This is a genomic window from Variovorax sp. MPBD4-3, assembly GCF_058809745.1.
The window spans coordinates 1-56,228 of the sequence record NZ_JBXASW010000027.1; the positions used below are offsets into that span (position 1 = coordinate 1).

Consider the following 56,228-nt stretch of genomic DNA (forward strand, 5'->3'; position numbering starts at 1 on the left):
CCACCGCCGCCATAACCACCACCGCCGCCGCCGTAGCCGCCGCCACCGCTACGGGGGGGGCGTGCTTCCATGGGACGTGCTTCGTTGACGACGACGCTGCGGCCGCCCAGGGGCTGGCCGTTCATGCCGTTGATGGCGGCCTGTGCTTCCGCGTCACTGCCCATCTCGACGAAGCCGAAGCCCTTCGAGCGGCCGGTGTCGCGCTCCATCATGACCTTGGCGCTGGTCACTGCGCCGAACTGGCCGAAGGCCTGTTCGAGATCACCGTCGCGCACCGAGTAAGGCAGGTTGCCGACGTACAGTTTGTTGCCCATCAAGGGACTCCTATAAACACATCAAGAAAAGCGATGGAGTCCCGAAAGCATCACTCAAACGAGAGCGTCGAGTCGCGCGAAACTGACCGATCACCGAACTGCCTCCCCACCAAAATGAAGTGGGAGGCTCGTGCATTATGGGTGAAATATCCGAAAAGCAAGCAGGAATTTGCTTCTTGAGGTAGCGCCTGTGAAAACAATCAAAAGCTAGCGCCCGCTTACAAGATCGGGTCAGGCCCTTGGCGCTACAGGTAGAATCTCGCCCGTCATTGGGGAGTAGCCGCCTTCCGATCTGCGAGAGGGGCCCGCGTCAACAGACTTGTCCTGCCCCACAGGACATGGCGCGTGCAGTGAGAAAACACCTGGCGAGACCTTTGACCGTGCAACTTCGGGAATATGGCCGAAGGTGTTGCACGGTCAATTGCGTCCTTCGGCCAAGAAACCCCACGTTCAAAAAATGGAAGCTTTTCTCGTTGCAACCGGCGTCGTCGCGCTCGCCGAAATGGGCGACAAGACCCAACTATTGGCCCTGCTGCTCGCAGCCCGTTTCAGGAAACCCTGGCCGATCGTCCTAGGCATCTTCGCCGCCACCATCATCAATCACGCCCTGGCGGGTGCCGTGGGGAACTACATCACGCGCTGGCTCGGACCCGAGGTGCTGCGCTGGATTCTCGGCGGCTCGTTCATCGCGATGGCCGTCTGGATGCTGATTCCCGACAAGCTCGACGACGACGATGCCCCGGGCGTGTCCAAGTTCGGCGTCTTCGGCACCACCGTGATCGCGTTCTTCCTCGCCGAGATGGGCGACAAGACCCAGATCGCCACCGTCATGCTGGCCGCCCGCTTCACGCAGGACTACTTCTGGGTGGTCGCCGGTACCACGCTGGGCATGATGCTGGCCAACGCGCCGGTGGTGTGGCTGGGCGACAAGATCGTTCGCCGCGTGCCGATCAAGCTCGTGCACGGCATCTCGGCCGCGATCTTCCTGGTGCTGGGCGTGATCATGATCATCGGCTGGTAAGAAAGCAGAGCCCCTTCCAGAAACACCGCGGAACCGGCTTCGCCGGGCCGCAGGTGTTGCCCCCGAAGGGGGTTGGCGAAGCGACACGCAGTGCGCGCAGCCTGGGGGATATACTCGCGCTGCGCCGATTTGCTTCAGCTTGCGGGCGCTTTATAAATCCAGCTAAAGACAGGCGCGGCAGACCCGGCTCGTTTTTGGCGAGGCCGGGTTTTTCATTCATGTCGTCGTCACCTCCCTTGGTCGTCACTTCGCAGTCGATGCAGTTCGCGGGCCCGCTGGCCCTGCGCAGCGGCGCATCGATCAGCGACTACACGCTCGCCTACGAAACCTACGGCACCCTGAACGCCGATCGCAGCAACGCGGTGCTGGTGTGCCATGCGCTCAATGCCTCGCACCATGTGGCGGGCGTCTACCAGGGCCAGGCCCGCTCCGAGGGCTGGTGGGACAACATGGTGGGACCGGGCAAGCCGGTGGACACCGACCGCTTCTTCGTGATCGGCGTCAACAACCTCGGCTCCTGCTTCGGCTCGACCGGCCCGATGCACGTCAACCCCGCCACCGGCCGCGTCTACGGCGCCGACTTCCCGGTGGTCACGGTCGAGGACTGGGTCGACGCGCAGGCCGCCCTGCTCGACGCGCTCGGCATCGAGACGCTCGCCGCCGTCATGGGCGGCAGCCTCGGCGGCATGCAGGCGCTGTCGTGGACCTTGCAGTACCCCGGTCGCGTGCGCCACGCCGTGGTGGTGGCCAGCGCGCCCAACCTCACGGCGGAAAACATCGCCTTCAACGAGGTTGCGCGCCGCGCCATCGTCACCGACCCCGACTTCCACGGCGGCCACTTCTACGAGCACGGCGTGGTGCCCAAGCGCGGCCTGCGCATCGCTCGGATGATCGGCCACATCACCTACCTCAGCGACGACGTGATGAACGCGAAGTTCGGCCGCATCCTGCGCAGCGCCGTCGAAGGCGAGGCCGCGGGGCTCGACTACCGCTACTCCACGCAGGACGTCGAGTTCCAGATCGAAAGCTACCTGCGCTACCAGGGCGACAAGTTCAGCGAGTACTTCGACGCCAACACCTACCTGCTCATCACCCGCGCGCTCGACTACTTCGACCCCGCGCGCAGCCACGGCGGCAAGCTCAGCACCGCGTTCGCCAACGCCACGGCCAAGTTCCTGCTCGTGAGCTTCAAGACCGACTGGCGCTTCTCGCCCGCGCGCAGCCGCGAACTCGTGAAGGCGCTGCTCGACAACCGCCGCAACGTGAGCTATGCCGAGATCGACGCGCCGCACGGCCACGACGCCTTCCTGCTCGACGACGTGCGCTACATGGGCGTGGTGCGCTCGTACTTCGAGCGCGTCGCCAAGGAGACGAGCGCCGCCGGGCCGCCCCAAGGCGCGGGCCCCCTGAAGGGGGTTGGCGCAGCACGCGAAGCGGCAAGCCTGGGGGGGAGTACCACTGCATGAGCGACCTCGAACATCAACGACTGATCGCGCAATTGGTGCCCCAGGGCTCGCGCGTGCTCGACCTCGGCTGCGGCGACGGCGCCCTGCTCGACCTGCTGCAGCGCGAGCGCGGCTGCACCGGCTACGGCGTGGAGATTGCGGACGGCAACGTGCTGCAGTGCGTACGCCGCGGTGTCGACGTGATCCAGCTCAACCTCGACGAAGGCCTGTCGATGTTCGACGACGCCTCGTTCGACGTGGTGCTGCAGATCGACACGCTGCAGCACCTGCGCAATGCCGAGGTGATGCTGCGCGAGACCGCGCGCGTGGGGCGCATCGGCATCGTCGCCTTTCCCAACTTCGCGCACTGGCCCAACCGCCTGAGCGTGGCGCGCGGCCGCATGCCGGTGACGCGCCGCCTGCCCTACCAGTGGTACGACACGCCCAACATCCGCGTCGGCACCTTCAAGGACTTCGAGGTGCTGGCCGGCAAGAACAACCTGCGCGTGCTCGACGCCTTCGGCCTGCAGGACGGCCGCGACGTGCGCTGGCTGCCCAATGCGCGCGCCGGCACCGCGGTCTTCAAGTTCGAACGCGGCGGCGGCTGAGCCCCTGATGCCCGTGATGGACGTGGACCGCAACGCATGAGCTTCACGCTGGCGCAGCCGGTTCACAGCGAACTGCTCATCAAGAAAAGCCGCTTCATCGGCTGCGTGCAGCCGGTGGCCGACCGCGCGGCCGCGCTGGCCGTGGTCGCGTCATTGCGCGCGGAGCATCCCGCTGCAGCGCATGTGTGCTGGGCCTTGATGGCCGGCGGCCAGTCGGCCGCGAACGACGACGGCGAGCCCGGCGGCACCGCGGGACGGCCGATGCTGGAGGTTCTGCGCCACCAGCAGGTCGAAGGCGCGCTGGCAACCGTGGTGCGCTACTTCGGCGGCGTGAAGCTCGGTGCCGGCGGTCTCGTGCGGGCCTACACCGACGCGGTGGCGCAGGCCCTGCTCGGCGCCACGCTCGTGCCGCTGCTGCGCCAGCGCAGCCTGCGATGCATCGTGCCCTATGCGCTCGAAGGGCTGGTGCGGCGCGAACTCGCCTCGGCCGGCGCGGTGCTCGAGAGCGTGCAGCACGGCGACGACGTGCGCTTCGCCTTCGCGCTCCCCGAGCCCGACGCCGATGCGTTCATCGGCCGCCTCGGCGATGCTGCGCAAGGGCGCGTCGCCTGGCCGACGGAGTAATCCGCTTCGCCGGCACCGCAGGCACGGATTCCGGCGCCGTCATCGCAAGAACACCGCGCTGCGCCACGGGCACGGGCACGGCTTCGTCGTTCGGCCCGCGCCGCGCCATCTCGGCCGTCACGATGCCCGTGGGCACCGCCAGCACGCCCCAGCCCAGCAGCATCATCACCGAGGCGATCGCGCGGCCCAGGTCGGTCTTGGGCACGAGGTCGCCGAAGCCCACGGTGGCCATCGTCGAGATGGCCCAGTAGATGGCCACCGGGATGCTCGTGAAGCCGTGCTGGGGCCCTTCGACCACGTACATCAGCGTGCCCATCACCAGCACCACCAGCATCACGAAGCCCACGAACACCGTGATCTTGCGCCGGCTCGACGCCACGGCCGTCACCAGCGCGCGGTACTCCACCGAGTAGCGCGACAGCTTGAAGATGCGGAACACGCGCAGTAGGCGCAGGATGCGCACGTCGATCAGGTAGGCCAGCTCGGGCGCCAGGGCCACCAGGAAGGTCGGCAGCAGCGCCAGCAGGTCGATCACGCCGTAGAAGCTCAGCGCATAGCGCAGCGGCTTGTTCACGCAGCACAGCCGCGCGATGTACTCCAGCGTGAACAGGATGGTGAACACCCATTCGAGCGCGTTGAACAGCGGGCGCCAGTGCTCGCGGATCGACTGCACGCTGTCCAGGATGACCACCAGCACGCTGGTGACGATGACCGCGATCAGCGCAAGGTCGAACCACAGCCCCGCGCGCGTGTCGGCCTCAAAGATCACCGTGAACAGCGTGCGCCGCCAGCCGTGAGAGGGCTTGTCGAACCGCAAGTCGGTGGCGGCGGGTGTGGAGAGGGCTTCGAGAGTCGGGCGGGTCATGAGGCGATTGTCGTGTCGCGGACGACTTATTCAGTTACGCTTCTTGCGCAATGAAGTGCCGCATGCCGTGAGTGCGTTCTTACGATAGTCCCCTTTCTTGAGGAGCTCCCCATTGGCTACACAGTCCCCCTTCTTCGGCAAGCGTGACCGAGACAACGATTCGCTGACTTCCCGCCCCGCTCCGCTCGTCGGCGCAGCCACCAACCTCTCCGGTTCCCCTGTGAATCCCTCGTCGCTGACCGCGCAGCAAGGCGGCCTCAATGCAGCGGCCCCCGTCGCCAAGGAAGGCGGAAGCAAGCTCACCGTCGGCCCCAACATCAAGCTCAAGGGCGTCGAGATCACCGATTGCGACACGCTCGTGGTCGAAGGCCTGGTGGAAGCCACCATGGATTCGCGCCTGATGCAGATCGCCGAACAGGGCGAGTTCAAGGGCTCGGCCGAAATAGACATCGCCGAAATCCGCGGCGTGTTCGACGGCAACCTCACGGTGCGCGAGAAGCTCGTCATCCACTCCACCGGCAAGGTCACCGGCAAGATCCGCTACGGCAAGATCGTGATCGAAGAAGGCGGCCAGCTGTCGGGCGAGATCAGCTTCGGCGCCAAGGGCTGACGCAGTCTCTGGTTCATCCCGCGCCGCCCGGCTTCATTCAGGCCGCCGGCGGCTCCCATCCCAGGCGCTCCAGCAGGGCACCGGCCGCGGCCGGTGCCTTTTCCTTCGCGCCGTTGATGAAGTAGACGAACACGTCGCGCTTCTTCGGTGACACGGCCCAGCCCTGCGCGCGCTCAGCCCAGGTGTCCAGCGCCTTCGGCGCATAGCCGGCCTTGAGCTTGGCGTTGGCCATCATGAGCCGCGCATAGGCGAAGTCGCCCTCGGGCTCCTCGAACGATGGAAACTTCTCGGCGTCGGTGAACACCGTCGACACCTTGTGCTTCTTCGCGAGCGCCTTGTACGCGGGCACCATGAAGCTCTCGTGGCGCACGTCCATCACGTGGCGCAGCACGCGGCTGCCTTCCTTCTTCGGCAGCAGCGAGAGGAAGGCCTCGAAGTCTTCCGCGTCGAACTGCTTGGTCGGCATGAACTGCCAGACGATCGGCCCGAGCTTGTCGCCCAGCTCGGCCACGCCGCTGTCGATGAAGCGCTTGATCGAGTCGCCCGCGCCGGACAGCAGCTTGCGGTTGGTCGCGAAGCGCGAGGCCTTGAGCGAGAACATGAAGTCGGCCGGCGTGTCGTCGTGCCACTTGCGGAAGGTCTCGGGCTTGAAGGTGCTGTAGTAGGTGCCGTTGATCTCGATGGCGCTGACCCTGCGGCTCGCGTAGTTCAACTCCTTCGCGTGCGCGAGACCCTTGGGGTAGAAGTTGTCGCGCCAGGGTTCGTAGGTCCAGCCGCCGATACCCACCTTGATATCTGCCTTGATCCGAGTCGATGCTGACTTGCTCACATGGCCTCCGGTTTTGAGATCGCCCGCACTCTACGCGCGCTCGCCTCAAGGCGCAAAATGCATCTTTTCGTCCACCCGCGGAGAACCCACCGATGAACGCCCCCCTGCACCGCGAAATGCCCGCCGGCACGCTCGACGCCGAACGTGCCCTGTCCGACGTCACCGCCCGATGGGACGGCGACATCGTCCGCCAACTCACCGACTACATCGCCATTCCCGCCAAGTCGCCCGGCTTCGACAAGGACTGGTCGGCCAACGGCTACCTCGAGACCGTGCTGCGCAACGCGGCCGCCTGGGTCGAGGCGCAGAAGGTCGAGGGCCTGAAGCTGGAGATCGTGCGGCTCGAGGGCCGCACCCCGGTGCTGTTCTTCGAAGTCCCGGCCACGGGCACCGACATGGACGAGACCGTGCTCATGTACGGCCACCTCGACAAGCAGCCCGAGTTCACCGGCTGGCGCAACGACCTCGGCCCCTGGACGCCCAAGTACGAGAACGGCCTGCTCTACGGCCGCGGCGGCGCCGACGACGGCTATGCGGTGTACGCCAGCATCGCCGCGCTGCAGGCGCTCAAGGCCCAGGGCGCGGCGCATCCGCGCATCGTCGGCCTGATCGAGACCTGCGAGGAAAGCGGCTCCTACGATCTGCTGCCCTACGTCGACGCGCTGCGTCCGCGCCTGGGCAACGTCGAACTGGTGATCTGCCTCGATTCGGGCGCCGGCAATTACGACCAGCTCTGGCTCACCACCTCGCTGCGCGGCATGGCCAGCGGCACGCTCAAGGTCGAGGTGCTGACCGAAGGCATCCACTCGGGCGATGCCTCGGGCCTCGTGCCCTCGAGCTTCCGCATCATGCGGCAGGTGCTCGACCGCCTCGAGGACAGCGCCACCGGCCGCCTGCTGCCCGCGAGCTTCCACTGCGAAGTGCCGCCCGACCGGCTGGCGCAGGCCAAGGCCACCGCCGCCATCCTGGGCGACGAGGTCTACAAGCGCTTCCCGTGGGCGCACTACGACTGCGGCGGCTCGACCATGTTCGCGCTGCCCACCACCACCGACCCGGTCGAGGCCCTGCTCAACCGCACCTGGAAGCCCACGCTGTCGGTCACCGGCGCCGAAGGCTTTCCGGCGCTGAAGGACGCGGGCAACGTGCTGCGTCCCTACACCGCCTTCAAGCTCTCGCTGCGCCTGCCGCCGCTGGTGGATGCGGCCGAGACGGTGCAGACGCTCAAGGCCCTGCTCGAGGACAACGCGCCCTACCAGGCCCGCGTGACCTTCGAGAGCGGCGGCGGCGCCACCGGCTGGAACGCACCGACCATCACGCCGTGGTTCGAGGATGCGCTCAACAAGGCCTCGCGCGCGCACTTCGGCGCGTCGTGCGGCTACATCGGCCAGGGTGGCACCATTCCGCTGATGAACATGCTCAGCGCCGGCTTCCCGAAGGCGCAGATGATGGTCTGCGGCGTGCTCGGCCCCAAGAGCAACGCGCACGGCCCGAACGAGTTCCTGCATGTGCCGTACGCGAAGAAGCTCACGGCCGCCGTGGCCGAGGTGATCGCGGCGCTGCCGGCTGCGCACCGCGCCGCCGCATCGGAGCCGGTGGCGGCTTGAACGACCCCGCGCTGCCTCTGCCGCAGCGCGTGTCGCTGTCCACGCCGGACGGCGAGACGCTCGCCCTGCGCCGCCTGCCGGCGCCCGGGCCGGCGCGCGCCGTGATCGTCGTGGTCCACGGGCTCGGCGAGCATGCGGGCCGCTACCACGCGCTGGCGGAATGCCTGCACGAATGGGGCTTCGCGGTGTGGGCGCACGACCACCACGGGCACGGCGAATCGACCGGTGCGCGCGGCGGCCTGCCGAGCGAACTGCGGCTGGTCGACGACCTCGCGCTGGTGGTCGACGATGCGCGCCGACTGAACCCCGGGCTGCCGCTGGTGCTGCTGGGGCACAGCCTGGGCGGGCTGGTCGCGGCGAGCCTGGTGGCGCGCGGGGTGCGGCCGGTCGACGGGCTGGTGCTGTCATCGCCGGGGCTCGACCCCGGCCTGAGCGGCTTCCAGAAGGCGCTGCTCGCGGTGCTGCCGCGCATTGCGCCGAACCTGCGCGTGGGCAACGGCCTGGACGACAACTATCTCTCGCACGACACGGCCGTGGTGCAGGCCTACCGCGACGATCCGCTCACGCACGACCGCATCGGCAGCCGGCTCGCGCGCTTCCTGGCGTACGAGGGCGCGACGGTGCAGCAGCGCGCCGCCAACTGGCCCGTGCCCACGTTGCTGCTCTACGCGGGCGACGACCGCCTCGTGAGGCCGTCGGCCAGCCGGGCCTTCGCCGCGGCCGCGGCGGGCGGCAAGGTCGAGGCGGGCGGCAAGGTCGAGGCGCATTGCTTCGACACGCTGTACCACGAGATCTTCAACGAAATCGAAGCCGAGCCGGTCTTCGCGGCCCTGCAGCGCTGGCTCAACCAGCGCTTTCCGCCGCGGGCCTGACGGCACGCTGCAGGTCGCGCTCGACCTCGCTGAAATCGACCGGCGACAAGTCGCCCAGCATGCTGCCGTCGGCGCCGTCGAGCGCCACGGACTGCACGGTCTGCAGTTCGGCGCCGTCGGGGCTGTCCTGCACGAACCAGCCGACGGCCAGCCGCAGTCGGATGCGGCGCCCGCCGGGCACGGGCTTGCCGAAGCTGCCGACCATGCCGCCTTCGCCCACCTCGCGCATCCAGCCGCGCTGTTCCAGGCCCAGCAGCGCACCGTTGGACACCTGGCGCCCGGCCCAGTGCGGGATGTCGCGGCGCGCGCGCAGCGATTCGTCGCGCGCGAAGGTCTGGCGCGCCAGTTGCTCGAAGGGCTGCGCGATGCCGTGGCCGGCCAGCACGCCGGCCCAGGCGGCGGCCAGCGCCGGGTCGAGCTCCGCGATCTCCAGCGGATGCGGGATGCCGATGCGTGCGTTGTCGGCCAGCATGACCGGGGCGCCGTGCAGATCGCTCAGCTCGCCCTCGGCGCCGACGCGGAAGGTGCCGGCCAGCCGGTTCGACGCATCGAACAAGCCCCACACCAGCGACCGGCTGAAGACGCGCAGCACCGGGTGGTTGGCGAAGAAGGGCAGGAATTCGGCGGGCGCCCAGCGGCGCCGCGCGCACATGGCGGCTTCGAGGCGCCGCAGCTGCGCGGCGGCCACCGCCTTGGCGAGCTTGCGCAGGTCTTTGAGTTGATTGGCCGCGGCCTGGGCCTTGCCCGCGTCGTCGTTCGCGCCGGGCTTGGGCAGGGTCTTGAGCATCTTGCCGGCGCGGTTGTGCACCACCGGCTCGAAGTCGTGGTCCATGCGTATCTCGAAGCTGCGCGGGCCGAAGTCGAGCGTGAGCCGCGCGCGGCTGTCCAGGCCCAGGTCGGGCACGGTGCGGTCGGCCAGCTGGTCGAGGCTCAGGCCGCGCTGCTCGGCCACCTCGCCCAGCATGCGGTCGGCGCGGGTGCGCAGGTCGTCATGGCGGGTCTGGCGCGAGAGTTCGGCCAGGTGCATCAGGGCGGCGTCGCTGCCGATCTCGCCGAGCATCGCCATCGCGTCATAGGCGCGCACGCGGTCGAGCGCGGCACGCCATTGGCGCAGCAGGCCGTAGAGCTGGCGCGCGGTCTCGCCGTCGCCCAGGCGGCCCTGCAGCGCGAACATCCAGCGCTCCCTGGCGGGCCGGCCGTTGCCGATCCACCAGGCCAGCAGCGCACGGCCGAAGCGTGCGAGCGAGTCGGGCGTGAGCGCCTCCAGCAGGCTGGCCAGCCCCGGATAGGGCATGTCGGGCTTGCCGAGCATCATCGCCATCAGCACGTCGGGGACGGCGGCCTGCGGCAGTGCCTGGCCGCCCTGCCGGAGGATCAGCCGGGGCAGCGCGGCCAGTGGCAGGGTCTTCGGCAGCACGGGCAGGCTGTCGGGCAGCAGGTCTTCGGGGGCGATGGCCAGCAGCTGCGCCACGGCGTCGGCGGCCTCGGGGCCGTAGGCGGCGGCCTGGTCGCGCACCGCGTCGGCATGGCCGGCGCCGTGCAGCCAGCGCAGCGCGGCCTGCGCGGCTTCATGCGCGGCGCCGGGCTCGCCCAGCGCGATGGGCACGAGGCCGCGCGCAGCCGCATCCGGGTAGCGGGCCAGCCACTCGCCCGCCTCCTGGCGGACCCAGCGGTTGGTGTGGAAGCCCCTGGCGATCCAGCCCGCGAGCGGGTCCCATTCGACGACGGCGGCCAGCTCGAACATCGCGCGAGAGCCCTGCTTGAGCACGCGCTGCAGCCCCGGCAGCGCCGCGGCGCCGAACGCATGCAGGATCGGGCGCACGCGCGAGACGTCGTCCATGTAGTGGGTGGGCGCCGGCCCGTGCGTGAACACCGCGACGGCCAGCGGCTGCGGCAGCAGCCAGAGGTATTCGGCGGCGCCCCAGCGCGCGTCGGGCAGCGGGCCGAAGTCGTCCGGCCCGACCGCCCTGCCGTTCACCAGGACGTCGTCGATCAGCTCCGGGCGCAGGCCCAGCATCCACAGGGCCTTGTGCGCGTGGCCGCCTTCGCGCACATGCGCCGGCGCGTCGGGCTGGTGGCGGGTGAACTCGCCTGCCCATTCGTCGGCGCGCTCGCGCGAGACGCGGACCTCGCGCGCCAGCCAGCCGGACACGTCGCCCGTGGCCTGCAGGTACTGCGGCGGCTGCAGGTTCTGCCAGTGCAGCGACGCGGCCGGCGGCAGGGGCTGCAGCGCCAGGACGGGAATGACGGGCAGCGCCTGCCGGTTCTTCCAGGGCGGGCGCTTGAGCAGCGCGGGCCAGGCGGCCGGCGGCGCTTCGGCCACGCCGCCGGAGCTGTCTTCCTGCAGGCGCGTGAGCGTGTCGCGCTGGCTTTCGTCGCAGGCGGCTTCGAGCGGGGCTTGCCAGTCGGGGTTGGCGGCCAGCAGTTCCAGGATCAGCGCGGCACCGGCCTGGTGGCGCGCGGGGTTCGCCGACAGCAGCTCGCGCAGCACGAACAGCGGCCAGCGCGCCGCCTGCTTGACGAGCGCGTTCTTGCAGTCGATCTGCTTGACCTGCGCCACGAAGAAGCGGACCACGGCCTCGTCCTGGATGGCCAGCAGGTCGGCCACTTCTTCCTTGTGCGGAGACGGCTCGAAGAACAGCTCGGCCGCGCCTGCGCCGTGCATCTCGAGCATGCGCAGCCGGGCCGCGCGCGGCGGATAGAAGCTGGAACGGTGGCGGCGGAAGAAGTCGAGGCTGTCGGCCAGGCTGCGCTCATCGGACAGCAGGCCGCCGCAATGGCCGCAGGGCCGGTCGTTGAACTGCGCAAGCGCCTCGCGCATGCTCTTGGACCACCGGACGGTGCCATCGGGCCGCGCTTGCCAACCCTCTACCTTCGATTTGCCACCGCCCGCCATGCCGTCTTACCTCGAATTGATGCGAGCGGCATTGTCGGCCAAGGGCGCTGGAGCAGAAAAAGGTCGAAAAAAAGCGCCCTTGCGGGCGCCGAGTCTGGAGACGGCAGTCTTTCTTTCAGGACTGCTTGCCTTGCAGCAGGCCGCTGAGCGAGCCCAGCAGGTCTTCATGGTTGCCGAGCCCCTGCTCCGGCACCTTGCCGTGTGGCGTGAGCTGGTCGATCAGGGCCGGCAGCATGGTGGCGAGCATCGGCAGCAGCGTTTGCGCATTGATGCCCAGCCTGGAAGCGATGTTCGCGATGGTGTCGCTGCCCAGCGCGTTCTGCAGCTGGTCGCCCGTCACAGGCTGGTTCTCTCCCTTGCCGATCCAGGAGCCGATGACGTTGCCGAGGCCGGCCTGCTCGAATTTCGAGACCAGCCCGCCAATGCCGCCCTGCGCTCCGTTGTTGGCGAGCAGGCCGCCCAGTGCACCGGCAAGTCCGCCGAGATCGCCCAGCCCTCCGAGGCCGCCGCCTTGCTGCGGCTGCTGCTGCGCAGCGCCCCCCAGCACTTGACCGAGTACCGAATCGAGCAATCCCATGGCCGTTTCCTTGGTGTGTGACAGAACCGGTGAGCATTGTTAAATGCCGCGGACCCCGAGCTGGAAGCTGCACTTTCACTTTCGAACTGGCAGCGTGACAAATTACTTGGTACGCACCGCCCGTTTGGGCAGCAGCGCGGGGCTGACCCCCTGCACGCCCACCAGCCCCAGCACGGTGGCGAGCGAATTCTGCGCCCCTTTCCATGCATCCGTCATGTCAATGGACTCGCTCAGCGAATGGAATCCCGACGCCTTGCCGCCCCCGCCGATGATGATGGCCGGGATGCCCAGCGAGATCGGCACGTTGGCGTCGGTGCTGCCGCCGCGCAGCAGCGTCCTGTGGCCGAAGGCCGCGTTCGAGCGCACCGCGGCCTCGACGATGACCGAGTCGGGCGGCGTGCGGCCGCCGGGGCGATCGCCGATGAGCTTGACGCTCGCGCTCAGCGTGCTCACGTTCCAGCGCTTGTTTTCCTCCGCCACGGCTTCGTCGACGGCCGCGAGGATCTTCTTCTCGGTCTCCAGCAGCGAGGCCATGTCGTCGGAGCGGATGTCGATGGCCATGCGCGCATCGGGCGCGATGGTGTTCACCGAGGTGCCGCCGCCCACCGTGCCGACCGTGAACGTGGTCTTGGGAAAGCTCGGCGTGCGCACGTCGGCGATCTTTGCGATGGCGCGGCCCATGCCGTGGATGGCGCTCGGCACCTGGCCGAACGCGCCGAAGCTGTGGCCGCCCGGGCCCTGGAACGTGACTTCCCAGCGGTGGCTCGCGGTGCCCAGTATCAGCACGCTGCCCGGCGCCGACGGCTCCAGCCCCACCATGCCGTCGATGTCGACGTGGTCGCGGAAGATCGCCTTCATGCCGCGCAGGTTGCCCAGTTCTTCCTCGCCGACGTTGGCGACGAACATCAGGTCGCCCACGGTCTGGATCCTGTTGTCGTTCAGCACCTTGAGCCACGACAGCAGCACGGCCAGGCCGCGCGTGTCGTCCGCGATGCCGGGGGCGTGGAGCCGGCCTTCGTGCTCCTTCACCTTCACGTCGGTGCCGGCGGGGAACACGGTGTCGAGGTGGGCCGAGACCAGCAGCATCGGCCCGTTGCCCGTGCCCTTGCGCAGGCCGACCACATTGCCCTCGGCGTCGATCTTCGCGTGCGGCAGGCCCAGCGCCTTCATGCGGGCGAGGAAGGCTTCGGCGCGCTTGTGCTCCTTGAAGGGCGGGGCCTCGATTTCGGTGAGCGCCTTCAGGTCATCGATCGAGCGCTCGTGGTCGGCCTTCACCGCATCCATCAGCTTCTGGATGCGGGGCGAGGCCATCAGCTGGGCATAGGCTTTGTCGACCTCGGGGCCGACCACCACCTGCGCCTGCACGGCGGGCGGATTCTGGGCCTGGGCGCCCTGCGCCGCACAGAGGGCGGCAAGCGCTAGAAAAACGGGACGCAGCGCGCGGGACAGGCGGGGCATGGAAGCAAAAGTCCTTCTTTTGTCTTAAAGAAGTAACGATTGTTCCCAAAGCGCTCGGCGTTCGCCTCGCGGAAAACACCGCCTCAATCGGCTGGAAGTCCGGCGAGCGACACCAATGCGGCGAGCGCCGCCGTCTCGGCGCGCAGCACGCGCGAACCAAGGGTGATGGGCGCGAAGCCCCGGGCGATGGCTTCGTGTTCCTCGGCGCCGCTCAGGCCGCCTTCGGGGCCGCTGAGCACCAGGACGCCCCGGCCGCCGCCCGCCGGAACCGAGCCGATCCCGCGAGTGCCGTCGGCGAGGCTCAGCACGAGGCGCTCGGCGGCATCGGCGTCCGGCTGCCGTTGCGCGCCGATCCAGGCTGAGAACGCCTGCACCGGATGGATCACGGGCACCCGGTTGCGGCCGCACTGCTCGCAGGCGGCGACGGCGATCGCCTCCCAGTGCGCGCGCTTCTTCTCGGCGCGCTCGCCCGACAGGCGCAGCACGCCGTGGGCGGTGGCCAGCGGCTGGATGCTCGACACGCCCAGTTCGGTGGCCTTCTCGACCAGCCAGTCCATGCGCTCGTTGGCCGGCATGCCGACCGCGAGGTGCACGGCGCGCGATGCTTCCCGCTCCACCGGCTGGTGGGCGCCGACGGTCACCGCGACGTCGCTGCGGCCCATGCGCTCGACGGTGGCCGTGTACTCGCCGCCCGCACCGTCGAAAAGCGTGAGCGCGTCGCCGGGCTGCATCCGCAGCACCTGCACATGGCGCGCGGCGCCCGGCGGCAGCGCCAGGCTGGTGCCGGCGCTCAGCGGCACGGAACAGTAAAAACGCGGCATGCTATGGAATCGATAGCTGCGAACGGCCGTTGCGCGGGCGTCACAGGATGGTGCTTTTTCAGTTTTCCTTCAGACACGGCCGTAGGCGAAGCCGGTGATGGCCGAAGTGCCCTCGATTTCATCGATCACCCGCACCAGCGGCGTCAGTTCCATGTAGCGGCCGGCGGTGGCGCGGATGTAGGCGATGAAGCGCGGCGTGTCCGCCAGGTAGCGGGGCTTGCCGTCGCGCAGCGTGATGCGCGCGAAGATGCCGGCCACCTTCAAATGGCGCTGCAGCCCCATCCATTCGACGGCCCGGTAGAAGGCGCCGAAGTCTTCGTCGACCGGCAGGCCGGCCTTGCGCGCGGCGACCCAGTAGCGGATGGTGATGTCGAGCACGAACTCCTCGTCCCAGCTGAGGAAGGCGTCGCGCATCAGGCTGGCGATGTCGTAGGTGATGGGGCCGTAGACCGCATCCTGGAAGTCGAGCACGCCGAGCCTGGGGCCCGAGCCGCCGCCGGGCCGCCCCAAGGCGGTGAGCGCCCCCTCGGGGGGCAGCGAGGACACGCCAGTGCCGAGCGTGGGGGCCACATTCACCATGAGGTTGCGCGGCATGAAGTCGCGGTGCACATAGACGCTGGGCGACGCGAGGTTGCTGTCGACGATCAGCTTGAAGCTGCGCTCCAGGCGCTCCTTGAGCTTGCCCTCGACGGCGATGCCGCGGTGGCGGCCGATGTACCACTCGGGGAACAGGGCGAGTTCGCGCTCCAGCAGCGCCCGGTCATAGGGCGGCAGCACGCCGGGTTTCGAGGCCAGCTGCCAGCGGATGAGCGCGTCGATCGCCTCGTCGTAGAGCGGGCGGCTCGCGTCGGGGCGGGCGGGGTCGAGCACGTCCAGCATGGTCTGGCGGCCCAGGTCGTCGAGCAGCAGGAAGCCGTGGGGCCGGTCCCATTCGAGCACCGTGGGGGCGAGCACGCCGGCCTCGGCCATCAGCTTTGCCACCTGCACGAAGGGGTCGCTGTTTTCCTTGTCCGGCGGGGCGTCCATCACGATGCGCGTGGGCGCGGCCGGATCGGTGGTGTCGATGCGGAAGTAGCGCCTGAAACTCGCGTCCACCGAGGCCAGCCGGACCGTGTCCGGCAACAGGCGCTGGGCGGAGGCGATGCCGTGCAGCCAGCCCTGGAACACTTCGGCCCGTTTCGGATCCGTCCAGAGAATGGGCTCGGCGGGACTTGGGGCCAATGGGGCCGGGGTCGGGGGTGCTGTCATGGATAATCGATTCTACAAATCCGCCTGGCGCGGCAACCACGCTCGTCCGGCTTCCGGCCGAAGCGGGTTGCCGCCGGCACCTGCAACCCGCCGGCCTGCCGCGCCGTCTCCCCCGACGATCCTTCGTTCCGAACCGATGCCTACGACCCAACGCCCTCACGCTTGGCACCTTGTGCGCTCGCTGCCCTCCGCCGGAGAGTCGCGGGCTTTCCTCGGAACGGCCGGGCGGGAGGCGTGATGCGCCGACGCACCACGCTGCCTCGCCCGCGGCGCGCCAGCCCGCCGCTGCCGCTGGCCGTGCTGTCCCTGGCGCTGTTCCAGGCGCAGGGCGCTTCCGCCCAGCAGGCCCCCAGCCTGGACGGGCCGCTCACGCTCAAGCGCACGCCGCTGCTGACGGAAACCATTCCCCCCAACGAGCGCGGCCAGCTGCCCAGCCTGGTCACCGGCGACCGCATTTCCGGCCGCCCCGACCTGGAAACCGTGGTCGAGGGCAACGCCACGCTGCGCCGCGGCGCGCTCGGCATCACCGCCGACCGCCTCGAGTACTACCAGCCCAACGACCTGGCCAAGGCCACCGGCAACGTGCGGGTCAACCAGGGCGGCAACGTCTACGAAGGGCCCGAGCTGCAGCTCAAGCTCGAGACCTTCGAGGGCTTCTTCAACAACGTGCGCTACCAGTTCCTCGCGAACGAGGCGCACGGCGAGGCGCAGCGCATCGACTTCGTCGACGCCAACGTGTCGGTGGCCCGCCAGGCCACCTACACCACCTGCCGCCGCGAAGACTTCCCCGGCTGGATGCCGGCCTGGCTGCTGACCGCGACCACGCTGACCACCGACACCGAGGAGAACGAGGGCGTCGCCAAGAACGCGCGCCTGAGCTTCATGGGCATCACCACGCCGCCCATTCCCAGCGTGAGCTTTCCGCTGTCCAGCGAGCGCAAGAGCGGCCTGCTGCCGCCAACCGTCGGCATCGACAACACCAACGGCATCGAGATCTCGCAGCCGTACTACTGGAACATCGCGCCCAACCGCGACGCGACGATCACGTCGACGATCATGAGCAAGCGCGGCGTCGATTTCAGCAACGAATTCCGCTACCTCGAGAAGGACTACAAGGGCACCGTCCGCCTCGACTTCATGGGCAGCGACCGGCTGGTGGGCCAGCGCTACAACGAACTGCGCAGCAGCCAGCTGCAGCAGCTCATCAGCGGGCAGATCCAGCCGCAGAACCTGGCGCTCGGCAACGGTCCGGGCAGCACCCGGCGCTGGGGCCTCTGGGCCACCCACCACCAGGACTTCGACGCCAAGGCGCTCGGCCTGGATTCGCTGTCGGCCAACATCAGCATCAACCGCGTGAGCGACAACGACTACTGGCGCGACTTCACGCGCACGCCGTCGCTTGCGCAGCGCCAGTTGCCCAACGACGCCTCGCTCAACTGGGCCAAGGGCGACTGGAGCGGCGGCATCCGCGCGCTGCAGTACCAGAACCTGCAGTACAACCTGTCGCCGATCACGCCGGCCTACGACCGGATGCCGCAGATCACCGCCAACTACAACAAGTACGACTGGCACGGCTTCGACGTATCGCTCAACCTCGACTACACGCACTTCCGGGTCAACACGATCCTGAACGGCCAGCCGGGCTACGACGCCAACCAGCAGTCGCAGCCCGATGGCGACCGTGCCATGGCCGTCGCCTCGATCAGCCGGCCCTTCATCACGCCGAGCTCCTTCGTCATTCCGAAGCTGATGCTGAACGCGGCCACCTACAACTACTACCTGCCGCAGACGGACATTCCCAAGCTCACCGTCAACGGCACGCAGTACGTGGGCGGCATCCCCTACAACCCGAACTCGCTGTATTTCTACCCGACCTCCAGCACCCGGACGGTGCCGACCTTCAGCCTCGACAGCGGCCTGATCTTCGAGCGCGACGCCAGCTACTTCGGCCGCGCCTTCCGCCAGACGCTGGAGCCGCGCGCCTACTACGTCTACACGCCGTACCGCAACCAGAACATGCTGCCGAACTACGATTCGGCAGCCAACGACTTCAGCTTCGCGACCATCTACACCGAGAACGCGTTCTCCGGCGGCGACCGGGTCTCGGACACGAATGCGCTCACGCTCGGCGTGACCTCGCGCCTGATCGATCCGTCCACCGGCGTCGAGGCGGCGCGCTTCGGCATCGCGCAGCGCCTGCGCTTCAGCAACCAGAACGTCGTGCTGCCCGGCGGCACGCCGGTGACCGACCGCGCGAGCGACCTGCTCGTCGGCGGCCAGATCAACTGGACGCCGAAGTGGAGCGTGGACACCCTCGTCCAGTACAACCCCGACACGCGCAAGTCCGAGCGCTCTGCCATCAGCGCCCGGTACAACCCCGAGCCGTATCACAACCTCAGTGCCGCCTTCCGCTACCAGGCGCCGACCACGCCCACCGCAACCGACGGCAGCAAGTCGTTCGACGTGGGCTGGCAGTGGCCGATCAACGACCTGTGGGGCGACAAGGGCAAGAACCTGGGCCCCGGCAAGGGCCAGGGCGGCGGACGCTGGTATGCGGTCGGCCGCCTCAACTACGACCTGGACGGCAAGAAGATCACCGACGGCGTGCTCGGCTTCGAGTACGACGGCTGCTGCTGGATCGGCCGCGTGGTGCTCCAGCGCACCACGACCGGCCTGGTGACGGCGAACACCCGCATCATGTTCCAGCTCGAATTCATCGGCTTCTCCAGCATCGGCTCCAGCCCGATGCAGGCGCTGCGGCAGAACATCCAGCGCTATGAACCCTTGCGCCAACCTGGCGAAGCGCCCAGCCGCTTCACCAACTACGACTGAGACGACTGACTGAGCACGCCATGAAACACTTCCGTTCCATCATCACACTGGGCTGCCTTGCAGCAATGGCCGCAGCGGCGGGCGCGCAAGGCTTCCACTCCGGCATCACGGACATCATGCGCGCCGGCCCGCGCCTGGGCCCGCCGGCGGCCCGCCCCGCGGCGCCCGCCAACACCGCGCCGGTGCAGCGCTCCGCCGAATTCATCGTCGCGCTGGTCAACTCGGAGCCGATCACCAACACCGAGGTGCTGACGCGGGTGGACCGCCTCATCAAGGAAAACCCGGACGCCGAACGCGTGCCGCGCAACGAACTCACGCGGCTCGTGCTCGAGCGCCTGATTTCCGAGCGCGCCCAGCTGCAGCTGGCCAAGGAAAACGGCATCAAGGTCGACGACGTGGCGATCGACCAGGCCGAGCAGACGGTCGCGCGCCAGAACGAAATCAGCCTGACCGAGCTGCGTCGCCGCGTGATCGCCGAAGGCCTCACGCAGGCGGAGTTCCGCCGCGACCTGCGCGACCAGCTGCTGCTCACGCGGCTGCGCGACCGCGAGGTCGAGTCGAAGGTCAAGATCAGCGATGCCGAGGCCGACGAATACCTGATTGACCAGCGCAACCAGGCCGTCAAGAACGCGGCGCTGCAGAACCTGAACCTCGCGCAGGTGCTCGTCGCCGTGCCCGAGAACGCCACCGACGCCCAGGTGGCCGCGGCCCAGAAGAAGGCGCAGGACATCGCCCAGCGCGCCCGCGCCGGCGAAGACTTCGCCAAACTGGTGCGCGAGAACTCCGATGCACCCGACCGCGCCAACGGCGGCGCCATCGGCATGCGCAGCGCCGACCGCTATCCGCCGCTGTTCGTCGACGCCACGCAATCGACGGCGGTGAACGGCATCGCCGGGCCGGTGCGATCGAGCGCCGGCTTCCATGTGCTCAAGGTGCTCGCCAAGGCCCAGATCGGCTCAGGCGACGCGACCGTGACCCAGACGCAGGTGCGCCACATCCTGCTGCTCAACGATCCCAAGCGCACCACGGCGCAGGCGGTCGCACAGCTGGCCGAATTCAAGCGCCGGGTGCAGGCCGGCACGGCCGACTTCGCCGGGCTGGCCCGCGACAACTCGCAGGACGCCAGCGCCAAGGACGGCGGCGAGCTCGGCTGGTCGCGCCCCGGGCAGTTCGTGCCCGAGTTCGAGGAAGCCATGGACCGCCTCGCGCCGGGCGAGATCAGCGATCCGGTGGTGTCGCGCTTCGGCGTGCACCTGATCCAGGTGGAAGGCCGCCGCGACGCCAAGCTCAGCCAGTCCGAGCAGCGCGAAGCCGCGCGCGCCGCGCTGCGCGAAAAGCGTGTCGAGGAAGCCTTCTCCACCTGGGTGCAGGAAGTGCGCGCCCGCGCCTACGTCGAATACCGCGATCCGCCGCAGTCCTGATCTGATGGCACATATCGCCAGGAAGCGGTTCGGACAGCATTTCCTGTCCGATGGGGGAATCATCGATGCGATCGTGCGCGAGATCGCGCCGCAGCCCGGCGATGCCATGGTCGAGATCGGACCGGGGCTTGCCGCGCTGACGCAGCCGCTGGTCGAGCGGCTGGGCCGCCTGACGGTGATCGAGCTCGACCGCGACCTCGCCAAGCGGCTGCGCGAGCACGCCCAGCTCGAGGTGATCGAGTCCGATGTGCTGAAGGTCGACTTCGCGGCGCTGGCCGAACGGTTTCCCGGCAAGCCGCTGCGCGTCGTGGGCAACCTGCCCTACAACATCTCCACGCCCATCCTTTTCCACCTTCTGGGCTATGCCCACCTGGTGGCCGACCAGCATTTCATGCTGCAGAAGGAAGTGATCGACCGCATGGTGGCGAAGCCCGCCACATCGGACTACAGCCGCCTGAGCGTGATGCTGCAGTGGCGCTACAAGATGGAAGACGTGCTGTTCGTGCCGCCCGAGAGCTTCGATCCGCCACCGCGCGTGGACAGCGCCGTGGTGCGGATGGTGCCGCTGGCCACGCCGCCGGCGCTCGATGCCGCGCGGCTGGGCGAGATCGTGCAGGTGGCCTTCAGCCAGCGCCGCAAGCTGCTGCGCCATACGCTGGGCAAGTGGCTGCAGGAACACGGCTTCGAGGGCGAGTTCGATGTCCAGCGGCGGGCCGAGGAAGTGCCCGTCGACGAATACGTCGCCCTGGCCCAGGCCGTCGCCCCATGAAAAAAGCCCGCTGAGCGGGCTTTTTCAATTGGGCTGATGCGCTGTCCGTCGCTTGTGTTCAGGCGGCGGCGAGCCAGTAACCCGCATTGAAGGGGCTGCTCATGCGCAGGGCAAGAGGCGAAACGTCGACCAGTTTGTCGGTCGGCATTTTTTCGCCGGCCGGCTCGGTGCTGGCGGCGGCCGTTGCGGTTGCGGAGGTGTTGTTCACGTCGATGCCATCGAGGGTTTCAGCGTTCGGCTGAGCCTCGTTCGCCCGTTCTGCTTGGCTGGTGGATGCAGAACGGGCTACAGAAAAGAATAGAAGCAGCGGAACGGGACCTTGCGGTCGCCCCAGTAGTCCGAGGCGTCGCGGAAGATGTCGAGCAGCTGCTCGCGCGCTTCCTTGTCGAACTTGGCGTTGGCCGGAATTTGCTCCAGCACGATGACGAAACCTGGCTGCGGGCCCGATTTATGCAACGGGTCGGTCATGCAGTCGTACAGCGCGTCGAAGTTCTTCCCGAAGTGGGCCGGGAACGTGAACTGCTGTGCGATCAGGTCGAGCACGTCCTGCTTGGTCTGGGCGTTGCCCAGGTTCGCATACAAGAAGTGCTGGCCGGCTGCGTTGGCAGCGTCCTGCAGGTCGTTCACGCGGAACGCGCGGATCGATTGCACGATGTTCGGGCGTACGGCACGAAGGGATAAGGTCATCTCCGCTGGTCTTTCCATAGTCATCATCATTTCTTCGGGGCGCTTTGGTGCGCCGCTCAGGTCGTTTTCATCGCTCATGGTGCAATCCGTCTGAAACTCGCATAGTGGTCCGCCGTGTACCAGCAGGCTTCGGGCGCCGTGCGCTGCTCGCCGCCACAGACGATCCGCCGTGCACCACGGTTGCGCGCGCCGGGCGTCTGCACCGTGTACTCGCGGTAGTGGCCGCGGCGTGCCGCTGGCAGGAGGCGTTCGCGGTTGCCAAATACAACGCCGTCCTTCTCATAACGAAACGGGCCGCCGCTGAGGATTGCCTGATAGGTCTGCTGTCCTTGCACCGGCAATTCGGACAGTGCAATCGTTTCCTCGGCGGGCGTTTTTCCTGCGCCGAACCAACCTCGGGCCTCGGCCCCCGTCGTCAACGCCGCCAGCAACAGGCTGGTAAGCGCAAACTTTGTGACAGAGGACGTGATCGAGGCGTAAGCCGCCATGGGGCACCACAAGAAAAGAGCGGGGGGTTCGAATTGGCGATCAACCTCGGGGTTAACCCGCAAATTCAAGCCCGCGAGTGTGCACCACGCTGGCGAAAATAGCAAGCGACTGCCCAAAGTTTGAGCAGTCGCGGGGGCATCGAATGGCGTTTTAAGTTGGCGGCCACTCTCGCCAAACAGCCTATCTTTCGGCGTTTGCGTCAGCCACTGTCAAGGCTGTCATGTTCACGATGCGGCGAACAGTCGCGCTGGCCGTGAGAATGTGCACAGGTTTGGCCGCGCCGAGCAGAACCGGCCCGATCGCGATGTTGCCGCCCGCCGCCGTCTTGAGCAGGTTGTATGAAATATTCGCGGCGTCGATGTTTGGGAAAACCAACAGGTTGGCGTCGCCCGCCAGCGCGCTGTGCGGCATGACGACCGCGCGCTGCTTGCTGTCCAGCGCCACGTCGCCGTGCATTTCGCCGTCCACCTCGAGCCAGGGGGCCTGCACGCGCAGCAGTTCGAGCGTCTTGCGCATCTTGATGGCGCTGGGCTCGTTGCTGGTGCCGAAATTGGAATGCGACAGCAGCGCCGCCTTCGGCTTCAGGCCGAAGCGCATCATTTCCTCGGCCGCCATCGTCGTGATCTCGGCCAGTTCCTCGGGCGAGGGGTCGTAGTTGACGTGCGTGTCGACCAGGAACACCTGGCGGTCGGGCAGCAGCAGGCCGTTCATGCAGGCGTACACCGGCACGTCCTGCGGGGTGCTCTGGCAGCCGCCGGGGCGCTTGCCGATCACCTGGTCGATGTAGTGCAGGTGGATCAGCGTGGTGCCCCAGGTGCCGCAGATCATGCCGTCGACCTCGTCCTTGTGCAGCAGCATCGCGCCGATCAGCGTGAGGCGGCGGCGCATCTCGATCTTGGCGGTCTGCACCGTCTGGCCCTTGCGCTCGGTCATGCGGTGGTAGGTCTGCCAGAAGTCGCGGTAGCGGTGGTCCTGCTCGACGTTGACGATGTCGTAGTCCAGCTCTTCCTTCAGCCGCAGGCCGAATTTCTCGATGCGCTGCGCGATGATGGCCGGGCGGCCGATCAGCGTCGGGCGGGCGATGCCTTCGTCGACCACGATCTGCGCGGCGCGCAGCACGCGCTCTTCCTCGCCTTCGCAGTAGGCCACGCGCTTCTTGGCGGCACGGCGTGCGGTCTCGAAGATCGGCTTCATCGTGGTGCCCGAGGCATAGACGAAGCTCTGCAGCTTGTCGCGGTAGGCGTCCATGTCCTTGATGGGACGCGTGGCCACGCCGCTTTCCTCCGCCGCCTTGGCCACGGCCGGCGCGATCTTCATCATCAGGCGCGGGTCGAAGGGCTTCGGAATCAGGTATTCGGGGCCGAACGACAGCTTTTCACCGACGTAGGCGGCAGCAACGCGCTCGCTCTGCTCGGCCTGCGCCAGGTCCGCAATGGCGTGCACCGCGGCGATTTCCATCTCGTCGGTGATCGTGGTCGCGCCCGAGTCGAGCGCGCCGCGGAAGATGTATGGGAAGCACAGGACGTTGTTGACCTGGTTCGGGTAGTCGGTGCGGCCGGTGGCCATGATCACGTCGTCGCGCACCGCATGGGCGTCTTCGGGCGAGATCTCGGGGTTCGGGTTCGCCAGCGCGAAGATCACCGGCTTGGCGGCCATCCTGGCCACCATTTCGGGCTTCAGCACGCCGCCTGCCGACAGGCCCAGGAACACGTCGGCGCCGGCAATGACCTCCGACAGCTTGCGCGCGTCGGTCTTCTGCATGTATTGGCGCTTGTCGTCGTCCATCAGCTCGGTACGGCCTTCATAGACCACGCCGGCCAGGTCGGTCACGAACACGTTCTCGCGCTTCAGGCCGACCTTGAGCAGCAGGTTCAGGCAGGCCAGCGCCGCGGCGCCCGCGCCCGAAGTCACCAGCTTCACGTCGGCGATGTTCTTGCCCGCCACCTTCAGGCCGTTGACCATGGCCGCCGCCACCGTGATGGCAGTGCCGTGCTGGTCGTCGTGGAAGACCGGGATCTTCATGCGCTTGCGCAGCTCGCGCTCCACGTAGAAGCAGTCCGGTGCCTTGATGTCTTCCAGGTTGATGGCGCCGAAGGTCGGCTCCAGCGACGCGATGATGTCCACCAGCCTGGCCGGGTCCTTCTCGTCGATTTCGATGTCGAACACGTCGACGCCCGCGAATTTCTTGAAGAGAACGCCCTTGCCTTCCATCACCGGCTTGGACGCCAGCGGGCCGATGTCGCCCAGGCCCAGCACGGCGGTGCCGTTGCTGATGACGGCCACGAGGTTGCCGCGGGAGGTGTACTTGAAGGCGTTGGCCGGGTCCTTGACGATTTCCTCGCAGGGGGCGGCCACGCCGGGCGAGTAGGCCAGCGACAGGTCGCGCTGGTTGACCATCTGCTTGGTCGCCGCGATGGCGATCTTGCCGGGGACGGGAAACTCGTGGTACTCGAGGGCGGCACGGCGCAACTCGGCGCGTTTGTCTTCGGGCGTGGGAGTCGATGAGGTCGAAGGGGTCGAATCGGACATGTGCCTGTAGCTCCTGGTGGCGCTTCTTCTGGGGGCGCCGATTGTAGACCTCGCGTCATTGGCGCCCTACGCCGGATGGCCTGTGCGGCCCATGACCAAAGACACGGCTGCGCGGTCAAATCGGTGTGGCAATATGCACAGTTCGGACAAAAACCTGAAAACACCTGAAGAGGAGCGACTATGGCCCTGATGGATTTCATCAAGAAACAGTTCATCGACATCATCCAGTGGACCGAGACCGGCGACGGCACGCTGGCCTGGCGCTTCCCGATGGCGGAGATGGAAATCCAGAACGGGGCATCGCTCACCGTTCGCGAATCCCAGGTGGCGGTTTTCGTCAACGAAGGCAAGGTGGCCGACGTGTTCGGCCCCGGCATGTACAAGCTCACGACGCAGACGCTGCCCGTGCTCACGTACCTGAAGAACTGGGACAAGCTCTTCGAATCCCCCTTCAAGAGCGACGTCTACTTCTTCAGCACCCGCCAGCAGGTCGACCAGAAGTGGGGCACGCCCCAGCCGATCACCATCCGCGACAAGGACTTCGGCGCCGTGCGCCTGCGGGCCTTCGGCAACTACAGCTTCCGCATCGGCGACGCCAAGCTGTTCCACACCGAGATCTCCGGCACGCGCGACATCTACAGCGTGGCCGACCTCGACGGCCAGCTGCGCGGCCTGGTGCTGCAAAACATCAGCAACGCCATCGCTTCCAGCGGCGTGCCCTTCCTCGACCTGGCGGCCAACCAGATCCAGTTCGCGCAGGCGCTGGCCGCGCAGCTGGTGCCCGAATTCGAGAAGATCGGCATCAAGCTCGAGAACATCACGGTCCAGAACGTCTCTCTGCCCGAAGAGCTGCAGAAGATCCTCGACCAGAAGATCGGCATGGGCATGGTCGGCAACGACATGGGCAAGTTCATGCAGTACCAGACGGCGCAGGCCATCCCCAAGTTCGCCGAGGGCGCGGCCAACGGCGGCGGCATTGCCGGCGACGCGATGGGCCTGGGCGCCGGCGTGGCGCTCGGCCAGGTGCTGGCGCAGAACCTCGCGCAGGGCCTGAGCCCCAATGCGGCCGCCCAGGCCGCGGCGACCCAGCAGCAGCCTGCCGTGGCCGTGGTGAGTCCCACCGACGTGATGACCACGCTCGAGAAGCTCGGCGAACTCAAGACCAAGGGCATCCTCACGCAGGAAGAGTTCGACGCCAAGAAGGCCGAGCTGCTCAAGAAGCTGGTCTAACCCGCAGGCTTCGCGCACTTCGTGTCGCTACTCCTTCCCCCTTGCTGGGGGCGATACCTGCGGCCCGGCATAGCCGGTTCCGCGGTATCTCCCGCCTCGTTCGCCGTGTCTTCAGCATCGCTTCATGGCTGAGGAAACCGGCAACCAACGCTACTACCGCGCGCCCTGCCCCGGCTGCGGCGCGCCGGTCGAATTCCGCTCGGCGCAATCGACGCATGCGGTCTGCCCGTACTGCCAGAGCACGGTCGTGCGCCAGGGCGACACGCTCGCGCGCACCGGCAAGATGGCCGAGCTGTTCGACGACTTCAGCCCGCTGCAGCTGTTTGCCGCCGGCCGCATCCAGGACAAGCCGTTCACGCTGATCGGCCGACTGCAATACACCTACCCGGGCGGGCGCTGGACCGAATGGATCGCCGCGCTCGACGGCGACCGCACCGGCGTGCTCAGCGAGGACAACGGCGCCTACGTCTTCGCGCTGCCCTTCGACCTGCAGCGCGCCGCGCCGCCCTGGAACGAGCTGCGCGTGGGCGCGACCACCGCCTTCGCCGGCCAGAGCTACACCGTCACCTCGAACGAGCAGGTGGCGCTGACTTCCGCGCAGGGCGAGCTGCCGCACCTGCCCGAACTCGGCCGCTCCTTCGCGATGGTCGAGCTGCGCAACGACAAGGGGCTGGTGCTCAGCATCGACTACGGCACCGCCACGCCCAGCGCCTACCTCGGCCGCTCGGTGCAGCTCGACGACCTGCAGCTCACCGGCCTGCGCGAGGAATCGGCCAAGGACGAGAAGGGCCGCAGCTTCAACTGTCCCAACTGCGGTTCGCCCGTCACCGTCAACCTGGCGGACAGCAAGAGCATCACCTGCCGTTCGTGCAACAGCATCATCGACCTGACGCAGGGCATCGGCGGCGAGCTCAAGCATGCGACGCAGGACGAGCCCGTGCGCCCGCTCATCGCGCTCGGCAGCATGGGCCAGCTGCAGGGCGCGCAGTGGCAGGTGGTGGGCTTCCAGCACCGCATGGGCACCGAGCCCGGCGACGACGAACAGTTCGGCTGGGACGAGTACCTGCTCTACAACAAGAAGCGCGGCTTCAGCTTCCTGGTCGACGCGGAAGACGGCTGGAGCATGGTCAAGCCGACCACCGGCGCCCCGGTGATGGCCGAGAACGGCAGCACCGCCACCTACCTCAACAAGCGCTACCAGCAGCAGTACGCCTACAACGCCGAGACCACCTATGTGGCGGGCGAGTTCTACTGGCAGGTCGAGCGCGGGCAGAAGACCTTCAACCGCGACTTCGCAAGCGGCCCCGCGCTGCTCTCGATGGAGCGCTCGGCCAACGAGCTCACGTGGTCGTCGGGCATCAAGCTCGACAGCGGCGTGGTGGCCACCGCCTTCAAGCTCGACGCCAAGAAGGACATGTTCAAGCGCGCCGACGCGCTGCCCGTCAGCGCGGCGGCGTCGAAGATGGGCTGCGGCACGATCATCATCATCATCGTCGTGATCATCATCCTGCTGATCATCCTGAGCACCTGCAGCAGCAGTGGCGGCTCTTCGAGCGGCTACCGCAGCTCGGGCGGCTCCTACGGCGGCTACTCGAGTGGCGGCGGGCACAAATGACGAGGAAGATGCGCATGACGCACCCGATGTATCTCATTACTACGACTGGAGGTCCCCATGGGATTTGAATGGCTGAAACCGGGCGTGGTCCTCGGATCGCTCGTGTACGCGCTGATCGGCGTCGTGATCTTCTGGCTCTGCTTCCTGATCATCGACAAGATCACGCCCTATGACCTGTGGGGCGAGATCGTCGAGAAGCAGAACGTGGCGCTGGGCCTCGTCGTGGCGGCAATGAGCCTGGGCATCAGCATCATCGTGGCTGCTGCAATCCATTGAGCGACGCGGCCTCGCCCGCGCGCACCCCGGATGCGCGGGGGCCGCAACCCGTCGAAGTCGCGCTGCTCGCCAGCGTGTTCGTGGTCGCCGCCTGCGGGCTGGTCTACGAGCTGAGCGCGGCCGCGCTGAGCTCCTACCTGCTCGGCGACTCGGTGCTGCAGTTCAGCACCATCATCGGCACCTACCTGTTCGCGATGGGCGTGGGCTCCTGGCTCTCGCGCTATTTCGATCGCCAGCTGCCGGCGCACTTCCTTCGCATCGAGCTGATGGTCGCGCTGATCGGCGGCGCGCTGCCGGCGATCCTGTTCCTGGCCAACGCCTACGTGCCGGGCGCCTTCCGGCTGCTGCTCTATGGCCTGGTGATGGTGGTCGGCACGCTGGTGGGCCTCGAAATTCCGCTGGTGATGCGCATCCTGAAGCGCAACATCGTGCTCAAGAACCTGGTGTCGCAGGTGCTGACCTTCGACTACCTCGGCGCGCTCGCGGTGTCGGTGGCGTTCCCGCTCATCCTGGTGCCGCAGCTCGGCATGATCCGCACCGGCCTGCTGTTCGGCTTCATGAACGCGGCGGTGGCGGTGTGGGCGCTGTGGCTGTTCCGCCATGAGCTGCGCCGCATCGGCGCGCACGCGCTCGCCTGCTTCCTGTCGCTGGCGGCGCTGCTGGCGGCCTTCGTGTGGGCCGACCACATCACCACGCTGGCGGAAGACAAGTTCTACCAGGACCGCATCGTGTTCAGCGCGACCTCGCCGTACCAGCGCATCGTGGTCACGCGCGGGCTGCTCGGGCACCGCCTGTTCCTGAACGGCAACCTGCAGTTCGCCGAGCGCGACGAGTACCGCTACCACGAGGCGCTGGTGCATCCGGTGATGGCCGCGCAGGGCGCGCCGAAGAAGGTCGCGGTGCTCGGCGGCGGCGACGGCATGGCGGTGCGCGAGATCCTCAAGTACCCCTCGGTCGAGTCGGTCACGCTGGTGGAGCTGGACCCGAACATGACCAGGCTCTTCACCGAGCACGAGACGCTGGCCGCGCTCAACGGCCACTCGCTCTCGTCGCCCAAGGTGAAGATCGTCAACACCGACGCCTTCCAGTGGCTGCAGCAGCCGGGCGACATGTACGACGTGATCGTGGTCGACTTTCCAGACCCCACCAACTTCGCCATCGGCAAGCTCTACACCAACAGCTTCTACGCGCTGCTCGAAAAGCGCCTGTCGGCCAGCGGCTATGCGGTGATCCAGACCACCTCGCCGCTGGTGGCGCGCAAGAGCTACTGGACCGTGGCGACCACCATCGAGTCGGTCGGCCTGCGCGCCACGCCGTACCACGCGCACGTGCCCAGCTTCGGCGAGTGGGGCTACATCATCGCGAGCCGCAGGCCTTATCGCATGCCCGATGCCCTGCCTGCCGGCCTGCGCTTCCTGTCGCCTTCCACGCTGCCGCTGATGTTCGACTTTCCGCTCGACATGGCGCGCGTGCCGACCGAAGTGAACCGGCTGTCGAACCAGATCCTCGTCACCACCTATGAGCAGGAGTGGGGCAAGGTCATGGCGCACTGAATGATGAACTCCCTCAGGCTTCGCGCACTTCGTGTCGCTTCGCCTTCCCCCTCGCCGGGGGCAACACCTGCGGCCCGGCAGAGCCGGTTCCGCGGTGTTCCTGGAAGTAAGCGATGCGAATGAAGCGCCGTGGCTTCCTGGGGGCGGCGGGTGCGGCGGGCGCCCTCGCGCTCGCCGGCTGCGAGGCGCCGCCACCGCCCATCGAAGGCGGCTTCACCGGCATCGACATCACGCGCGGCCACGCGATGCGCGACGGCGCGCTCAAGGGCGCTGCGCCCGCCGTCGTGAAGCGCACGCGCATATTGATTGCCGGCGGCGGCGTGGCCGGGCTCGCGGCGGCGCGCGCGCTGCGGCTCGCCGGCGTGGAAGACTTCGCGCTGCTCGAGCTCGAGGACACCGCCGGCGGCAACGCGCGCGGCGGCTTGGTCAACGGCATTGCCTGCCCGCTCGGCGCGCACTACCTGCCGGTGCCGGGAGACGACGCGCGCGAGGTGCAGGACCTGCTCGAGGAACTCGGCCTGCGCCGCCGCGTGGCGGGCCGCTGGGAATACGACGAGCTCAACCTCTGCCACGCCCCGCAGGAGCGGCTGTTCCTGCACGGCGAATGGCAGGACGGCCTGCTGCCCGTGCACGGCGTTGGCGAGAGCACGATGGCGCAGTACCGCAAGTTCGCGCAGCGCATCGACACGCTGCAGCACGCGGCGCATTTCGCCATTCCCACGCTCAAGGTCGCCGTCACGCCCGAGCTGCTGGCGCTCGACGCCATCCCCTTCTCCAATTGGCTCGACAGCGAGGGCTTCAGCGACGCGCAGCTGCGCTGGTACCTCGACTACTGCTGCCGCGACGACTACGGCGCCGGCATCGCGCATGTCTCCGCCTGGGCCGGCATCCACTATTTCGCGAGCCGCCACGGCTTCCACGCGCCCGGCGACCCGAGCGGCAGCGTCAACGATTCGAGCCCCGAGCGCGACGGCATCCTCACCTGGCCCGAAGGCAACGGCTGGCTCACGCGGCAGCTGGCCAGGCCGCTCGGCGAGCGGCTGCACACCGGCCAAGTCGTCACGCGCATCGCCGAGTCGCGCGGCGGCGTCGAGGTCGATGCATGGGACGCGAAGACGAAGTCGCTCGTGCGCTGGCAGGCCGAGCGCTGCATCGTCGCGCTGCCGGTGTTCATTGCAGCGCGCGTGGTCGAGAACCCGCCGCCCGTGCTGGCCAACGCCGCCACGCATGTGCGCTACGCGCCGTGGCTGGTGGCCAACGTGCACCTGCGCGGCCCGCTGGCCGACAGGCCCGGCGCCGCGCCGAGCTGGGACAACGTGATCTACGGCACGCGCGGCCTCGGCTATGTCGATGCGCGCCACCAGGCGCTCGACCCGACGCCGCGCGGCACCGTGCTCAGCTGGTATCGCCCGCTGGGCCCGAGCAGCTACGACACCGCCGACGGCCGCCGCCTGCTGCTCGACCGCCCATGGACCGGCTGGCGCGACGACCTGCTCGCGGAGCTGTCGCTGCCCCATCCAGACCTGCCCGCGCTTGCCACGCGCATCGAGATCACGCGCTACGGGCATGCCATGTCGATCCCCGGGCCAGGCCTGCTGGCGCAGATCGGGTCGCAGCGCAGCGCACCGGACGAGGCGCATCGCGGCAGCGTCGTCGCGGGGCGGTTGTCGTTCGCGCATGCGGACTGGTCGGGCTACTCCATCTTCGAAGAGGCATTCACGCGCGGCCATGTCGCGGGCACCGGCGCGGCGTCCGCATGATGAGGACGCTGGTGCTCGGCGGGTACGGCAACTTCGGCGCGCGCATCTGCCGGGCGCTGGCCGCAGACGCCGGCATCGAGCTGCTGGTGGCCGGGCGCGATGCGCGGCGCGCCACGGCGTTCGCCGAATCGCTGGGCGGTGGCGCGCGCGGGGTTCGCATCGACGTGCAGGCGCCGGACCTCGCGGACACGCTGCGCCAACTCGGCGTGGCGCTGGCGATCCACACCGCCGGGCCGTTCCAGAACCAGGGCTACGGCGTGCCGCAGGCCGTTGCGGCGGCGGGCGCGCACTACATCGACCTGGCCGACGGCCGCCGCTTCGTGTGCGACTTTCCCGGCGCGCTCGACACCGCGTTCCGCAATGCCGGCCGCACGGGCATCAGCGGCGCCAGCACGGTGCCTGCGCTGTCGTCCGCCGTGGTCGACCATCTGGCGGCGGGCTGGCAAGGCATCCACGGCATCGACATCTGCATCGCGCCCGCACAAGGCGCGCCGCGCGGCGAAGCCACGCTGGCCGGCGTGCTCGCCTACTGCGGCGAGCCGATCCGCGTCTGGCATGGCGGGCGCTGGACCGAGCAGCCCGGCTGGGCTAACCCGACGAAAGTCGCGTTCGCGCGCATGAAGCCGCGCCGCGGTGCGCTGTGCGACATCCCCGATCTCGAACTCTTTCCCGCGCGCCATGCCGGTGTGCAGTCGGTCATGTTCCGCGCCGCGCTCGAAGTCGGGCTGGCGCAGCAGGCCTTTGCGTTCCTGGCCTTCCTGCGCCGCGTGGGCGTGCTGCCCGCGCCGCAAAAGCTGGCGCCGCTGCTGCATTCGGCGGGCCGCGTTTTCGATGCCCTCGGCACTGCGCTGGGCGGCATGGTGGTGCGCGTCGAAGGCACCGACGCATCGGGCCGCACCGCGCGCCGCGCCTGGCACATTGCCGCCGACGACAACCACGGCCCGGAGATCCCCTGCATGGCGGCCATCCTGCTGGCCCGGCGCCTGGCGCGCGGCGACGCACTGCCCGCCGGTGCGCACGCCTGCGCGGGTTTGCTCACGCTGGAGGAATTCGAGCCCGAGTTCGCGCGCTGGGGCATGGTGACGGACACGGTCGACGAAGCCGCATGACGCGCGCCGAAGCTGACGATCGCCTGCTTCGCCTGAGCCTCGTCGCCGTGTGGCTGTTCACGGCCGTCGCCAGCATCATCGAGCTGAACGGGCAGAGCCGCGAGGTGCTGGCCGCCGCGGGCATCACATCGCCGGCGTGGCTGGTGGACTTGCTGATCATCGGAGGCGCCGCCGCGGACCTCGTCGTCGGCATCGCGTTGTGGCGCTGGCCAGGCCGCGCCAACTACGGCGCCGCACTCGCCCTGATGCTTGCCATGACGCTAGTGGCGACCGTGCTACAGCCGAGCCTGTGGCTGCACCCGCTCGGCCCGTTGCTCAAGAACCTGCCCATCGCCGCCCTGCTCTGGCATCTTTACCGACGCGCGACGCCATGAACACCTACCTCGTCCTCAAGTGGCTGCACATCGTCTCCAGCGTGCTGATGGTGGGCACCGGGCTGGGGTCGGCGTTCTACATGTTCTTCACCAACCGCAGCGGCAGCGTGCCCGCGCAGGCGGTGGTGAGCCGATTGGTGGTGCGTGCCGACTGGTGGTTCACCACGCCCACCGTCATCATCCAGCCGGCCACGGGTTTCGCGCTCGCGCACATGGCGGGCTGGCCGTTGTCCACGCCGTGGCTCGCGCTCTCGCTGGGGCTGTTCGTGTTCGCGGGCATCTGCTGGCTGCCGGTGGTGTGGCTGCAGATCCGCATGGCCGCCATCGCGGCGCAGGCGCATCGCGAATCGACACCGCTGCCTCAGTTGTATGCGCGCTACCAGCGCTATTGGGAGCTGCTGGGCTACCCGGCCTTCTTGGCGATGGTGGTGGTGTTCTATCTGATGGTGAACAAGCCGCAGCTTTCGATCTGAAATGAAAATCCGCTTTTCGCTTCGTCGAACTGCGCGTTCGGAGCACCCGGTGGCCCTCGCACGCGCCCCGAACAAGAGCGCTCCTGACACCGCACCATGAGCCACTGACACGGCCGCGGCGCGGCCCCTGTGCGGTTTTCACGAAGACTTCACACACGGCGCCATTGCTTCACAGATGGTCCGCACACTCGCGGACGCCAACAAAAACACAGTGGGAGCGTCCATGCTGCAAGTCGCCAATCGAAAACTCGCGTCGTTCAGCGACGTGCTCTTCACCGGGCTGGGCCGCGTGCTCGGGTTCTTGCGCCCGGTGGCCCGTGGGCTCGTCGGTTCCTGGCGACCTCCGGGCTGGCTGCGCATCGCGGGCGCATTCCTGCTCTTCGGCCTGCAGTGGCTGCAGCAGCGGCTGGCCTGGGTCGTGTTGCTTCTGCTGCTCGTGCTGGCCGGCTGTATGGCCAGCCCCCATGTGATCAGGTGGTGGCATGGCCTCACGCCCGATCGCGTCGAACCCGTCGTCGCCACCGCGAAGACCGAGCCGCCGCAGCGCACGCAGATCGAGCTCGACAGGGGCCCGAACCCCTTCGCCATTGATTTCTCGGCCTCGGTGGCACCCATTTCGCGCATCGGCCAGGAGGCCACCGGCGTCACCATCGAGCCCGCCATCGCCGGCCGCTGGACGTGGACCAAGCAGAACCGGCTCGAATTCCTGCCTGCGCAAGATTGGCCCATCGGCCAGCCGTACAAGGTGCAGATCACCGACAGCGCACTCGCGCCGCACATCGAGATGGCCTTGCGCAAGTATGAGTTCACCTCGCCCGAATTCACTGCGCAGATCAACGCCGCCGAGTTCTATCAAGACCCGGTGCAGGCCAACGTGCGCCGCGCGCTCTTTCAGGTGCACTTCTCGCACCCCGTGAACACGGCCGAGTTCGAGAAGCGTCTGGTGCTGACCTACGACCAGCCCTGCAGCTCCTCTTTCTTCAGCGTGGGCAAGTGCGCGAGCGAGAAGTTCACGGTCAGCTACGACAAGCTGCGCCTCAACGCCACCCTGCAATCGGAGCCGCTGCCCATTCCCGAGAAGACGCGCCCGGCGATCCTCAGCCTGACCTCCGGTACGGTCGCGCAGAAGGGCGGGCCGGCGCTGCGTGCCGACATGTCCCGCGCGGTCGACATCCCCGGCCTCTTCAGCCTGAGCATCGCCAGCATCGAGCCCACCATCGTCACCGGCGAGAACGGAGAGCCCGAGCACGTGATGCACGTCACCGCCTCCATGCCCGTGCACGAGCGCGAAATGGCGCGCGTGGTGCAAGCCTGGCTGCTGCCCGCGACCGAAGACGCCAAGGGCGAATCCGAAGAAAAGTTCGACTGGTCCGCCGATCCGTCGAAGGTCACCGACGCCGTGCTGCGCCGCGCCAGGAAGATCAACCTGCAGCCCATCGCCAGCGAGCGCGAAGTGACCGAGATGGTCAGCTTCCGCATGCCGCAGGCCGAGGGCGGCCGCTACCTGCTGGTTCGCGTGGCCAAGGGCCTGAAGACGCCCGGCGGCTACCAGCTCGGCGCCGCGCGGCAAGACGTGCGCCTGCTCAAGACCTTCGCGCCCGAACTCACCATCATGAGCCAGGGCTCGCTGCTCGCACTCTCGGGCGAGCGCAAGCTGCCGATCCTGGTGCGCGACCTGCCGGGCATCCGCCTCGAAATCGGCCGCCTGCTGCCGCAGCAGCTGCAGCACCTGGTGACGCAGACCAGCGGCGACTTCGCGCACCCGCAGTTCTACGGCGGCCTGCAGTCGGACAACCTCGTCGACCGCTTCCAGAAGGAAATTCCGCTCAGCATTCCCGCCGGCAAGGCGCACTACGAAACCGTCGACTTCGCCGAGTACCTGCGCAACGACGTGGCCGACCGTCGCGGCGTGTTCCTGCTCAAGGTGCAAGGCTACGACCCCAAGGCGAAGAAGAAGCCCGAGGGCGACGAGCAGCAGGCCCAGCCCGAAGACGAACAGCAACAGGAGGGACAGTCGTCGGACGAAGAAAGCAACACCGAAGGCGGCAGTCCCGAGCAGCAGCTCGACCAGCGCCTCGTGCTCGTCACAGACCTGGGCATCGTCGCCAAGAAGTCGCTCGACGGCACGCGCGACGTGTTCGTGCAGAGCATCGCCAACGGCCAGCCGGTGGCCGGCGCACTGGTCGAGGTGTGGGGCCGCAACGGCATGATCGTCGCGTCGCAGGCCACGGATGCGACGGGCGCCGCCAAGCTGCCCAACCTCGCCGGCTACCAGCGCGAGAAGGCGCCGGTGGTGCTGGTCGTGCGCAAGGACGGCGACCTGAGCTTCTTGCCCTTCAACCGCAACGACCGCACGCTCGACATCTCCCGCTTCGACGTCGGCGGCCTGCGCGCGGCCGGCGTGCCAAACCAGATGACGGCCTACGTCTTCAGCGACCGCGGCATCTACCGCCCCGGCGACACCATGCACATCGCGATGATGGTCAAGGCCGGCAACTGGGGCACCTCGCTGCGCGACCTGCCGCTCGAAGCCGAGATCATCGATGCGCGCGGCCTCGGCGTGCGCCGCGAAAAGCTCAAGCTCGGCCCGGGCGGCGCGGCGGAAATCGCCCACACCACGCAAGACACATCGCCCACCGGCAACTACACCGTCAACCTCTACCTGCCGCGCGAATCGTCGCCCGGCACGCCCGAGGTCGAAGGCCTGCTGATCGGCAGCACCACGGTGAAGGTGCAGGAGTTCCTGCCGGACCGCACCAAGGTCACGGCCAAGCTCAGCAGCGAAATCGCCGAAGGCTGGGTCAGGCCCAAGGACCTGAAGGCGCTCATCGACGTGCAGAACCTCTTCGGCACGCCCGCGCCTGATCGCAAAGTGGAAGGCACGCTCACGCTGAGCCCCGGCTTCCCGGTGTTCCGCGCCTTCACCGACTACGCGTTCTTCGATCCGCAGCGTGCGGCCGACAGGCAGGTCGACGACCTGGGCAGCGTGCAGACCAGCGCCGACGGCAAGGCCGAATTCGACCTGCGGCTGTCGCGCTTCGACGCCGCCACCTACCAGGTGCACGTGCTCGCCAAGGCCTTCGAGCCCGAGGGCGGGCGCAGCGTGTCGGCCGAGGCGCAGACGCTGGTGAGCGACATGCCTTACCTCGTCGGCGTGAAGGTCGACGGCGACGTCGGCTACGTGAGCAAGGGCGCCGCGCGCAACGCCACCGTGATCGCCATCGACCCGCAGGCGAAGAAGACGGCCGTGGCCGACCTGAAGATCGAGCGCGTGGAGCGCAAGGTGCTGTCGGTGCTCATCAAGCAGGACAACGGCTTGTACCGCTACGAGTCGCGCCGCAAGGAAGTGGTGCTCGACGAGAAGCCCTTCGCCATCGCCGCGGCCGGCAACAACGTGGCGCTGGACACCGGCGCGCCCGGCAACTTCGCCTACGTGGTGCGCAATGCCCAGGGGCTGGAGCTCAACCGGGTGGAGTACAGCGTGGCGGGCAATGCCAACGTGTCGCGCTCTCTGGACCGCAACGCCGAGCTGCAGCTCACGCTCGACCGCAAGGACTACGAGCCGGGCCAGGAAATCGCGGTAAGCATCCGCGCGCCGTACGTGGGAGCGGGCCTCATCACCATCGAGCGCGACAAGGTCTACGCCCACGCATGGTTCAAGACCGACAAGACCGCGTCGGTGCAGAAGATCGTGCTGCCCAAGGATTTCGAGGGCACCGGCTACATCAACGTGCACTTCGTGCGCGACCCGGCCTCGGACGAGGTCTACATGAGCCCGCTGTCGTACGGCGTCGTGCCCTTCGCCACCGCGCTGACCAAGCGCACCGCCAACCTGCAGCTCACCAGCAGCGAACTGGTGAAGCCGGGGCAGACCGTGAAGATGAAGCTCACCAGCGACAAGCCCACGCGCGCCGTGGTGTTCGCGGTGGACGAAGGCATCCTGCAGGTGGCGCGCTACAAGACGCCCGACCCGCTGAAGCACTTCTTCCAGAAGCGCGCGCTCGAAGTCGGCACGCTGCAGACGCTCGACCTGATCCTGCCGGAGTTCAAGAAGCTCATGCAGGGCGCCGCACCCGGCGGCGACGGCGAGGGCGAACTCGGCAAGCACCTGAACCCGTTCAAGCGCAAGCGCGACAAACCGGTGGCCTACTGGTCGGGCCTGGTCGACGTGAACGGCAGCCGCGAGTTCAGCTACACCGTGCCCGAGAGCTTCAACGGCAGCCTGCGCGTGATGGCCGTGGCCGTGAACGACGAGACCACCGCCGCCAAGAGCACCCGCACCGTGGTGCGCGGCGACATGGTGATACTGCCGAACGCGCCGCTCGCGATGGCGCCCGGCGATACGGTCGAAGTGGGCGTGGGCCTGGCCAACAACATCCTGGGTTCGGGCAAGGAAGCGCCCATCGCGCTCACGCTCACCGCCTCCGGCGGACTCGAAGTGGTGGGCGACGCCACGCAGACGCTCAAGGTCAACGAACGCGGCGAAGCCAGCACCAAGTTCAACGTGCGCGCCAAGCCGGGCGAACAGGCAGTGCTGGGTTCTTCGGCGCTGGTGTTCACATCGACGCACAAGAACTACAGCGCGCGCCTGTCGACCGAAGTGAGCGTGCGGCCGGCGTCGCCCTTCGTCACGCTGGTGCAGGCCGGCAGCTTCCAGCGCGCGGGCGAGCTGTCGAGCCAGGCTGACCTGTACCCGAACTTCCGACAGAGCGACGTGGCCGTGTCCGCCGCGCCGTGGGCCTTCGCGACCGGCCTCATGCAGTACCTGGAGGCGTACCCGCACGGCTGCACCGAGCAGATCACGAGCCAGACCTTCCCGGCCGTGCTGCTCGCGGGCCGCCCCGAGCTGGTGAAGGAGATGGCGCGTGGCCGCACGGCCGAGCAGGGGCCGATGCCCGAGGCGCGCAAGACCTTCGAGCGTTACCTCGTGCAGCTGCGCGCACGGCAGACGGCCGACGGCGGCTTCTCGCTGTGGCCCGGTGCCGGCACCGATGCCTTCGCCACGCTGTACGCGGTGCACCTGCTGGTCGAGGCCAGGGACCACAAGCTGCCCGTGCCGCAAGACCTGCTGCAGAAGGCCAACGCCTACCTGCAGGGCTGGCTCGGCAGCAGCGACGCATCGCTGGACGGCTGGCGCCAGCGCACGCAGGCGGCGTACCTGCTGACGCGCCAGGGCATCATCGCGCCGGCCGCGCTGGCCAACCTGCGCGAAGCATGGCGCGGCAAGCAGACGCAGGGCTGGAGCGACGACCTCGGCGCTGTCTACCTTGCCGCGAGCTACCAGCTCGTGAAGCAGGAGCAAGTGGCGAACGAGCTGCTGAACCCTGTGTGGGCCGACCTGCTCGCGCGCACGGAGAAGAAACAGCGCCGCAACGTATGGGGTGCCTACTACGACCCGCTGGTGCACGACAGCATGACGCTGCACCTGGTGGGCCGCCACTTCCCGTCGCGCCTGAAGACGCTGAAGCCCGCTGTGTGGGAAGGCATGGCCGCGATGGTGCGCGACGGCTGGTACAACAGCCTGTCGTCGGCGTCGATGCTGCTCGCGGTCGATTCGTACTTCGAGGCCGTGGGGCAGAACGCCGAAGGCAAGCTCACGGCGAGTGCCGTCAACGCGCAGGGCCAGGCCGCCGCGCTCGTGCTGGGCGCGGTGAACCCGATCACGCGCGCGGCGGTGCCGGCCGGCACGGCCAGGCTGAAGCTGTCGAACGACAGCGACTTCAACCTCTACTACAGCTGGGCCGAACAGGGCTTCGAGCGCAACGTGCCCGCCACGGCGGTGAACAAGGGCCTCGAAATCTTCCACGAAGTGCTCGATGGCAAGGGCAACCCGATCACCAAGGCCAGGCTCGGTGAAGAGGTCACGGTAAGGGTGCGCGTGCGCAGCCTGGAGCGCGCGCAGCTCAACGACGTGGCGCTGGTCGACGTGCTGCCCGGCGGCCTCGAGCCGGTGCTGCAGGCCGTGGGCGACGACGACGATGCCAACGCCGACGCGCCCATCTGGAAGAAGCGCCTGGGCGGCGGCGGCTCGTGGAAGGTGCAGTACGCCGACATCCGCGAAGACCGCGTCGTGTTCTACGGCAGCGTCAACAAGGACCTGCTCGAAGTGACCTACAAGGCGCGCGCCACCAACGTGGGCGACTACGTGGTGCCGGCGGCGTACGGCGAGGCGATGTACGACCGGCGCGTGTTCTCGCGCTCGGCCGGTGCGCGCTTCCAGGTGGTCGTCAACTGAGGCAAGGCAGGTCCGCCATGCGCATCGGCATCGCGTCTGCAGGAAGAAGGCTGCGCAAGCCCGCGCTGTGGGCGCTGGCGCTTGTCCTCGTGCTCGCGCTGCTGCGCCTGTGGCCGCACGCGGCGTTGAGCGAGACCGTCGGCAGTTCGCGCGCCGTGTATGCGCAGGGCGGCGAGCTGCTGCGCCTCACGCTCGCGGGCGACGAGCAGTACCGGCTCTGGGTGCCGCTCGATCGCATCTCGCCCACGCTGGTCGACGCGGTGCTGCTGTACGAAGACCGGCGCTTCCATGCGCACCCCGGCGTCAACCCCGCCGCGCTGGCGCGCAGCGCCTGGCGCATTGCCAGCGGCGAACGCAGGCAGGGCGGCTCGACGCTCACGATGCAGCTCGCGCGCCGCGTCTACGGCATCGACAGCCGCACGCCCACAGGCAAGGTCGCGCAGATCTTCGCGGCGCTGTGGCTGGAGGCGCGCTTCAGCAAGCACGACATCCTGGAGGCGTACCTCAACACCGCGCCCTACGGCGGCAACATCGAAGGCGTGCAGGCCGCGAGCCTCATCTACTTCCGCAAGGACGCCGCCAAGCTGAGCCTGCCCGAGGCGCTGACGCTTGCCGTGATTCCGCAGAACCCCGTCAAGCGCATTGCCGAGCGCGGGCGCAATGCCGAGCTGCAATCGGCGCGCGAACGCCTGTGGGCGCTGTGGGCCGAGCGCGACCCGGCCGCGAAGCAGCACGCGCCCGATGCGCAGCTCGCGCTGTCGGCGCAGTCGCGCGGCAGCCTGCCCTTTCTTGCGCCGCACGCCACCGACATGCTGCTCGCGCAGGAGCGCGGCGTGCAGGAAGTGCGCACCACCATCGACCTGCGCATGCAGGCCACGCTCGAACGCGTGATGGGCCAGTACCTGCGCACGCATGCCGACGTGGGCATGACGAACGCGAGCGCGTTGCTGCTCGACGCCTCGACCATGCAGGTGCGCGCGATGATCGGCTCGGCCGACTTCCGCAACGACGCCATCTCGGGGCAGGTCAATGGCGTGCTGGCCAAGCGCTCGCCGGGCTCCACGCTCAAGCCCTTCATCTACGCGCTGGCGCTCGACCAGGGGCTGCTGCATCCGAAGACGATGCTGAAGGACGCGCCGACTTCCTTCGGCCCCTACACGCCTGAGAACTTCGACCACCGCTTCGCCGGCCCGCTGCCGGCGCAGGAGGCGCTGATCCGCAGCCGCAACGTGCCCGCGGTCGCCGTGGCCGCGAAGCTCTCGAAGCCGGGGCTCTACGACTTCATGCGGCTCGCGGGCGTGCAGAAGCTGCAGAGCGAATCGCACTACGGCCTCGCGCTGGTGCTGGGCGGTGGCGAGGTCACGCCCGAGGAACTGGCGGGCATGTACGCGACGCTGGCCAACGGCGGCATCTCGCAGCCCATTCGCTACACGCAGCCCGCGCCCGACGAGCGGCCCGTGCAGCCGCTGCGCCTGCTGAGCGAGGAGGCTTCCTTCATCACGCTCGACATGCTGCGCCACACGCCGCGCCCCGACACCACGCTGCCCGCGCGCCCCGCCATCGCGTGGAAGACGGGCACGTCCTGGGGCTTTCGCGACGCGTGGACGGCCGGCGTGTTCGGCCGGCATGTGCTGGTGGTGTGGGTGGGCAACTTCGACGGGACCAGCAACCCCGCGCTGGTGGGCGTCGATGCGGCCGCGCCGCTGTTCCTGCGCATGGTCGATGCGCTGCGCGCCCAGCGGCTCGACCCCGGCGAGGTCGCGTCGCGCCAGCCGCCCGACTTGCGCCAGGTCGAAGTCTGCGCGGCGACGGGTGGCCTGCCCGACGCGCTGTGCCCCGTGCGCACCATGACATGGTTCATCGCCGGCAAGTCGCCCATCCAGGTCAGCAACCTGCACCGCGCGGTATGGGTCGACGAGACCACCGGCAAGGTGGTCTGCGGCCCGCAGCCCAATGCCCGCCAGCAGGTGGTGGAGCAATGGGGCAGCGACATGCGCCGCCTGTTCCGCCAGGCCGGCCTGCCGCGCGCGAGCGCACCGGCCGATGGCTGCGAGAAAGACGGCGGCGCACCGGAAAGCGCACCGCTCATCACCTCGCCCCTGCGCGGCGTGCGCCACACGCTGCGCGCGAACAAGCCCGAACCGCTGGTGCTGCGCGCCGAAGCCGCGGCAGGCACGCAGGCGATCTACTGGTTTGCCGACGACGCGCTCATCGGCCGCGCCGCGCCCGGCGAAGGCATCACGTGGATGCCCGACCTCGCGGCCTCGGGCCGGCGCTACGTGCTGCGCGCGGTCGACGACCAGGGGCGTGCCGAGTCGCGCGAGGTGACGGTCGACATCGCACCTTGAAGGGATGTCATGGCGGCGTCATGCCCCCTCGGCATGGTCACGCGTTTTCGACTTGGACACTCTCCTGCTCATGACACGTCTCGCCTCCCTGTCCTTCGTTGCCCTGGCCGCCGCTCTCGCATGCGGCGCCGCGGCTGCGCAGACCGCCTTCCCCGCCACGCTCGCCGGCCACGCCGTGCTGCCCGCGCAGAGCTTCGTTGCCACGCCCAAGGACGCACCGGCCGACCTGCAGGTCAGCGGCAAGTTCACGACGGCCAGGCGTGTCGAGGCCGTGGGCAGCGTCGAAGGCCTGTCGGCCGGACGCCCCACCGGCGTGTCGCTGCCCTTCAAGGGCCAGCCGCTGCAAGGCCACTCGGGCATCAAGAAGATGGACGACGGCACCTTCTGGATCCTTACCGACAACGGCGCCGGCGCCAAGGCCAACTCGCCCGACTTCATGCTCTACCTGAACCACTACAAGGTGGACTTCAAGAGCGGCAAGTTCAATCACCTGGACACCATCTTCCTGCACGACCCCGACAAGAAGGTGCCTTTCCGCATCGTGCACGAAGGCACCAGGCAGCGCTACCTGACGGGCTCCGACTTCGACCCCGAGAGCTTCCAGTTCGCCGGCGGCGCGCTGTGGATCGGCGAGGAGTTCGGCCCCTTCCTCATCAAGGCCGACCTGAAGGGCAAGGTGCTCGCGGTGTACGATACGCTGGTCGACGGCAAGGCCGTGCGCTCGCCCGACCATCCGGCCGTGACCACGCCGGGCGCGCCGGGTGGCGCGGTCGAGTTCCAGGTCAAGCGCTCCAAGGGCTTCGAGGGCATGGCCTCGTCGAAGGACGGCAGCAAGCTCTACGCGCTGCTCGAAGGCCCGGTGTGGAACGCCGAGGCCAAGGACTACGAGAAGGTCGACGGCAAGGAAGCGCTGCGCGTGCTCGAGTTCGACGTGGCCACCGAGAAGTGGACCGGCCGCCACTGGCAATACGTGCTCGAAGCCAACGGCAACGCCATCGGCGACTTCAACATGATCGACGGCAAGGCGGGAGATGGCACGAGTGCCATGGGCCTCATCATCGAACGCGACAACGGCGAAGGCACCAGCGACAAGGCCTGCCCCGAAGGCCAGAAGCGCACCGACTGCTTCCACGACATCGCCAAGTTCAAGCGCGTCTACAAGGTCGAGCTGAACGATGCGAACATGGGCGGCCCCGTGCGCAAGATCGGCTACATCGACCTGCTGAACATTGCCGACCCGAACAAGCTCGCACGCAAGCCGCTGAACGACGGCGTGCTGAAGTTCCCGTTCTTCACGATCGAGAACGTCGACGTGGTCGATGCCACGCACATCGTGGTCGGCAACGACAACAACCTGCCCTTCTCCAGCAGCCGCGAGCCCAACAAGGCCGACGACAACGAACTGGTGCTGCTCGAAGCCGGCGCGCTGCTGCAGGCGAAGTAAGCAGGAGGCCGGCGCCTCAGAACGCGATATCCGCGACGATCCGCGCCACCTGCCGCTCGACCAGGTGGTGCTCCGCCGCCAGCGCGCGCACCGACTTGCCGGTGCTGAAGTCCGTGCGGATGCGCTCGTTGCGGATCGCGTCGAAAGCGCGCTGCGCCTTCGGCAGCACGAAGCGCAGGCCGGTGCCGTCGATGGCGTACTCCGCGCTCAGCGCGCGCAGCTTGTCGAAGCCGATCAGGCTCGCGAGCGGATGGTCCGGCGCCGGGTCGGCCGGAATGTAGATCCGCAAGCCGCCGTAGCGCTCGATCAGCCGCAGCGTGGCGGGCAGTCCGATCAGCCGCACGAACTCCCGCAGCCGCGGCGGCAGGAGCTCGCTGGCCAGCGCGGTGGCGGCTTGCCGCAGGCCCGCGCTGCTTCGTGCCGGTGCCGACGATGATGAAAACGGCGTGATGCCGATGAGTTCATGCGTGCTCATGCAGCGGCCACGTCCAGGTTGATGGGCGTGTACTCGCCCGTGGTGTCGTCGCGCTCGTAGAAGCGTATGTACGGCTTGGTGCTCGCGACCTCCATGCTGTCGCCGATCGCCTTCATGGCCTGCTGCCATTTCTCGTCGGCGATGTCGTGGCGGCGCAGGCCGAGCACGCGGGCGGTGCTGATCTTGCCCTGCTGGTCGACCTGGAAGGCGTCGTTCACCAGCACCTTGATGTTCGCGTTGCTGCCCTTGCTCCAGCCCTGGATGCACTCGTCGATCAGCGCCTTGGCGGCCTGCAGGCGCTCGTCGAAGACCACGGTGTCCTGCATGCGGCGCTCGACCTTGTGCTTGCCGTCGAAGCTCAGCAGCGTGACGTTGCCCTTCTTGCCGCCCTTCTTCACGTCGTAGGCCGCCAGGCTGCGCTCGATGAACTCGTGCACCGCGTTCATGGCCGAGAGCTTGAACCCGATCAACGCCGCGCTCTGGCGGCGCGCCTGCTCGCAAAGTTCGCTGACGACGGCATGGCGGTCCTTGTCGATCGGCTTGATCTTCGACACCGGGATCAGCGCGTCGTTGGCGTCTTTCCAGTAACCGGGGTGGTGTGCGATGGCTTCTTGCATGGTGTGTCCTCTCAGGAGTTGACGGTGTCGGTGGCGTTGTTCTTGTCGGAAAGCGATAGCTGCCCCAGCAGCGCGGGCATCGACACCCGGCGCATGCGGCTCTCGATCAGCAGGCCGGAGACGGCGCGGCTGCGCAGGTAGCGGCAGGTCTCGTCGAGCTCGGCCGGGCTTGCGGCCATGAAGTAGCCGGTGTCGGGTTTGCCGCAGATCTGCTCGCCCTGCAGCCGCAGCGCCGAGACGAACTCGCGCACGCGGCGCTCCAGTGCCGGCGCGGGCGCGGCCTGGCCGGTGATGCGTGCGACCAGGTCGCGCACATGGATACCGTTGTCGCGTCCCGGCCGGGTGCGCAGTTCGGCGAGCACCTGCGCGGCGTTGATGGAAGCCGTAGCGGTGCTCATCGCGAAGTCCCCCAGTAAACGGAGCGCCGGCCGAGCAGCAGGCTCGGGATGCGGGCGAAGTCCATTGCGCCTGGCCGCACGACCGTGAAGGCGGCGGGTTCGTACACGCTGGTGTCGAGCCGCAGCACCCGTCGCGCCGTTGCGATGCGCCCGGCCCGCATGCGTTCGAGTTCCAGCGCGGACGCCGCCTCGTGCGTTTCGAGGTGCGTGGCGATGGCGCACCGCGCGTCGGCTGCCTGTTCGTTGTCGGGTTTTGTCGTGCTCATGCTGCGGTCTCCTCGTTCGTCGCCGGTTCGCCGAAGGTGTCGAGCACGCGGCGGGCGATGCGGTCGGTGCGCGCCTTGCCGGCGCCGTATTTGCCGCTGGCGTTGAGCACCTGGCTCACCGCCGCTGGGCTGATGTGCAGCTGCGCGGCCACTTCGGAGCGTGAACGTCCGTCGCAGGCTTGCCGCAGCAAGGCGAACCACGCCTCTTGCATGTAGGGGGGCGGCATTCCGGTCATCGGGCCTCCCCGCGCGGTGCCGGCGGCGTGGCGCCGATATCGCGCAACAGGGTGTAGCGCTTCAGGCCATCGACGCGCCGGGCGTCCATGCGCACGGCCTGCGGGCATTGCCGCGACCATGACAGCATGAGCGCGCCCGCCTGGCGGCGGCCCAGCGCGATGTCTTCGTCGGCCTGCGCATCGGTCAGCAGCAGGGCCGCGGCTTCGTCGGCCGTCAGCGCGCGGCGGATGCGCAGCAGGTTCCACAGGCGGGTGGCGAACGGGTCCGCGTCACGGACCTGCGCGTCTGGCGCGGTTTCGGGAGCGGCGGTCTCGCCCTGTGCCGCTTCGGCGCGGCGGTCCGCCAGCGCCATCAGCGCCGTGGCGACGAACCATTCGGAGGTCGTGTCTTCCATCACGCGCCTCCTGTCTGGCGCGCGCGGCCTTCGGTTTTGACAAAGCGTTTTCTCACAGTACATTCCTCCTCGCTCGTGGCACTGCTCAGTTCACTGGCACGCCCGATGAAGGCTGCAACCTTCGTCGGGCACTCTTCAAACATCTGCCTTCGCGTCCCGCCCGGGACGCTCCAGCCGCTTCGGATTGCGCGTCAGCGCGAGGCCCCGATGCGCGGGCCACAACCCACCGACAGTTCAAAACCCGCTCGGATATGCGCGAATCCGTGTTCTCCATCCAACTTGGACGGGTTGGTTTTGCTCGGATCGAGCGTTTCTTTAACCCGAATGGGGTGCTAAATCATCAGAATATGTTGTTTTGTGTCAACGGAGCTGATTATGCACACAAATCAGGTTTTCACAATCAAGAGAAACATGAAAATCAACATTTACATGTTTTCAGACACCAGATGGGTTGAAAAAATACCTTGACGTGTCTAGGATGTGCGCGTTCGCACAAACCAAAGTTATCGTGAAGCCGCAAATCAACACTCCACCCGACGACGACCAGGTGAAGGCTCGCGTCGGCGAGCTGGCTCTCGCGCAAGGCGCGCGGGTTCGCGATCTGCGCAAGCAGAAGGGCCTCACCATCGACGACCTCGCCCAGCGCAGCGGCCTGCACTTCAATACCGTGGGCCGTATCGAGCGGGGCGTGAGCGATGCCAGCCTCGAGCAGCTGTACGTGATGGCGCTGGCGCTGGGCGTCGACCCGTCAGAGCTCAACCCGTTCCAGCCGGCCAACCCGCCCAGCCAGCTGTCGAGCGGGCTGGACGACGAGGTCTTCGTGCTGGTCGAACTGCTCGACGTGCGTGTGAGCGCCGGCAGCGGCGCCATCAACGGTTCGCAGGAGCACATGGGCCGCTTCGCGTTCAGCCGCTCGTGGATGGCGCGCAAGGGCGTGAAGCCGGTGCATGCGCGCATCGTCCATGCGCGCGGCGATTCGATGGCCGACAAGATCAACAACGGCGACATCCTGCTGGTCGACACCGCCACCAAGTCGCTCGACCAGGACGGCGTGTACGTCATCCAGCTCGACGGACACGACTACGTGAAGGTGCTGCAGCGCGACTTCTCCACCGGCGGGCTGCAGATCATCAGCTACAACCCCGCGTACAAGCCGCAGGTGCTGAGTGCCGAGCAGGCCGCGGAACTGCACATCAGCGGCCGCGTCGTCTGGCACGGCGGCGAAATCTGACGCGCCGGCGGAAATGAAGAAAGGGGCCGGCTCATGTCGGCCTCAGTCGTTTGACCCCTTCGCCCGACCATTCGGGTCATGGGCAACGACATCTCTCGAACACTCTTCAAGCGGCGGCAAACACGCCAGCGCGGCCAGGCGCCGCGCCAACTGCTGGCCGCGCTCGCACTGAGCGCGGCGGGGCTGATCGGCATCGTCGCGCGCGAGGGCTACAGCGACAAGGCCTACCCCGACCCGGTGCACGGCACGGCCGTGCCCACCATCGGCTTCGGCACGACCGGCGGCGTGCGCATGGGCGACACCACCACGCCCGTGCCCGCGCTGCAGCGCGCGTTGCGCGACGTGCAGACCTACGAGGGCGAGCTCAAGCAATGCGTGAAGGTGCCGCTGCACCAGTACGAGTACGACGCGTATGTGAGCCTCGCCTACAACATCGGCGCCTTCAACTTCTGCACCGGCGGCCGGAAAGGCCGCACCTCGGTGCTCGTGCAGCGCCTCAACGCGGGTGACTACGCGGGCGCATGCAACGCCATCCTGGGCTGGAAGTACGTGGGCAAGACCGACTGCTCGGCGCCCGGCAACCGGACCTGCGCGGGCATCTGGAAAGACCGCCTCAGGCTGCATGCGCAATGCATGGGGAGCGACGCGCCATGAGCTTCTTAGCCAGGGCCTGGGCGGGCCTCGTTGCAGGCGCAGTTGCGGCGTTGCTGCTCGCCGCCTGCGCTTTCGCGATCCATGGTGCCGGCCGCATGCAGGAGCGCGCTGCCTGGCAGCAGAAGGAAGCGCAGCGCGCCACGCAGCTCGCGAAAGACCTGCAGGCCGAGTACGAGCGCGGACGTGCCGCCTCGGCGAAGTACCAGCTAGGCGCGAGCGCCCTGCAGGCCAGCTACCTCTCTCTCGAAGGCCCGACCCATGAACTACGCCAGCGCGTTTCGCTTGTGCTTCCTCCCGCCGTTCCTGATCGCCGCGCGCGGCAGCCTTCCTGCGCAGCGCCTGCCGCAGCGCCTGAACCGCATGCCGATGCCGCGCCACCTGCCGATGGCCCTCATCGCCTCAGCCTTGCTGCTGTCTGGATGTGGAACAGCGCCCTCGCGGGCACCGACGTACCCGCGGGCACCTGCGGACTTGCTGACACCTCCGTCGAAGCCTGTGCTGCTGATTCCGGCCTCACCGTCGACGACGCCTGGACCAACCACGACATCAATGCCCGCTCATGCGCGGCGGACCGGCTCCGGTACCGCGCGCTGATCGAGTTCCTTACAGAAAGACCCGCCCCATGAGCGAAACCCACGCACGCACGCAGGAGCTGTTGCTGCTCGGCCAGATCCACGGCCTGGTGCAGGCCCTGAAGGACGGACAAGACCGGCAGAACCGCCGCATGGACGGCTTCGACACGCGCTTCGACGCGCTCGACGGACGGCTGCGCACGGTCGAGCAACGCGCCGCCGTTTTCGGCGCCGCATCGGGCGGCGCGATGGCCATCGGCACGGCGCTGCTCGCGGAGGCAATCAAGCAGTGGTTCCGCAATGGGCCCGGCGGCAACTGACGGACCACGGATGCACGGGGACGGCGAATGTCGGCCTCAGCCATTCGGGTCTTCGCCGCGACAGTTCATACACCAACCCATCAACACCCAACGGAGCCCAGGCATGAGCCGTCTCGACACCCTTCGCAGCGCCATCGTGCAGACGCTGAACACCGTGCCACAGGTCGGCCGCGTTCACGACCGCGAACGCTCCCTGTCCGACGAAGCAGCGCTGCGCGCGCTCTTCCTGTACGACCTGCCGGGCGGTGGCCAGCAACTGCGCGGCTGGTGGCTGCGCCGTACCGCCACCGAAGAGCGCAGCGTCAATGCCGCCGGCCGCGCGATGAGCGTGGACACCTGGACCGTGCACGGCCTGCTCGCATCCGACGACGCCGCCGCTTCGGAGCATGTGTTCGACGCCCTCGTCGAAGACATCCGCGACGCCGTGCGCGCCGACCCCACCTTCGGCGGCGCATGCGCCGCCGGCCCGCTCACCGACGACAAGCGCACCGACGGCGTGCAGGTCGACGGCACCGGCCTGGTCACCTTCTGCGGCGTGCGTTGCCACGGCATCGCGCTGCAGCTGCGGACCTGGCGCTACCTCTGACTGCACGCAGGCAGATCTTTCCTTTTCTCGACAACCCAAACCAACCAACCAACGGAGAACGCCGACATGGCAAAACTCATGCGCAAGATGGCCATCCTGGCCAAGGCTGAAACGGTACGCGGCACCGACGCGGTGCCCACGGGCGCGGCCAACGCGATCCTGGTCAGCGAAGTCACGCTGACCCCCATCGAAGGCGACGTCGTCCAGCGCGACAACGTGCGCCCGTACTTCGGCTCGCGCGGCTCCGTGCTGGTCACGCAGTACAGCAAGATCGCCTTCTCGGTCGAGATCGCCGGCGTTGCCGCGGCAGGGGACGTGCCCGGCTACGCAGCGCTGATGCGCGGCTGCGCCATCGCCGTCACCACGGCCGCCGGCGTCAGCACCACCTTCGCGCCGGCCACGGACGCGCTGGAGTCGCTCACCATCTATGGCAACGTCGACGGCACCGTCTACAAGATGACCGATGCGCACGGCAACGTGAAGGCCACCATCAATGCCAAGGGCATTCCGAAGTGGCAGTTCGAGTTCACCGGCCTGTTCGTGCCCGCAGAAGACGCGCCGCTGCCAGTGGCCGACTACACCAAGTTCATGGACCCGCTGGGCGTGAACAAGGCCAACACCACGCTCACGCTCGACGGCCTCGGCGTGGCCGCCAACGCCTTCGCCTTCGACGCCGGCAACACCGTGGTCAAGCGCGACCTGATGACCGTCGATGCCGTGGACATCACCGCACGCGTGTCGACCGGCTCGGTCACCTTCGAGAACACCTCGGTCGCCACCAAGGATTGGATCGGCATGGCACGCGCGAGCCAGCGCGTGAACCTGGCGCTCAGGCACGGCCAGGGCGCGACCAACGTCGTCGAGTTCCTGTCGCCGCGCGCGCAGATCGGCAAGCCGACCTTCAGCGACGTCGACGGCGTGCAGATGATCACCGTGCCGCTCGAGTTCGTGCCCACCGGCGCGGGCAACGACGAGTGGTCGATCGTCGTGCGCTGAGCTTCACCGGCACTACCTACCACTCCACAGAGGAACAGACAGAGATGCCCCAGAAACTCAAGATCGCCGTCAAGCCGACCTTCGTCGCGCCGGTGCTGATGCGCGTGCCCGGCGACAGCCAGGTCGAGGAAGTGCGCTTCAGCGCCGTCTTCAAGCGCCTGACCAAGTCCGACAACGACATCCTGCAGAAGCGCCTGGACGGCCGCGACCTCACCGACAGGGAACTGCTCGACATGGTGCTGGCCGACTGGAAGGGCCTGGAAGGCGACGACGGCGCGCCCTTCATCTGCACCGCAGAGAACCGCGCGGCGGCGGTGGAGGAATGGCCGTCCTTCGAGGCTGCCATTGCCTACAGCTACTTCGAGCATGCCTACCCGGCCGCGGTAAAAAACTGAGAGGCGCCGCGCGCCTTGTGCTCGGAGCAGAGCATCGCGTCCACGACGAGCTGGACGACGATCTCCGAAGCCAGTGCGCGTCGCTCGGTCTCGACCCGACCCGGCTCGTCTCTTCGACGGCCAACGGCGGCGGCCCGCCACCCTTCGAGCTATGGCCCGAACACCAGGAAGCATTCGAGGTGTTCCATGCCTGCCGAACGCAGTGGCGGGTCGTCGCGGGTGCGGCGGGCGCGTGGTTCCAGGGGCTCGACTTCGGCGCCGTCGACGTCGCCATGAAGCGCCTGGGCATTCCGCGCGCACGCCAGCGCGAGGTGTTCCTGCAACTGCAGGTGATGGAAGACGAAGGCATCGCGGTGCTGAACGTCTAGCGGCATCGCGGGCCCCTGCGGTCATCGAAGAAGCATGGGGCCGGCAGATGTCGGCCTCATTTTTTTCTTAGCTCAAACGGACCATACAGACATGGCTGCTGAACAAACAACAGGAATCCTTGCAAGCACTTCATTGGTGACCAAAGAAGTGCCTGCTGCCACGCAAGCACTGAGGGAGTTCTCCAGTGCCGCCGGCGCCGCGAATGTCGCAATGGCGGCTCTTCGGCGCGAGCCACGTGTCGAACTCGCCGTGAAGACCACGCGCTACGTCGGCGAAGCCGCCGTCGAAGGTGCGAGAGAAGGCGCTTCATATTCCCGAGCGAAGACGTCGAGCGGGAACTATGCCGCAGTGACGAACGACCAGCTGCGAAGAATGGAAGTCGAGATCGCAGGCAGCACCGGCGGATCGCGTGCAAAAGCGGCCGAGGCCCTGAGCAGCCTGGTTGCCTCGGGTCAGGTGCAAGGCCATGTCCTGCAACAGGCGGCCACCGCGGTCGTGCAGATGAACCGGGTGTCGGGCGTCTCGATCAAGGACGCCGTGGAGAATTTTTCCAAGCTGGCGGACGAGCCTGTGAAGGCTTCTGCAGAACTCAACAAGACGCGCAACTACCTTACCCCGGACGTCACCAAGCGAATGAGTGACCTCGAGGGGCAAGGCCAGAAGGAGGCCGCCGCCGTGGTTGCTCAAAGAGCTCTGGCTGTGGCTGTGGACCAGCGGGCACAGCAGAAGATCGCCGACATGACGTTCTTTGATCGCTGGCTGTTGCGTCTTCGAGAATTCGGCGATCGTCCGAGGGACATCGTGCGCAACGTCGGCCGCGGCACCACGTTGCAGGAAGACTATGACCGAGCCTCTACGAAGCGTGACAACCGGCTTCGCCGCGATGGCGGTGCGGGTACTCCGATGGCCGAAACGCAAGGAGGAGCCGTCGTTGGATATCCGCTGCGACCTGCAGCGCCAATATGGAACCGAGACAGTGAAAAGCTGAGAGAACTGCAAGCGCAGCAAGCCAGGTCGGCGGCATCGCAAGGAGAGAGTGCAAGTCGCGCAAAGGCGGCAGTCAGTGCCGAGCTGGATGCAAAAGACGCGCTCGAGAGCGACAAGAAGTCAGAAGAGATCGCTCGAAAGGTCGTTTCTCTCCAGGGGGGAAAGGCGTCCGCCCCGTCGGCTTCCAGTGCGGGTGCTTCGACCGCGAGGACATCGGTGCCCCGCAGTGCGAGCGCCGGTATTCAGCATGCCGAGGGCGCCGGACTGCGCCCCTGCATTGAGGTTGTGTGCGGCTGCAAAGGAGGCGCACCGGATCAGGCAAAGCAAGGTGTGCGCAAAGGTGAGGCAAGCGAAGTTGCACGACAGCAGGCCACGGCCAGCGAAGCCGTGGAGCACGCGTCCGTCGACCCCGAGCAAGCACGCCAGGCAGCGCTGCTCGAAAGCATGCGCAAGGCCACCTCCGGCGTGCTCGAGCAGACGTCGGCACTGGAGGCCCAGAACATCGCCCACGGAAAAACCAAGTCGGCGCTGAAGGAACTGAACATTGCCCAGCTGGAGCGTCAGTACCAAGACCTAGACAACACCGAGCAGGTCATTCCAGGCTACCTGGAGGCACTGGGTGCGCGCATCGAAGCCGAGAAAGATCTGCTGAAGGTCACCCGCAGCAGTGAGGGGATCGAGGCAGCCGACAAGGAAAAGACCAAGCGTGAGGCCAAGGCTAACAAGATGTCCGAGGACATCGGCGGTGCGTTCCGCGAGGGTTTCGTGAACTTGCTGGAGGGCAAGGAGAACGCGCTCGACAAGATGGGCGAGTCCCTCAAGAAGAAGATCGTTTCGTCGGTCGCCGATGCGCTGTACGACGCTTCGCTGAAGCCGGCCGTCGAGGCATTTTCCGGATGGTTCTCGGGCCTGTTCAAGGGGTCTTCTGCGAGTGCGGGCACAGCCGCTGGCGCAAGCTCTGGCGGAAGCTGGATCGGCAGTGCGGTGAGCACCGTACTCGGCTTCTTCGGCGTCAAGAGCGCTAACGGCAATGTCTTCTCGTCCCCCGGCCTGCACGCCTATGCCAACAGCGTGGTCGGCCAACCCACGTTCTTCCCGTTCGCGAACGGCATCGGCCTGATGGGCGAAGCCGGGCCCGAGGCCATCATGCCGCTGCGCCGTGGCTCGGACGGCCGCCTTGGCGTGAGCGCGCCGGGTGGTGCGAATGGCTCGCCGACGATTCAGTTCGCGCCCTCCAACGTCTTCCACATCGACGCCCGTTCCGATCGCGGCGCGGTGATGGCCGACATGCAACGCCTGCTCGCGGAGAACAACCGCGGCCAGATGGAACAACTCAAGCGCGTGAAGGTGCTCCCCCAATGACCATCGTGACACTCCCGTCCGATCTGCCGGTGAAGCGGCAGGACTTCGGACTCCAGGTCTTCGACCTGACTTTCAGCAACAGCGAATCCGGATCGATGCAGGTGGCCGTGCTCGGGCCCGCGCGCCGCACCTGCACGCTCGTGAGCGAGGAGCGCATTCCGCTGATGCGCGAGGCTGCCGCCTGGCGCGCCCTGGTGCATTCGATGCGCGGCCAGGTCAACGTGCTGGCCGTGCACGACATGCTGCAGCCCGTGCCGCAAGGCACCGCGCGCGGTGTATGGACGGCGGTCGCTGCCGCCGCAGGCTCGTCGGAGCTGACGATCCGCATGGGTGCCACCGAGGCCGGCAAGACCCTGCTGCAGGGCGACTGGATCGGCGTCAACCAGGCGTCGAACCATCGGCAGATGCTGCACGTGCAGGCCGACGCCGTGGCCGATGCGGCCGGCGTGATCACGGTGCGCTTCGAGCCCGTGCTGCGCACGCCCGTGGTGGCCGGCAGCGCTGTCGTGTGGGACCGCCCGACCTGCCTGATGCGGCGGGTCGACACCAAGACCACCTGGGCTTCGGAGTCGCGCACGCAAGGCGGCTTCAGCCTGGACCTGATGGAGTCGTGGGAACAATGACCATCCAGACCAGCTCCGGCTTTCAAGCGGCCGCGCGCTCGCAGACGTACGGCCAGTTGGCCCTCGTCGAGCTCAAGCTGCGAAGCGGCACCGCGCGCTTCACCAACTGGCCGTTGTCCCTCCAGCTGATGGGCCAGACGTGGCAGGGCGTGGGCAACCTCGGCTCCATCGGCGAGCTTCACGAAAGCGAAGACGGCGCCGCCGAGAAACTGACGCTCACGCTGTCGCCCGTCGACATCGGTACGCGCGCACTCGCGCTGGGCGACCCGAGCGAATACCAGGACCGCGGCGTTCGCGTGTGGATCGCGTTGCTCGATGCCGCCACGCTGCAGGTCAGCGGCGAGCCGGTGTTGCGCTTCGCGGGCGTGATGGACCAGATGAAGATCGAGCGCGACGGCTCCACCGCCAAGATCGCGATGGATTGCCGCACCGCGTCTTACGACGTGCGTTCCAACCCCGCGTCCCTGCGCACCAACGATGCGCAGCACCAGGTCAAGCACCCTGGCGAGCGCGGCTTCGAATACCTGAATTCCATGATCGGGTCGCCCACCGTGTGGGTCAACAAGCACCTGCAGATGGCACTGAACTACTGGGCCCGGGCACGAGGCAAATGACCATGAAGAACCTGGACGATTTCATCTCGGTGCGAAGAAACGCACCTTTCGAGTACTTCCGGCATGACTGCGCGCACATCGCGGCCGACTGGGTCATCGAGCACACGGGCAAGGACCCGCTCGCGGACCTGCGTGCACCCGATGCGCCCATCGGAAGAAAACACCTGCTGGCCACCTTGCGCGCGGTGCGTGGGGCTGGGGGCTTCCTGTCGGCCGCTACGGCACGGCTCGGCCCGCCCTTGCCGGGAACGATGGCGCAGCGCGGCGACGTGGTGCTGGCCCGTAGCGGCGGCAGGGTCGGGCGCGTGTCGGGCTACAGCTTCGGGATCTGCACGGGCTCGCACATTGCCGCTCCGGCGGCCGACCGACTCGTGTTCTTGCCACTTACCGCGGGGGTTGCCACATGGCGTATCTGATTCGAAGAGGGCTGCTTGCCGTCGCACTTCTGTTGGTTTGTGGTGCAGCGAACGCGGACGTCGTGTCCGGAATCGTTGGACTCGTCAGCCTGATTGGCGGCAGCTCCGTGGCCACGTGGGTAGTTGTCGGTCTGAGTGTGGTGTCGAGCGCCTACGGCAGCATGCAGGCCAAGAAGCAGGCCAAGGCCGCAGCGGCCCGCAAGCTCGCCGAAGACGTCGCGAACATCAAGGAGCGCACCACCACGATCATCGCTTCCGATGCGCCGCACACCGTCATCTACGGTGAGCCCGCACCGGTCGGCGGTGCGGTGGTGGCTGTACTCACCGGCGGCGAGTACAGCCACCTGAAGCATGTCGTGATGGTGCTGGCGGCGCATCCGTGCGAAGCCGTGACCGACATCCAGATCGAAGGCGTTTCGCTCGGCGCGCTCGATGCGAACGGCTATTCGTCGAACCCGGAATTCATCGTCACGGATTCGGAGGCGATCGGCGGCGTGCCCGGGGTCAACGTGCAGATCCACCTCTCGCCCGACGGTGTCGACACGGCCGATGCGTACATGCGTGCCAACCTCGATCCTTGGCCTGCCAGCAAGGGCCTGTGGACCGAAGCTCACAAGCTCAGCGGCTACACCTACATCGTCGTCACGCTCAACCTCTTCGTCGAACGCTTCCAGGGTGGCCTGCCGGCCATCACCGCGAACGTGAAGGGCAAGAAGGTCTACGACCCGCGCACCGGCGCAACTGCGTACAGCCGCAACCCTGCGCTGTGCCTGGCCGACTTCTTGCGCTCGGAAGAGGGCTACCTCGCGTCCAACGACCAGATCGACCAGAACGCGCTGATCGTTGCCGCCAACGCCTGCGACACGGCCATCTACAACCCCGGCACGGTGGCGGCCGACAGGGCCAACTACGGCGGCAGCGCCGCGCGCTACACCTGCGACGGCATGTTCCGCTCCGACCAGGACCGCGACAGCACGCGCCAGCAGCTCGAAGACACGATGGCCGGCTACAGCCTCGAGTCGGGCGGTGTCTGGCGCATCCTGGCGGGCGCATGGACCACCCCCGTCCTCGCGATGACCGACGACGACCTGCTGGCGCCCATGACCGTGGTGCAGACCTGCAACCCCGGCACAGCACGCTACAACGGCGCCAGGGGCACCTACGTCAACCTCACGCGCAACGGCGTGTCGGAAGACTTCAAGCAATACCAGAACGCCGTCTTCCGCGAGAGCGACCAGAAGGACAAGTTCCTCGACCTCGTGCTGCCGTTCACCACGGCCCATGCGCGCACGCACCAGATCTCGCGCGTGCTGGTGGAGCAGAGCCGCGGCGGCTTCGTGCTGCAGATCCATCCGAAGATGCTGGCGTGGCACCTGCAGCCGGGCGACCGCATCGTGCTCTCGAGCGCGCTGTACGGCTTTGCCAACAAGCCGTTCCGCGTGCAGGACTGGAGCTATTCGATGAGCTCGCCGCTCTCGTTCCAGGTCATCGAGGACGAAGAGGCCTTCTACGACACCGCCGACGAGGTGCTGCGCGACCCGTCGCCCAACACCAACCTGCCCAACCCGTTCCTGCTGCCGCAGCCGCCTCTCGACCTGCAGGTGCGCAGCGGCCAGGAGCAGATGGTGCAGCAGGGCGGCACGCTGGTGATCCGCGCGCGCGTGAGCTGGTCGGCATCGGTTGACGCCGCCGTATTGCGCGGCGGCAACGTGCAGGTGCAGTGGCGCACCACCACGCCGGTGGGCGACTGGCAGAGCGCCACGCTGCCCGGCACGGCCAC

52 protein-coding genes and 1 riboswitch (1 of these 53 running past the window's edge) are annotated in these 56,228 nt (G+C 67.8%); of the genes, 34 read left to right on the forward strand and 18 right to left on the reverse strand.

All coding sequences use genetic code 11. The annotated features are described in order from the left end of the window. Positions 1-314, reverse strand: a 314-nt coding sequence (rbp, locus tag AC1RVW_RS16900) for an RNA-binding regulator (RefSeq protein ID WP_493201234.1), incomplete at its 3' end; no start/stop codon positions are given. 259 nt (positions 315-573) lie between these two features. Then, positions 574-752: riboswitch (yybP-ykoY riboswitch) on the forward strand. 19 nt (positions 753-771) lie between these two features. Here rbp and AC1RVW_RS16905 point away from each other — a divergent pair. The 4 genes from AC1RVW_RS16905 (at position 772) to AC1RVW_RS16920 (ending at position 4,012) form a co-directional block, all read left to right on the forward strand. Next, positions 772-1,335, forward strand: coding sequence for a TMEM165/GDT1 family protein (locus tag AC1RVW_RS16905; RefSeq protein WP_493201236.1), 564 nt, complete (start codon positions 772-774; stop codon positions 1,333-1,335). A gap of 218 nt (positions 1,336-1,553) precedes the next feature. Beyond that, positions 1,554-2,801: a homoserine O-succinyltransferase MetX gene (gene metX, locus AC1RVW_RS16910; protein WP_234382202.1), complete on the forward strand. Its 1,248-nt coding sequence runs from the start codon at positions 1,554-1,556 to the stop codon at positions 2,799-2,801. Then, complete coding sequence (gene metW / locus AC1RVW_RS16915) at positions 2,798-3,388, forward strand: methionine biosynthesis protein MetW (RefSeq protein ID WP_081267859.1); 591 nt, start codon at positions 2,798-2,800, stop codon at positions 3,386-3,388. The genes metX and metW overlap by 4 nt, the downstream gene beginning before the upstream one ends. A 36-nt stretch (positions 3,389-3,424) precedes the next feature. Then, entirely contained in the window at positions 3,425-4,012 is a 588-nt protein-coding gene (locus AC1RVW_RS16920) for an IMPACT family protein (RefSeq protein ID WP_493201239.1), read from the forward strand. Here AC1RVW_RS16920 and AC1RVW_RS16925 read toward each other — a convergent pair. Continuing rightward, positions 3,957-4,877: an ion transporter gene (locus tag AC1RVW_RS16925; protein WP_493201241.1), complete on the reverse strand. Its 921-nt coding sequence runs from the start codon at positions 4,875-4,877 to the stop codon at positions 3,957-3,959. The genes AC1RVW_RS16920 and AC1RVW_RS16925 overlap by 56 nt on opposite strands. A gap of 112 nt (positions 4,878-4,989) precedes the next feature. On the opposite strand from AC1RVW_RS16925, the gene AC1RVW_RS16930 reads away from it, so the two are divergent. Beyond that, complete coding sequence (locus tag AC1RVW_RS16930) at positions 4,990-5,487, forward strand: bactofilin family protein (RefSeq protein ID WP_081267856.1); 498 nt, start codon at positions 4,990-4,992, stop codon at positions 5,485-5,487. Between the two features lie 37 nt (positions 5,488-5,524). Here the strand turns inward: AC1RVW_RS16930 and AC1RVW_RS16935 are convergent, their stop codons facing one another. Further along, the gene (locus AC1RVW_RS16935; RefSeq protein ID WP_493201244.1) at positions 5,525-6,316 is read right to left on the reverse strand and encodes a DUF72 domain-containing protein; all 792 of its coding nucleotides are present in this window, start codon (positions 6,314-6,316) and stop codon (positions 5,525-5,527) included. Between the two features lie 92 nt (positions 6,317-6,408). On the opposite strand from AC1RVW_RS16935, the gene AC1RVW_RS16940 reads away from it, so the two are divergent. Together AC1RVW_RS16940 and AC1RVW_RS16945 are read left to right on the forward strand one after the other, a co-directional pair. Continuing rightward, on the forward strand, positions 6,409-7,920 hold the full coding sequence (locus AC1RVW_RS16940) for a M20 family metallopeptidase (RefSeq protein WP_106936299.1): 1,512 nt from the start codon (positions 6,409-6,411) through the stop codon (positions 7,918-7,920). Continuing rightward, entirely contained in the window at positions 7,917-8,792 is an 876-nt protein-coding gene (locus AC1RVW_RS16945; protein WP_493201246.1) for an alpha/beta hydrolase, read from the forward strand. Before AC1RVW_RS16940 ends, AC1RVW_RS16945 begins: the two co-directional genes overlap by 4 nt. Here the strand turns inward: AC1RVW_RS16945 and AC1RVW_RS16950 are convergent. From AC1RVW_RS16950 to AC1RVW_RS16970, 5 genes are all read right to left on the reverse strand, one after another. Further along, the gene (locus AC1RVW_RS16950; protein WP_493201248.1) at positions 8,764-11,613 is read right to left on the reverse strand and encodes a DUF4132 domain-containing protein; all 2,850 of its coding nucleotides are present in this window, start codon (positions 11,611-11,613) and stop codon (positions 8,764-8,766) included. The two genes, AC1RVW_RS16945 and AC1RVW_RS16950, sit on opposite strands and share 29 nt — an antisense overlap. Before the next feature lie 190 nt (positions 11,614-11,803). Then, the gene (locus AC1RVW_RS16955; protein WP_081268219.1) at positions 11,804-12,265 is read right to left on the reverse strand and encodes a YidB family protein; all 462 of its coding nucleotides are present in this window, start codon (positions 12,263-12,265) and stop codon (positions 11,804-11,806) included. Between the two features lie 102 nt (positions 12,266-12,367). Then, complete coding sequence (locus tag AC1RVW_RS16960) at positions 12,368-13,723, reverse strand: M20/M25/M40 family metallo-hydrolase (RefSeq protein ID WP_493201250.1); 1,356 nt, start codon at positions 13,721-13,723, stop codon at positions 12,368-12,370. An 83-nt stretch (positions 13,724-13,806) separates the two neighbouring features. Next, entirely contained in the window at positions 13,807-14,544 is a 738-nt protein-coding gene (locus AC1RVW_RS16965) for a 16S rRNA (uracil(1498)-N(3))-methyltransferase (protein ID WP_493201252.1), read from the reverse strand. A 69-nt stretch (positions 14,545-14,613) separates the two neighbouring features. Beyond that, the gene (locus AC1RVW_RS16970; RefSeq protein WP_493201254.1) at positions 14,614-15,792 is read right to left on the reverse strand and encodes an aminoglycoside phosphotransferase family protein; all 1,179 of its coding nucleotides are present in this window, start codon (positions 15,790-15,792) and stop codon (positions 14,614-14,616) included. A gap of 237 nt (positions 15,793-16,029) precedes the next feature. On the opposite strand from AC1RVW_RS16970, the gene AC1RVW_RS16975 reads away from it, so the two are divergent. The 3 genes from AC1RVW_RS16975 to rsmA are packed head-to-tail and all read left to right on the forward strand — an operon-like array spanning position 16,030 to position 20,814. Continuing rightward, positions 16,030-18,624, forward strand: a complete 2,595-nt coding sequence (locus tag AC1RVW_RS16975) for an LPS-assembly protein LptD (protein WP_493201256.1) — start codon at positions 16,030-16,032, stop codon at positions 18,622-18,624. A 20-nt stretch (positions 18,625-18,644) separates the two neighbouring features. Then, positions 18,645-20,045 carry a peptidylprolyl isomerase gene (locus AC1RVW_RS16980; protein WP_106936306.1) on the forward strand — a complete coding sequence of 467 codons (1,401 nt, stop codon included), beginning with the start codon at positions 18,645-18,647 and terminating at the stop codon, positions 20,043-20,045. Positions 20,046-20,049: 4 nt separating this feature from the next. Continuing rightward, positions 20,050-20,814, forward strand: coding sequence for a 16S rRNA (adenine(1518)-N(6)/adenine(1519)-N(6))-dimethyltransferase RsmA (gene rsmA, locus AC1RVW_RS16985; RefSeq protein ID WP_493201258.1), 765 nt, complete (start codon positions 20,050-20,052; stop codon positions 20,812-20,814). A 58-nt stretch (positions 20,815-20,872) separates the two neighbouring features. On the opposite strand, the gene AC1RVW_RS16990 is transcribed toward rsmA, so the two are convergent. The 4 genes from AC1RVW_RS16990 to AC1RVW_RS17005 all read right to left on the reverse strand — a co-directional run bounded on the left by AC1RVW_RS16990 (position 20,873) and on the right by AC1RVW_RS17005 (position 24,519). Continuing rightward, positions 20,873-21,022 (reverse strand): hypothetical protein, encoded by a 150-nt coding sequence (locus tag AC1RVW_RS16990; protein ID WP_493201259.1) that lies wholly within the window; start codon positions 21,020-21,022, stop codon positions 20,873-20,875. A 77-nt stretch (positions 21,023-21,099) separates the two neighbouring features. Beyond that, complete coding sequence (locus AC1RVW_RS16995) at positions 21,100-21,525, reverse strand: barstar family protein (protein ID WP_086011111.1); 426 nt, start codon at positions 21,523-21,525, stop codon at positions 21,100-21,102. A gap of 50 nt (positions 21,526-21,575) precedes the next feature. Then, the gene (locus AC1RVW_RS17000; protein ID WP_081268225.1) at positions 21,576-21,989 is read right to left on the reverse strand and encodes a guanyl-specific ribonuclease; all 414 of its coding nucleotides are present in this window, start codon (positions 21,987-21,989) and stop codon (positions 21,576-21,578) included. A 181-nt stretch (positions 21,990-22,170) separates the two neighbouring features. Then, positions 22,171-24,519 (reverse strand): NADP-dependent malic enzyme, encoded by a 2,349-nt coding sequence (locus AC1RVW_RS17005; RefSeq protein WP_493201262.1) that lies wholly within the window; start codon positions 24,517-24,519, stop codon positions 22,171-22,173. Positions 24,520-24,699: 180 nt separating this feature from the next. Between AC1RVW_RS17005 and AC1RVW_RS17010 the strand changes: the two genes are divergently transcribed. The 11 genes from AC1RVW_RS17010 (at position 24,700) to AC1RVW_RS17060 (ending at position 42,936) form a co-directional block, all read left to right on the forward strand. Next, a complete protein-coding gene (locus AC1RVW_RS17010) occupies positions 24,700-25,749 on the forward strand; it encodes an SPFH domain-containing protein (RefSeq protein ID WP_081268227.1) in 1,050 nt (349 codons plus the stop codon). A gap of 124 nt (positions 25,750-25,873) precedes the next feature. Then, positions 25,874-27,364 carry a DUF4178 domain-containing protein gene (locus AC1RVW_RS17015; RefSeq protein WP_493201264.1) on the forward strand — a complete coding sequence of 497 codons (1,491 nt, stop codon included), beginning with the start codon at positions 25,874-25,876 and terminating at the stop codon, positions 27,362-27,364. Between the two features lie 57 nt (positions 27,365-27,421). Continuing rightward, a complete protein-coding gene (locus tag AC1RVW_RS17020) occupies positions 27,422-27,640 on the forward strand; it encodes a DUF350 domain-containing protein (protein ID WP_019653703.1) in 219 nt (72 codons plus the stop codon). Beyond that, the gene (locus AC1RVW_RS17025; protein WP_081268229.1) at positions 27,637-29,193 is read left to right on the forward strand and encodes a polyamine aminopropyltransferase; all 1,557 of its coding nucleotides are present in this window, start codon (positions 27,637-27,639) and stop codon (positions 29,191-29,193) included. Before AC1RVW_RS17020 ends, AC1RVW_RS17025 begins: the two co-directional genes overlap by 4 nt. Before the next feature lie 119 nt (positions 29,194-29,312). Continuing rightward, complete coding sequence (locus tag AC1RVW_RS17030) at positions 29,313-30,953, forward strand: FAD-dependent oxidoreductase (RefSeq protein WP_493201266.1); 1,641 nt, start codon at positions 29,313-29,315, stop codon at positions 30,951-30,953. Further along, positions 30,950-32,062, forward strand: coding sequence for a saccharopine dehydrogenase family protein (locus tag AC1RVW_RS17035; protein ID WP_493201268.1), 1,113 nt, complete (start codon positions 30,950-30,952; stop codon positions 32,060-32,062). The genes AC1RVW_RS17030 and AC1RVW_RS17035 overlap by 4 nt, the downstream gene beginning before the upstream one ends. Beyond that, the gene (locus AC1RVW_RS17040; RefSeq protein ID WP_493201270.1) at positions 32,059-32,436 is read left to right on the forward strand and encodes a DoxX-like family protein; all 378 of its coding nucleotides are present in this window, start codon (positions 32,059-32,061) and stop codon (positions 32,434-32,436) included. Before AC1RVW_RS17035 ends, AC1RVW_RS17040 begins: the two co-directional genes overlap by 4 nt. Further along, entirely contained in the window at positions 32,433-32,909 is a 477-nt protein-coding gene (locus AC1RVW_RS17045) for a DUF2269 family protein (protein WP_493201271.1), read from the forward strand. Before AC1RVW_RS17040 ends, AC1RVW_RS17045 begins: the two co-directional genes overlap by 4 nt. Before the next feature lie 223 nt (positions 32,910-33,132). After that, complete coding sequence (locus AC1RVW_RS17050) at positions 33,133-39,144, forward strand: alpha-2-macroglobulin family protein (RefSeq protein ID WP_493201273.1); 6,012 nt, start codon at positions 33,133-33,135, stop codon at positions 39,142-39,144. A gap of 17 nt (positions 39,145-39,161) precedes the next feature. Further along, positions 39,162-41,492 carry a penicillin-binding protein 1C gene (pbpC, locus tag AC1RVW_RS17055; protein ID WP_493201275.1) on the forward strand — a complete coding sequence of 777 codons (2,331 nt, stop codon included), beginning with the start codon at positions 39,162-39,164 and terminating at the stop codon, positions 41,490-41,492. Between the two features lie 70 nt (positions 41,493-41,562). Beyond that, entirely contained in the window at positions 41,563-42,936 is a 1,374-nt protein-coding gene (locus AC1RVW_RS17060; protein ID WP_493201277.1) for an esterase-like activity of phytase family protein, read from the forward strand. A 16-nt stretch (positions 42,937-42,952) separates the two neighbouring features. On the opposite strand, the gene AC1RVW_RS17065 is transcribed toward AC1RVW_RS17060, so the two are convergent. Genes AC1RVW_RS17065 through AC1RVW_RS17090 form a run of 6 tightly spaced genes read right to left on the reverse strand, consistent with a single transcriptional unit; the run spans position 42,953 to position 45,323 of the window. Then, positions 42,953-43,411: a Mor transcription activator family protein gene (locus tag AC1RVW_RS17065; protein ID WP_493201279.1), complete on the reverse strand. Its 459-nt coding sequence runs from the start codon at positions 43,409-43,411 to the stop codon at positions 42,953-42,955. After that, positions 43,408-44,028, reverse strand: coding sequence for a DUF3164 family protein (locus AC1RVW_RS17070; RefSeq protein WP_493201281.1), 621 nt, complete (start codon positions 44,026-44,028; stop codon positions 43,408-43,410). Before AC1RVW_RS17070 ends, AC1RVW_RS17065 begins: the two co-directional genes overlap by 4 nt. 11 nt (positions 44,029-44,039) lie before the next feature. Next, positions 44,040-44,426: a hypothetical protein gene (locus AC1RVW_RS17075; RefSeq protein WP_493201283.1), complete on the reverse strand. Its 387-nt coding sequence runs from the start codon at positions 44,424-44,426 to the stop codon at positions 44,040-44,042. Continuing rightward, positions 44,423-44,692 carry a hypothetical protein gene (locus tag AC1RVW_RS17080; RefSeq protein ID WP_493201285.1) on the reverse strand — a complete coding sequence of 90 codons (270 nt, stop codon included), beginning with the start codon at positions 44,690-44,692 and terminating at the stop codon, positions 44,423-44,425. The genes AC1RVW_RS17075 and AC1RVW_RS17080 overlap by 4 nt, the downstream gene beginning before the upstream one ends. Next, positions 44,689-44,919, reverse strand: coding sequence for a hypothetical protein (locus tag AC1RVW_RS17085; protein ID WP_493201286.1), 231 nt, complete (start codon positions 44,917-44,919; stop codon positions 44,689-44,691). Before AC1RVW_RS17085 ends, AC1RVW_RS17080 begins: the two co-directional genes overlap by 4 nt. A 5-nt stretch (positions 44,920-44,924) precedes the next feature. Continuing rightward, positions 44,925-45,323 (reverse strand): hypothetical protein, encoded by a 399-nt coding sequence (locus AC1RVW_RS17090; RefSeq protein WP_493201288.1) that lies wholly within the window; start codon positions 45,321-45,323, stop codon positions 44,925-44,927. 508 nt (positions 45,324-45,831) lie between these two features. On the opposite strand from AC1RVW_RS17090, the gene AC1RVW_RS17095 reads away from it, so the two are divergent. The 13 genes from AC1RVW_RS17095 to AC1RVW_RS17155 form a co-directional block, all read left to right on the forward strand. After that, entirely contained in the window at positions 45,832-46,554 is a 723-nt protein-coding gene (locus tag AC1RVW_RS17095) for an XRE family transcriptional regulator (RefSeq protein WP_422084311.1), read from the forward strand. Positions 46,555-46,632: 78 nt separating this feature from the next. Next, on the forward strand, positions 46,633-47,208 hold the full coding sequence (locus tag AC1RVW_RS17100) for a lysozyme (protein WP_493201290.1): 576 nt from the start codon (positions 46,633-46,635) through the stop codon (positions 47,206-47,208). Next, on the forward strand, positions 47,205-47,834 hold the full coding sequence (locus tag AC1RVW_RS17105; RefSeq protein ID WP_493201292.1) for a hypothetical protein: 630 nt from the start codon (positions 47,205-47,207) through the stop codon (positions 47,832-47,834). The genes AC1RVW_RS17100 and AC1RVW_RS17105 overlap by 4 nt, the downstream gene beginning before the upstream one ends. Then, positions 47,831-48,100 carry a hypothetical protein gene (locus AC1RVW_RS17110; RefSeq protein WP_493201293.1) on the forward strand — a complete coding sequence of 90 codons (270 nt, stop codon included), beginning with the start codon at positions 47,831-47,833 and terminating at the stop codon, positions 48,098-48,100. Before AC1RVW_RS17105 ends, AC1RVW_RS17110 begins: the two co-directional genes overlap by 4 nt. A 103-nt stretch (positions 48,101-48,203) precedes the next feature. After that, entirely contained in the window at positions 48,204-48,686 is a 483-nt protein-coding gene (locus tag AC1RVW_RS17115) for a hypothetical protein (protein ID WP_493201295.1), read from the forward strand. Positions 48,687-48,752: 66 nt separating this feature from the next. Next, positions 48,753-49,682 carry a phage tail tube protein gene (locus AC1RVW_RS17120; RefSeq protein ID WP_493201297.1) on the forward strand — a complete coding sequence of 310 codons (930 nt, stop codon included), beginning with the start codon at positions 48,753-48,755 and terminating at the stop codon, positions 49,680-49,682. Positions 49,683-49,726: 44 nt separating this feature from the next. Next, complete coding sequence (locus AC1RVW_RS17125; RefSeq protein ID WP_422084317.1) at positions 49,727-50,077, forward strand: hypothetical protein; 351 nt, start codon at positions 49,727-49,729, stop codon at positions 50,075-50,077. Positions 50,078-50,094: 17 nt separating this feature from the next. Further along, a complete protein-coding gene (locus tag AC1RVW_RS17130; protein WP_422084318.1) occupies positions 50,095-50,445 on the forward strand; it encodes a DUF1799 domain-containing protein in 351 nt (116 codons plus the stop codon). 91 nt (positions 50,446-50,536) lie between these two features. Then, positions 50,537-52,795, forward strand: coding sequence for a phage tail length tape measure family protein (locus AC1RVW_RS17135; RefSeq protein WP_493201299.1), 2,259 nt, complete (start codon positions 50,537-50,539; stop codon positions 52,793-52,795). After that, positions 52,792-53,418, forward strand: coding sequence for a hypothetical protein (locus AC1RVW_RS17140; protein WP_493201301.1), 627 nt, complete (start codon positions 52,792-52,794; stop codon positions 53,416-53,418). The genes AC1RVW_RS17135 and AC1RVW_RS17140 overlap by 4 nt, the downstream gene beginning before the upstream one ends. Then, complete coding sequence (locus AC1RVW_RS17145; protein WP_493201303.1) at positions 53,415-54,032, forward strand: hypothetical protein; 618 nt, start codon at positions 53,415-53,417, stop codon at positions 54,030-54,032. The genes AC1RVW_RS17140 and AC1RVW_RS17145 overlap by 4 nt, the downstream gene beginning before the upstream one ends. Then, a complete protein-coding gene (locus AC1RVW_RS17150) occupies positions 54,029-54,448 on the forward strand; it encodes a DUF6950 family protein (RefSeq protein WP_493201304.1) in 420 nt (139 codons plus the stop codon). Before AC1RVW_RS17145 ends, AC1RVW_RS17150 begins: the two co-directional genes overlap by 4 nt. Before the next feature lie 62 nt (positions 54,449-54,510). Then, a protein-coding gene (locus tag AC1RVW_RS17155; protein ID WP_493201306.1) for a phage tail tip fiber protein crosses the window boundary here: on the forward strand, positions 54,511-56,228 show its beginning. Its footprint extends 2,383 nt past the window's final position; the window shows 1,718 of its 4,101 coding nt (coding positions 1-1,718); it begins with the start codon at positions 54,511-54,513; its stop codon lies beyond the right edge, outside the window.

Excerpts from the sequence above, each read along its gene's own strand:
- AC1RVW_RS17000 (WP_081268225.1), bottom strand. The coding sequence starts at position 21,989 with ATGGCGGCTTACGCCTCGATCACGTCCTCTGTCACAAAGTTTGCGCTT.
- AC1RVW_RS16920 (WP_493201239.1), top strand. The coding sequence starts at position 3,425 with ATGAGCTTCACGCTGGCGCAGCCGGTTCACAGCGAACTGCTCATCAAG.
- AC1RVW_RS17125 (WP_422084317.1), top strand. The coding sequence starts at position 49,727 with ATGCCCCAGAAACTCAAGATCGCCGTCAAGCCGACCTTCGTCGCGCCG.
- AC1RVW_RS17065 (WP_493201279.1), bottom strand. The coding sequence starts at position 43,411 with ATGAGCACGCATGAACTCATCGGCATCACGCCGTTTTCATCATCGTCG.
- AC1RVW_RS17080 (WP_493201285.1), bottom strand. The coding sequence starts at position 44,692 with ATGAGCACGACAAAACCCGACAACGAACAGGCAGCCGACGCGCGGTGC.
- AC1RVW_RS17090 (WP_493201288.1), bottom strand. The coding sequence starts at position 45,323 with ATGGAAGACACGACCTCCGAATGGTTCGTCGCCACGGCGCTGATGGCG.
- AC1RVW_RS16950 (WP_493201248.1), bottom strand. The coding sequence starts at position 11,613 with ATGCGCGAGGCGCTTGCGCAGTTCAACGACCGGCCCTGCGGCCATTGC.
- AC1RVW_RS17115 (WP_493201295.1), top strand. The coding sequence starts at position 48,204 with ATGAGCCGTCTCGACACCCTTCGCAGCGCCATCGTGCAGACGCTGAAC.
- AC1RVW_RS17040 (WP_493201270.1), top strand. The coding sequence starts at position 32,059 with ATGACGCGCGCCGAAGCTGACGATCGCCTGCTTCGCCTGAGCCTCGTC.
- AC1RVW_RS17070 (WP_493201281.1), bottom strand. The coding sequence starts at position 44,028 with ATGCAAGAAGCCATCGCACACCACCCCGGTTACTGGAAAGACGCCAAC.
- pbpC (WP_493201275.1), top strand. The coding sequence starts at position 39,162 with ATGCGCATCGGCATCGCGTCTGCAGGAAGAAGGCTGCGCAAGCCCGCG.
- AC1RVW_RS17050 (WP_493201273.1), top strand. The coding sequence starts at position 33,133 with ATGCTGCAAGTCGCCAATCGAAAACTCGCGTCGTTCAGCGACGTGCTC.
- AC1RVW_RS16960 (WP_493201250.1), bottom strand. The coding sequence starts at position 13,723 with ATGCCCCGCCTGTCCCGCGCGCTGCGTCCCGTTTTTCTAGCGCTTGCC.
- AC1RVW_RS17005 (WP_493201262.1), bottom strand. The coding sequence starts at position 24,519 with ATGTCCGATTCGACCCCTTCGACCTCATCGACTCCCACGCCCGAAGAC.
- AC1RVW_RS17030 (WP_493201266.1), top strand. The coding sequence starts at position 29,313 with ATGAAGCGCCGTGGCTTCCTGGGGGCGGCGGGTGCGGCGGGCGCCCTC.
- AC1RVW_RS17150 (WP_493201304.1), top strand. The coding sequence starts at position 54,029 with ATGACCATGAAGAACCTGGACGATTTCATCTCGGTGCGAAGAAACGCA.
- AC1RVW_RS17140 (WP_493201301.1), top strand. The coding sequence starts at position 52,792 with ATGACCATCGTGACACTCCCGTCCGATCTGCCGGTGAAGCGGCAGGAC.
- AC1RVW_RS16975 (WP_493201256.1), top strand. The coding sequence starts at position 16,030 with ATGCGCCGACGCACCACGCTGCCTCGCCCGCGGCGCGCCAGCCCGCCG.
- AC1RVW_RS17060 (WP_493201277.1), top strand. The coding sequence starts at position 41,563 with ATGACACGTCTCGCCTCCCTGTCCTTCGTTGCCCTGGCCGCCGCTCTC.
- AC1RVW_RS17035 (WP_493201268.1), top strand. The coding sequence starts at position 30,950 with ATGATGAGGACGCTGGTGCTCGGCGGGTACGGCAACTTCGGCGCGCGC.
- AC1RVW_RS17135 (WP_493201299.1), top strand. The coding sequence starts at position 50,537 with ATGGCTGCTGAACAAACAACAGGAATCCTTGCAAGCACTTCATTGGTG.
- AC1RVW_RS16965 (WP_493201252.1), bottom strand. The coding sequence starts at position 14,544 with ATGCCGCGTTTTTACTGTTCCGTGCCGCTGAGCGCCGGCACCAGCCTG.
- AC1RVW_RS17085 (WP_493201286.1), bottom strand. The coding sequence starts at position 44,919 with ATGCCGCCCCCCTACATGCAAGAGGCGTGGTTCGCCTTGCTGCGGCAA.
- AC1RVW_RS17105 (WP_493201292.1), top strand. The coding sequence starts at position 47,205 with ATGAGCTTCTTAGCCAGGGCCTGGGCGGGCCTCGTTGCAGGCGCAGTT.
- rsmA (WP_493201258.1), top strand. The coding sequence starts at position 20,050 with ATGGCACATATCGCCAGGAAGCGGTTCGGACAGCATTTCCTGTCCGAT.
- AC1RVW_RS17010 (WP_081268227.1), top strand. The coding sequence starts at position 24,700 with ATGGCCCTGATGGATTTCATCAAGAAACAGTTCATCGACATCATCCAG.
- AC1RVW_RS17075 (WP_493201283.1), bottom strand. The coding sequence starts at position 44,426 with ATGAGCACCGCTACGGCTTCCATCAACGCCGCGCAGGTGCTCGCCGAA.
- AC1RVW_RS17045 (WP_493201271.1), top strand. The coding sequence starts at position 32,433 with ATGAACACCTACCTCGTCCTCAAGTGGCTGCACATCGTCTCCAGCGTG.
- metX (WP_234382202.1), top strand. The coding sequence starts at position 1,554 with ATGTCGTCGTCACCTCCCTTGGTCGTCACTTCGCAGTCGATGCAGTTC.
- AC1RVW_RS17020 (WP_019653703.1), top strand. The coding sequence starts at position 27,422 with ATGGGATTTGAATGGCTGAAACCGGGCGTGGTCCTCGGATCGCTCGTG.
- AC1RVW_RS16970 (WP_493201254.1), bottom strand. The coding sequence starts at position 15,792 with ATGACAGCACCCCCGACCCCGGCCCCATTGGCCCCAAGTCCCGCCGAG.
- AC1RVW_RS16955 (WP_081268219.1), bottom strand. The coding sequence starts at position 12,265 with ATGGGATTGCTCGATTCGGTACTCGGTCAAGTGCTGGGGGGCGCTGCG.
- AC1RVW_RS16925 (WP_493201241.1), bottom strand. The coding sequence starts at position 4,877 with ATGACCCGCCCGACTCTCGAAGCCCTCTCCACACCCGCCGCCACCGAC.
- AC1RVW_RS17110 (WP_493201293.1), top strand. The coding sequence starts at position 47,831 with ATGAGCGAAACCCACGCACGCACGCAGGAGCTGTTGCTGCTCGGCCAG.
- AC1RVW_RS17100 (WP_493201290.1), top strand. The coding sequence starts at position 46,633 with ATGGGCAACGACATCTCTCGAACACTCTTCAAGCGGCGGCAAACACGC.
- metW (WP_081267859.1), top strand. The coding sequence starts at position 2,798 with ATGAGCGACCTCGAACATCAACGACTGATCGCGCAATTGGTGCCCCAG.
- AC1RVW_RS16905 (WP_493201236.1), top strand. The coding sequence starts at position 772 with ATGGAAGCTTTTCTCGTTGCAACCGGCGTCGTCGCGCTCGCCGAAATG.
- AC1RVW_RS17015 (WP_493201264.1), top strand. The coding sequence starts at position 25,874 with ATGGCTGAGGAAACCGGCAACCAACGCTACTACCGCGCGCCCTGCCCC.
- AC1RVW_RS16940 (WP_106936299.1), top strand. The coding sequence starts at position 6,409 with ATGAACGCCCCCCTGCACCGCGAAATGCCCGCCGGCACGCTCGACGCC.
- AC1RVW_RS16980 (WP_106936306.1), top strand. The coding sequence starts at position 18,645 with ATGAAACACTTCCGTTCCATCATCACACTGGGCTGCCTTGCAGCAATG.
- AC1RVW_RS16995 (WP_086011111.1), bottom strand. The coding sequence starts at position 21,525 with ATGACTATGGAAAGACCAGCGGAGATGACCTTATCCCTTCGTGCCGTA.
- AC1RVW_RS17145 (WP_493201303.1), top strand. The coding sequence starts at position 53,415 with ATGACCATCCAGACCAGCTCCGGCTTTCAAGCGGCCGCGCGCTCGCAG.
- AC1RVW_RS17120 (WP_493201297.1), top strand. The coding sequence starts at position 48,753 with ATGGCAAAACTCATGCGCAAGATGGCCATCCTGGCCAAGGCTGAAACG.